This window comes from Chloroflexota bacterium (genome assembly GCA_016219275.1).
Taxonomy (GTDB): Bacteria; Chloroflexota; Anaerolineae; order UBA4142; family UBA4142; genus JACRBM01.
On record JACRBM010000045.1, the window covers coordinates 57,672 to 107,721 of the forward strand.

A 50,050-nucleotide genomic window follows, 5' to 3' on the forward strand; every position below is an offset into this window, starting at 1 on the left:
CTATCGCCGCCGCAAAAAATCGTTCTTTTGCAAACGATCGCGCTCGAAATGCAAAAACAGCGCACGCGCGCCGACACCGGGCAAATCCCTATCCGCCGCGCGCGCGCGGAAGAATTGATTGCAGGGCAACTGCCGGCAATGCTAACCAACTTGCCCAGCGACGCGGTCCAGCGGCGCGGCGCGTGCCAACACAAAGCTACGGCTTGGCTCGAAGGCATCAAAGCCGAAAGCGGTATCTTGCTCGAACTGGGGCTGGACGACGCGGGCGAACCACTCGTTACGTTTTCGCACCTCACGTTTCAGGAATATCTTGCCGCCGTTACGATCAAGGAAGACACGAACCTATATCCGCTCTTGCTCGACAACTTGCTCAATCCGGCGTGGGAAGAAGTGTTGTTGTTGTACGTGGGCATCACACAGCAAGCCACGCCCATTGTGCAGAAACTCATCGCGCACGCCAAAACGCAGACCGAGGCGTGGCTCGTCGCTGGACACTGCCTCATCGAGCGAACCCAGATTGACTTGCCGGTGCGCCAAACAGTGCTAAACAGTTTGTGCGATTTGGCGCGTGCGGGCGAGGAGAGTATGCGCGTCCGCGTTATCGAAATTTTGAAGGATATTGCCTCGCCCGATTCAGCGCCGGTATTTGTCCAAATCGCAGAGCAAGATACCGTTTGGCAAGTCCGATACACTGCCGCGCAGGCGCTCGGCAAAATCGGCGATCCGCGTTTTGACCATCTTGAACCAGAACTGGTTACTGTGCCCGCTGGGGAATTTGTGATGGGAAGCGAGTCTGGTGAAGAAGATGAAAAACCTCAACATCGCGTTGCCCTTCCCGCGTACCGCATCGGCAAATACCCGGTGACGAACGCGGAGTACAAACGGTTTGTGGATGAGACCGGACATGCCGCACCGGCTCGGTGGAATGAGAATACTTACCGAACCGGAGAAGCCAATCATCCGGTAGTGATCATCTCCTGGCAAGATGCTCAAGCGTACTGCCAATGGCTTGGCAAGAAGACGGGCAAGCAGTATCGTTTGCCATCCGAAGCCGAGTGGGAAAAAGCTGCGCGCGGAACGGATGCGCGCGAGTATCCTTGGGGAAACGAATTTAGCAAAGACAAATGCAACACAAGTGAATCCCAGATCGGCATGACAACGCCTGTCGGAATTTACACCGATGGGGCAAGTCCATGCGGTGCGTTCGACATGGCAGGGAATGTATGGGAGTGGTGTAATAGTTTGTATTCTCCCTACCCGTACAAACCTGATGATGGCAGAGAGCAACTAATTTGGAAAGAACCGAAACGTTCAATTATGGTACGCTTGTTGAGAAGGGATGCTGGTTCTGGTAACTACGAACGCCGCGTCCTTCGTGGCGGGTCTTGGGGCATCCATCAAGATGGCGCGCGTTGTGCGTACCGCCCCCACTTCGATCCTCATAGCCGTAGCAGCAGGCTCGGGTTTCGCGTTGCCGAGTCTTTCCCAGGGCTTGGTTCTGCTTCCTGATTTCTGATTTCTGATTTCTGTCCCCTGTTTTTCTTGGGGGGTCTGGGGGGCGGTTTTTGCCCCCCAGCGAAAAATTTTTTGGGGGGTCTCAAAAAACAAGAATCGCCACTCGGAAAGTGACGATTCTTGTGATGGGATGCCCCGGGAGAGACTTGAACTCTCACGCCTTTCGGCACAGCCCCTCAAACTGCCGCGTATGCCAATTCCGCCACCGGGGCATTCACTTGGGCTGCGGCATTATTATAGCGCGATTGCCGCGCGTGTCAAACTCAAGTCTTGTCTTCCACCGACACGACGCCATTTTCGACTTGAGCGCTGAGCAAGAGGCGCAAAATGCCCGCCGCATTGTTCTTGCCGATGCGCCGATGCAATTGCTCCGGCGTCATTGGGTTGTTGCCATTCGCCAACAGCGCGCGAAAGATCCCAGCCGTTAATGGCGTCGCCGGGGTGATGTACGTTGGCAAGCGTCCGCAATGATCGGCGAGAGATTCCCACAGCGCGTCGACGCGCGTCACTTCCGCGGTCTTGGGATGAATGCGATCAATCGTCGGCGTTTCCGCCAAACTGGGATAGCGCGCGCGGCATTCGTCACACAAGAGCGCGTGCATCTCCTCGCGCAAATCGCGTCCGTTCTGCGTGAACCAATCGAGATCAATCCGAAAACGTGTTTTGGTGTCTGGTCTTGCGATAGGTGCCATGGTTAGTTATCAATATCCAGGTTATAGAAATTAATCCAGCAGCTTGTCGGACAACACCTTCGCCAAACGCGGATTCTGTTTGGCAATTTTGGAAAATTGCCCCACGATTTTGCATTCAGTTTTTGATTGGCGAAGGTATTGTGTCGGAGAAACCAGGTTTCTTTGAGAAACCTGGTTTCTGTCGGTCTCTCCGGCAGACTCCTAGCGGCGCGCGTCTTCGCTCAAGACGAAATAGCCGCCGCCCACCGAAGTAATCGCGCGACTTTCGGTGAGCGCGCCGAGGACCGTGCGTGGTCCCGCGCGCCGCACCAGATTCACCGCGCTGTACAACGTCTTGGCGTGAACGCGCCCCGCTCCGCTCAGTTTCGCGAGTTCCGGAAAAATTTCTTCGAGGAGTGCGCCGAGGCGTTGATCGCGCAGCGATTGCGCGACCGCGTCAATGCTGGGTGGATCGTTGACGAGAATGAGCATGTCCTCGTCGTACTTGTGCGCGACCGGACGGCGTTCTTGCGCGAACGTCAATTTCCCATTCAGCCCGCGCGCGACGCGCACCCACAAACTACGCTCGCGTTGCGGTTGATATTCGAGATGCAAGGTCAGCGGGTCGGCGGTGCGCTTGAGCGTCACGTACGCGCCGGGCGCGAGCTTGTGCGCGGCGAACCAATTTGCCATGCCCGCGATGTACTGTCCATCGTTCACCGCGAACGCGATGAGCTTGCCACCCATGATCGAATCTACCAGCGTGATCTTGAGCCGCGGGCGCGTGAAGGCGGGCACGAGCGCGCGCACCGCCGGCGTCATCGGCAATGTGCCGGCGCGGCGATGCGGATACGTGAGGACGAGCGTCACTTCATCGCGTGGGGCGGCGGGGTGGTTTCCATTTCCGTTCGTGTCGGTCTCGTCGTGCAATTCCGCGGCAACCGTTTCCAATTCGTCGGGCAAGGTTAACGCGCGCGCTGGCGCGGCTTGGAGAATCGCCGGACGCTCGCGCGATTCGGGCAATTCCAAACGCGTCAGATACCAACGCGGCTCGTTGCTGGGTCCCACCTCGTCAAAGCGCGTGTCGCTCGCCAGCGCGAGATTGAGCGCGTACACCGACGCGTTCTTTTTCGCGGTCGGCGGCAAATCCATGATCTTGAGCAACTCCGCCGTAGATTGCGCGTCGTTCGCCTGCTCGATCGCGGCTTCCGCCAGATTCAAATGCCCATCGTGAATTTGCGGTAAGAGTCCGCGCAGATACCAACCCTCTTCGATCCGCACGAATTCCTTTTCGCCGCTCAAGCGTTGAATCAAACGTGCGGTCACTGCGTCGCCGTGTTCGATAACGGCTTGCTCCGCGCCGGACAAGGATTCGAGCAAGGGCGCGGGGTCTTGATTCAACGGATGCGTCGCCGGATAGTCGGCGGCAAATTCGCGTACGCCGGCTTCACCATCGAATTGCACGGCAATCACCTTGAAATTGCCATAGCGCGCATTCTCACCCGCGCGCACGTGGACGATTTCACCTTCGCGATCATCGAACACGGAAAAGAGCAGGTGTTGTCCAACTGCATAACTTTGTTTCGGTTGATACAACGGTGCGCCGCGAGCCGCGCTCTCCGCGATGCGACGTTCTTCTTCGCGCACCCGCCACTCGATCAAATGGGTTGCCAATTCGCGGCTTGCCACCGGCGCGCCACGTTCCAAAATGAGCGCATACAAATGTTCCACGTCGGCGCTCGTTGTGCCAATCGTTTGCCAAAAATCCAAACCTGCCATTGCCGTCCTTCAAAAGATGACGTATCGTCGTGAGCACTGTATCAGCGCACCATGACGATACGTCGTGTCATGCCAGAGATGCCGTTCTTGATTCCTCGATTATTATACCGCGCTTTGGTTTTTCTTACAAACTGGGCAAGTGACGACGCGATACGCGTGCTCGTTTGTTGTCACGCGAGTTATCGTGTAAAATGTCGGCGCGAGGTCAACCATGTCATTCTCTCAGACAATTTTGAAATTCATCGCCGCGCGTTTTCACGTTCCCGGCGACGCGCTCGACCGATTTTTTGCGAGCGGACGCATCGGGCGCGGCGCGGAGACGCGGCTGCCCTTCCCCGCCGAGTTGATTCCGATTGGCGCGCGCTTGGTGATGCGCGGCTGGGCGAACAATGAATTTTTTCCGAGCAACCGCGATTGGATCTTGCCGTACTGGGCGGAACGCCAATTCGATCCACGCGATCCTGGGTTCATCCCGCGCGGATTCAACCTGTACACGATCAACTATACGCATCGCGATTGGACGATGATCGGCAACCGGGCGCGCGAGCGCGAAGCGATCGTTGACCCGCGCGGACTCGTGACGCCCTGGCTCGATGGCTGGTCGCTCGATGTGTGGTTGGCTGTAGATGGAAAACTCTATGCGCCCTCACGCTTGCCCGACGATGCCGTCGTCCAATCGCTCCACGAAAATTTACCGATCATCGTCACCATATTTCGCGCCGGCGATTTGCGCGTGCGCCTCGAATCTTTCGCCGTCGAGGAATCCGGCGAATGGATCGTCGAAAACATCACGGTCGAAAACCCTTCACACAACACGCATCACGCATCACTTTACCTCGCGATTCGTCCGTTCAATCCAGAGGGCGTGAGTTTGGTGAGTGAACTGGAGCGGAGGGAGGGAGAAAAGGGAAATGAGGGAAATGGCGCGTTCCTGGTCAACCACGCACTCGGAGTGATTTTGCCTCCACCTGATGCTGTCGCGTGCTCCAACCTGGCAAACGGCGATGTCGCGCTCGCACTGCCGAATTTGAATAACGCGACACAAATTCATTGCGATGCCGGACTTGGCAACGCCATCGCCGCATATCACCTCGAACTGGGCGCGGGCGAAAGCAAGACGCTCACCGCGCAAATGCCGATGACACCCAGCATCCGCGCGGATAATGACGACGACAACGCAATTCGCAATTCACAATTCGCAATTCTAGACCCAGACCAGTCGCGCGCCAACGTCATAGCGACCTGGCGCGAACAACTCAATTACGGCATGCGCGTACGTTTGCCGGACGAGCACCTACAAAACGCGTTCGATGCGAACAAGGCATTTCTCCTTCTCCTGCACGACGGGCAAACGATCACACCCGGACCCTTCACCTATCACCAGTTCTGGATGCGCGATGCGGCGTACTTGTTGAACGCGCTCGACAAACTCGGTTATCACGACCAAGCCGAGCAAGTCATCGAGCGATTTGCGCGCCGTGTGCAAAAGGATGGCTTTTTCAACGCGACCGAAGGCGAGTGGGATTCGAACGGCGCGGCAATTTGGACGATGCTCGAACACGCGCGACTCAGCGGCGATACGGGCTTGTTGTCCGGCAATTATTGGATGATTCTGCGCCTGGCGTCGTGGATCAACTCGAAGCGACAAACGACGAAAGACAAAGAACGCAAGACCGCGCATTATGGATTATTCCCACCGGGACCGAGCGCGGAACATTTAGGACCGAGCGATTTTTTTTACTGGGACAATTTTTGGGGACTTGCCGGTCTGCGCGATGCCGCGCTCATCGCCGAGTGGCTGCAACAAGAGAACGACGCGAAAAAATTACGCGCGAATTTCGATGCGTTCCGCGCCGACCTGGATGCTTCGCTCGCGACGAATGTCGCGCGTCTCGGTCGCGCCGCGATGCCCGCGTCGCCGTACCGCCGGCTCGACGCAGCGATGATCGGCTCGCTCGTCGCGCTCCACCCGCTCCATTTGTTCGCCGCGCACGACCCGCGCATCGTGGACACGCTCACCGCGCTCCATCAAGTTGCGTGGATGGAAGACGCGTATTTCAATCACGTCGGGCATTCTGCGTTCGGCACGTACCTCTCGCTCCACGTCGCGCAATGCTTGCTCCTGCAACGGAATCCGGACGCGTGGAAAACGATCAACTGGGTCTTGCGGCACGCCTCGCCGACGTTCACGTGGGCGGAAGGGATTCACCCGCTCACGCGGCGCGGTGGAATGGGTGACGGGCATCACGGTTGGGCGGTCGCCGATTTTCTGCTCGCCGTTCGCAACGCGTTGCTGTTTGAAGAAGACAAGCATCTCGTCATCACGCCGGCATTGCCGGAGGATTGGACTGCCGAGATGAACGTCATCCAAGTTCGAGACGCACCGACGTACTTTGGCAACGTGAGTTTCACGATCGCGTTTGGCGAACGCACGGCGACGCTCGTCGTCAATGCCGTGTGGCGCGATGCGCCCGAGTACATCGAATGGAATTTGCCGTTTACGCTCCGCGAGGTTGGCGGCGACGAGGATGGCATCGTGATGGACGGCAAGACCGTGCGTCTGCCGCGCGGCGCGCGCCGCGTCGTCGCAATGTGGTGACAACGATTGGATTGAACCAATAAACGAATGACGCGAAAAATAATTTCCCTCAACGATTCCATGTGGCGCGTCGGTTCGGTTGAACAAAAACCGTTCGGCGATGTCAACGACCTTGGCGATGTGAGCGAGTGGTTGCCCGCCCAGGTTCCCGGCGATGTGCGGCTCGATTTGATCCGCGCAGGCAAAATCAGCGATCCGTTCTTTGGCGCGAACAATGAGGACTCGCAGTGGGTTGACGCGCGCGATTGGTGGTATGCAAGAAGTTTAGAGTCCGAGTTAGAGTTGGAAAAGGACGAACGCGCGTTTTTGATTTTCGACGGGATTGATTATCAAAGCGCGGTGTTTTGGCGCGGCGAGCAATTGGGACGTCACGTCGGAATGTTTTCATCGCAAGTGTGTGAAATCCAGTCAGCCAATTCGCGCGCAGTTCGCAATTCGCAACTCGCAATTCGCGTCTGGGGTTCAGATGCGCTTCCCAGGTTGCAAAAAACAATCGCGCAAAAACTCTGGGCGCGCGTGATCGCGCCGCTGTTTCGCCCGCCCGACGTACCGTTTCCCGATCGGTACGCGACGCTGAAATGTCAAATGCAATTCGGCTGGGATTTCGCGCCGCGCTTGCGAACGTGCGGCATCTGGGACGATGCGCGCGTCGTGCTCGTACGCTCGGTGTTCATTCACAACGCGTGGATCAAGCCGAAAGTAAAAAACCAAAAGCAAAAAGTAGCCAGAGTGTCCGTCGTCCTGCATTTGGATTCGGATCGCGAACAGGATGCGCGGATTATTGCGACTGCGCGCGGTAAAAATTTTTCGGGCGATGTGACAACTTGCGAGTTTGACGTGCGCCTCTCACGCGGCGACCAGGTGCGCGAGATCACGTTCGACCTGGAGAACGCGCAACTGTGGCAACCCTGGGATCGCGGCGATCCGAACCTGTACGAAATCGAAATAATCATTACAAAAGAAGAATCACCCCTCCCTCACCCTCCCCTTGCCAAGGGGAGGGAAGGGGTGGGGTTTGATTCCCTTACTTCCTCTTTCGGCATCCGCGATTTTGAACTCACGCGTTCGCCCGGCAGTTCAGAACCCTGGCAATTCGTCGTCAACGGTCAGCGCGAATTTCTGCGCGGCGCGAACTGGGTGCCACTCGACGCGATCCCAGGACGCTTGACGCGCGACGATTACACGGCGCGACTCAAACAAGCGCGCGACGCGAATATCAATTTTCTGCGCGTGTGGGGTGGAGGTTTGCGCGAAAAGCGCGCGTTCTACGATCTGTGCGACGAGATGGGGATTCTCGTCTGGCAGGAATTTCCATTCGCCGGCGCGATTCTCGACCGGTTTCCGCGCGACCGCGCGTTTCTCCAACTCGTGCGCGACGAAGCCAGCGGCATCGTGCGCGTGCTCCGCCATCATCCGTCGCTCGTCGTGTGGTGCGGCGGCAACGAGTTCAACACTCGCGGCAACGCGGCAGTCGTGAAAAAATTGCGCGGCGTCGTCAAGGACAAGGATGGTACGCGTCCATTCAAGCCCGCCTCGCCGTACCGCGACGAATCGCACAACTGGAGCGTGTGGCATCGCGTTGCCAACCTGCGCGATTATCGCCACGACCGCACGCCGTTTCTCAGCGAGTTTGGTTTGCAAGCGATGCCGAACCTTGAATCGCTCCAAAAATTTTTGCCGGAGGGCGCACTGTCCGCGCCGCATCCACTCTGGGAATATCATCGCGGCGATTTGAAAAAACTGGGACGATATGCGGCATCCGTTATTCACCCTCCCCTTGGCAAGGGAAGGGCGGGGGTGGGGTCTACGAATTCTTTGGATGAGTTCGTCGAAGCCACGCAGCACGCGCAGGCATTCGCTTTGCAAATCGCGATCGAGCATATACGCCGGCGCAAACCCCAAACAACCGGCGTCGCGATCTGGCAGTTCAACGATCCGTGGACTGCGATTTCGTGGAGCGTCGTGGATTATTACGGCGCGCCGAAACGCGCGTACTATGAACTACAAAAACTTTATTCACCGGTGCTTGCGTCATTCGATTATCCACTCGTACCGCGCCGCGCGGGCGATGTTGTGCGCGGGGAACTATGGCTCATCAACGATTTGCGCTCGTCGTTTGAAAACGCGCAATTGACCGCGTATCTGAACGACCAAGAGATTTTTTCGCGCCGCGTCAACATCGCGCCGGACTCCGCCGAACGCGTGGACTCGCTCCAAGTAAAACTTGGCGAAGGCGAAAACGTTTTGCGACTCAAGGTGAATTGGGGTCCCCCGACACTTTCCGATCACTCGTACGATTTGAATTTTTGCGACGTGGGTGAGATTGATCCGCTCGGCGCGTTGTTGTTCGCGGTCGGCAAGCGATTGATGAAATGAAATAGATGTATTTCGGAAAAGCCACAGATGAACACAGATGGACACAGAAAAATTATCTGTGCGAATCTGTGTTCATCTGCGGCTCACATCTCTCACTGGACACACGAATCAACCAAATGAAAATCATCTTCAACGCCAATTTCTGGAATCAACCGAATACGGGAAGCGGGCAATATCTGCGCGCGTTGTTCAATGCGTTGCAAGAACTCGACACGTCGAATGAGTACGAGTTAATCGAACCCGCGGCGGTCGGCGGTCAGCCGTCGTTCGCCGAGAATCTCGCCAAAGTCTGGTTCGAGCAAATCGCGTTTCCGCGCGCGTGCCAACGCGAACGCGCCGACCTCGCGCACGTGCCGTACTTTGGCTCGGCGCTTTTTCCCGGCACGCGCACCGTCGTCACGATTCACGATTTGATTCCAATGTTGCTTCCGCTCTATCGCGGTTCGCTCCTCGTGCGCGCGTACACGCAACTCGCCGCGTTGAGTGCGCGTCGCGCGGACGCGATCATCGCGGACTCGACGTGTAGCCAGCGCGACATTGTGCGATTGTTGCGCGTGCCCGAATCGCGCGTGCGCGTCGTCTACCTTGCCGCCGACGCGCGATTTCGACCGGTCGCGGATACGCGCGCGGTCGCAGACAAGTACACCTTGCCCGACCAGTTCGTACTATACCTGGGCGGATTCGATCAACGCAAGAATGTGCGCGTGATCATCGAAGCGTTCGCACAGTTGGACGAATTTTATCGCGCCGGCTGGCGATTGGTGTTGAGCGGCGTGAAACTGGGCGAGGATTCAATGTTCTTTCCGGACCCGCGGCGCATCGCGCGCGAAGCAAATTTGCCGGACGATGCGATTCAATACCTGGGTTGGGTGAACGAAGCGGACAAGCCCGCGCTCTATTCGCGTGCGGGCGCGTTCGTGTTCCCATCGCTGTACGAGGGATTCGGTTTGCCGCCGCTTGAGGCAATGGCGTGCGGAACGCCGGTGCTTGCCTCGAACGCGTCGTCGTTGCCGGAGATCATCGGCGACGCGGGGATTTTGCTCGAGCCGAATGACGCGCGCGCGTGGGCGGATGCGTTGCGCGCAGTGCTCGCAGATGAAACGCGCCGCGCGACGATGCGGGAACGCGGCATCGCACACGCGCGGAAATTTTCCTGGCGACGCGCGGCGGAAGAAACGTTGGCGGTGTATACAACAGTCGTAGGGGCGTTCAATTGAACGCCCCTACCGTTTATTTCCGAATATGTAGTTCAAGCACCTCCGTATCTTTTGCCCCAAACCGGTACTTGTACTCTTCGCTGCCGCGCAGAAAATCGTACCGGCGTCGCTGGGCTTGAATCGCGTCCTGAATCGAACGCGCAAAGAGAACGAACCCTGGACTGAACGCGCCGTACTTGATCGGATCGTAGCCGGAATTGTAGACGAGCACATCGTTATTGTACACGAAACTCATCAACGCCGCCGCGCGTGCGCCTTCGATTTCGAGGAACTGGAGCAACAACCAACCGCGCGCGCGCAATGCTCGCGCGATCTCGACAAAAAATCCTTGCATCCGCGTGTCCATGAACAAATGTTTATCGGGTCGGCTCGTCTTGTGTAACTCGATGAAATCGAGAGTCGGCGCGTCCACCGCATCGTTCGCACCGAGTGCGTACCACTTGGTCGGCGCTTCTTCGATGCGGCGCAGTTTACGGCGCAGTTCGTGCCGATCTTTCTTGGCAAGCGTCGCAAGATATTCGTCCCAGGTCGCCGGCAGTTCGATGATCGGCGCGACATCGTGGCGGCGCGCTTCGACCTCGAGTCCGCGCGTCTGCGCGGCAGCTTGCAACAACGCGCACGTGGGCGACGCCGCCGGCAACGTGCACAGGTGCAACGCGTCCCACGCCGGAAAATCCGCGCGCGCGAGTGTGTCGAGCAAGCCGTTGAACACGCGAGTTTCTCGCCCCCGCGCCGCGATCACGTCGAGATAATCGGACACGTCCACACAACCGACGAGCGACAAATGATTTAGCCCGTCGTCACCTTTTTCGGAAAACAACGGCGCGATGCCGATGAGCGTCCCATCATCTTCGCGCAGCGTGATCACGCGCAATTCGCCCCTGCCGAGATTGCGCCACCACACCGATTGCCACTCGTGCGTCAGAAACACCACATCGCTTGCACTTTGCGCGAGTAACGCGTTCCATTCGGCTTCCATTCGATCAAACACCGACGCGTCGGTAAACCATTCAAGCTTCATTCAAACATCCTCGATGAATTTTCGATTGGCACTGTAACGCAACTGGGTGTGGGTGTCAAGTCGCTTGACGCGAATAACGCGATGTGATATACACATCAAAACTTTGCCGGAGGCGACGATGCGTCTGTTGAAACGAACTTTACAAATCATTGCGCTGGGACTGATCACGGCGATGGTGGTCGGCGGGAGCGTGGGCTACTGGTTCATCACCAAGAGTCATCCTCAAATTGAGGGCACACTTCAAGTCAAGGGAGTGCAAGCCAGGGTCGAAATTGTGCGCGATACGATGGGCATCCCGCATATCTACGCGGCGAATCAGGACGATTTATTTTTCGCGCAAGGGTACGTACAAGCCCAGGATCGGCTCTGGCAGATGGACTATAATCGCCACATCGGGCGCGGCACGCTTTCCGAAATGTTTGGCGCGGCGACGATCAAAGAGGATCGGTTTTTGCGGACGATGGGATTGGCGCGCGCGGCGCGGCTCGACCTCGCCGCGTTGACCGCCGACGAAACGCGCGTGCTCGACGCGTACGCGCGCGGCGTCAACGCGTTCATCGAAACGCATCGCGATAATCTACCAATCGAGTACACCATTCTCGGCATCACGCCCGCGCCCTGGGTTCCGCTCGACACGCTGGTGTGGGCGAAGGTGATGGCGTACAACCTGGGCGGCAACTATGACGCGGAATTATTGCGTCAATCGCTGATCGAAAAATTCGGCGAAGCGAAAGCGCGCGAGTTGATGCTACCCTACCCTGCCGCCGGTCCCTTTATCATTCCGCCCGAAGCGAAGGAATTTACCACGCACAACCGGCAGTTCACAACTGACGGTAGCGAATGGCGAATGGCGAATGGCGAATTCAATTCAATTGGCAACCCCGACTTGAACGCGCTCGCCGATCTGCACGCCACACTCGGTATGCGAGGACCGGAGATCGGTTCGAACGATTGGGTGATTGACGGAACAAAATCAACGACGGGCAAACCGATCCTCGCGAGCGATCAACACCTCGGCATTCAAATGCCATCGGTGTGGTATCAAGTCGGTTTGCATTGCGCGCCGCAAAACGACGCGTGCCCGTACAACGTCGCCGGCGTGACTTTTCCTGGCGTGCCTGGTGTCGTCGTTGGGCACAACGATCGCATCGCCTGGGGTGTAACGAATGTCGGACCGGATGTACAAGATTTGTTCATCGAAGAATTCAATCCGCAGAATCCAAATCAAAGCAAATTCAATGGCAAGTGGGAAGATATTCACATCGCGGAAGAACCGATCAAGGTCAAGAACGTCATCTCCGAAACGCTCAAGGTGCAGGTCACGCGGCACGGTCCGATTATGACGCCGGTGCTCGCGGGTGTGACGAAACCGGTCGCGTTGCAGTGGACGGCGTTGCGCGAACGCAGTCACGTCCTGGGTTCGGTCTTGATGATCAATCGCGCGAAAAACTGGGAGCAATTCCGCGCGGCGTTGAAATTGTGGGACGCGCCGTCGCAGAATTTTGTATACGCGGATGTGGACGGTAACATCGGCTATCAAATGCCGGGGAACGTACCGATCCGCACGAAAGGCACGGGCGCAGTCCCCGTGTCGGGCGCGGGCGAGTACGAATGGACAGGGTATATTCCCTTCGACGAACTGCCGTTCGTGTTCAATCCGCCGACGCACTTTATCGCGACCGCGAACAACGCGGTTGTGCCGCCTTCGTACAAATACTGGATCACCCAGGATTGGTCAGCGCCGTATCGCCAACAACGCATCGTGGATTTACTCAACGCGAAAGACAAACTTTCGGTGAACGATATTGCGGCGATTCAAGCGGACGTGTACTCGATTCCGCTCGCGCAATTGCAAAAGTACGTGAGCGCGCTCAAGCCCGAAGGATTTTTGCAAGAGCGTGCGATGGAGTATGTGAAAAAATGGGATGGGCGGTTGACGACTGACAACATCGGCGGGACCATCGTTGAAGTGACGTACCAACGACTCGCGCGCAATTTGTACGGACCCAAGTTCGGCGACGATCAACTGTTGCGCGCATACCTGGGCACCGGCGATGATTCGCGTCGCGCGACTCTCAGCTTGCTCGACAATCCCAAGAGCGATTGGTGGGGCGCAACTGGGCGCGATGAGCTGGTGAAGAAGAGTTTCGCAGAAGCGGTGGATTACCTGGGGAGTCAGTACGGCGATGCGCCGGTGGAATGGCGCTGGGGTCGCTTGCATACGGCGACGTTCAATCATCCATTGGGTAGCGTGCAACCATTGGATCGCATCTTCAACGCGGGACCGATTGGCGTACCGGGGGGAGTGAACACGGTGTTCGCCACTTCGCTCCGGAGCAACGCGCCGTACGCGTCGCGGAGCATTACATCACAACGTCAAATCATTGACGTGATGAATTTCGACAACTCGGTGCACGTGGACACGACCGGACAATCGGGGCAAGCGTTCCACAAACATTTTAGCGATCAGGTGTTGTTGTGGCGCGATGTTCGATACACCACCTTTGCCTTTACGCGCGCCGCCGTCGAAAAATCGCGCGAGGGCGCTCTGGTGCTGTTGCCCAGTCCAATCGCGCCATAGTCTGCAAACTATCGCACTAACCAAAATACACTTTGCCCAACAACGCGAGGACGAGACAACCAAAGACGATGACGTTCACGAGCACGAGCAGTGAAACGAAAAACCAATCGCGATAACTGAGGTTGAGTGGACCTTGTTCCATTATGCCTCCTGGTCTTGAAAATCTTGCGAAGGTTGACAACCTTCGCAAGGTTAATTGCTCTCAATTCGAACCGTGTAGCGTGACATCACCCGCGACCAAACGCGCCAGCGAGCCATCGGCACAGCGCACGCACAACGCGCCGTCGTCGTCCACGCTTTCCGCGATGCCAGCGATAACCCCCGCTTCGGTTTGCGCGCGAATGGATTGACCCAGGGTCGCGAGTTGCGCCGCCCATTCAGCAGACAAGTTTTCGCCGGCGCAAAGACGCAAGTAATAATTTTCGATTTCGCGCAACAATGCGCGCGCGAGCGGTGCACGCGGCAACGTGCGTCCCAGTTCGTCTGAAATGGTCGTCGCGTTCGGCGGGATGTCTTGAATAGACGCCACGTCGAAATTCACATTGACGCCCAAACCGACAATCACGTGCTCGATCTGCTCGCCGAGCGTTTGCGTTTCCGCGAGAATGCCCGCGCACTTTTTGCCGTTCAGCAACAGATCATTGGGCCACTTGATGCGCGCGTCTAGTCCGGTTTCGACGCGCAGCGCCGCGCACGCGCCAAGTGAGACTGCCATCGTCACACGCGTGATTTGACGCGGCGCAAGCGGCGGACGCAAAACGAGCGACATCAACAGTGACGACCGCGCCGGCGCGTGCCACGCACGTCCCAGTCGCCCACGTCCGGCGATCTGCTCGTCCGCGATCACGACCGTACCTTCCGGTTCACCCGCGTCCGCGAGTTGCCTCGCGATATCGTTCGTCGAGCCGGTGCGCGCGGCGTAGACGACGCGGCGCGCGAGAAGGCGCGTGTTCAACTCGCGCGTGATGACTTGAGCCGAGAGCGGTGCATCATCCGACATGCCCGCATTATAACATCGCTCGCAATGGAATTCAAACAACGGATGTAAGGGCGAAGCATTTGCCACAATTTGATTCTTGGGCATGCTGGTTTCAGTTTGAAAAGCGATCAGCATAAACCGCGGGGCTGTGCAAATGCTTCGCCCCTACAATATCGAAAATCAAAAATGAAAAATTCTTGGACCCAACTCAACTCCGAAATCGTGACCTGCCGTCTGTGCCCCCGCCTCGTCGAGTACCGCGAACGCATCGCGCGTGAGAAACGCCGCGCGTATCGCGCCTGGGACTACTGGGGCAAACCCGTCCCCGGCTTTGGCGATCACCGCGCGCGCGTCGTGTTGATCGGACTCGCGCCAGGCGCGCACGGCTCGAATCGCACCGGACGGATGTTCACCGGCGACGCGTCCGGCGATTTTCTGTACGGCGCGCTGCATCGCGCCGGGTTCGCGAACAAACCGATCGCGCGCGAGGTGCACGATGGGCTGCAACTCGCCGACGCGTTCATTACCGCGATTTGTCGTTGCGCGCCACCAGCGAATAAACCCACTCCGCAAGAGCAAGCAAACTGTTTGCCGTTTCTCGCGCGCGAACTCGAATTACTCACCCGCGCACGCGTCGTCGTCGCGATGGGCAAGATTGGCTGCGACGGTTATTTGCGTTTGTTGCGTTCGCAAGGACACACCCTGCCGCGCGTAAAATTCGCGCACGGCGCGACGTATACGCTCGGCGATGGATTACCCACGCTCATCTGCGCGTACCATCCCAGCAAACAGAACACGCAAACCGGGCGACTCAACGCCGCGATGATGGACGACGTGTTTCGGCGGGTGCGCCGCGTGCTACGCCACATGCAGAAATAAGAATCCAGGTTTCCTCACTTTGGAAAAACCTGGGTTATTGACGAATTTGAGAAATCTGATATAGTGCTGGCACTGGCAATGCTCCAATGGAGGATCCCATGCACAAGTGCTTGTGCTTGCTCGTGTTTGGATTGCTCGCGCTCGTTGCCTGCACGACCGAGACGAATGTTCACTCGTCTCAGGTATCCCCTCCAACATCTGCAATCGCGTTTGTGTTGCCGCCCACTCCAACAAAGACTTTGGCGAAACAAGCATTGCCGGGCTTGACGATCTCTGCCAAACCGCTTCGCCTGTCTCCACGCGCGACACCAACAGTGTCTAGATTTGGACCAATCAGTACACCAACCGCTACGGAACGACCGATCACGACCATTCCTCCAGCAGCAGTCCCTGTGATTTTTTCCACGCCGGTTCCAACGACTCCGGCACCCATCAACACCACAGCCGCACCTGCATCGGCGACGCCGGTTCCAGCGACTTGGACGCCGACCAAGACTGCAACCGCGTCTCCATCGGCGACACGGGTTCTTTATGTGGAAGCGCAGACAAAGGGAATCACGAATGTTCAATCCGAGCCAACAACGCACGCAGCGACGGTATTTGAGTTAAAGCCACATGCGCGTATCTGGTTAGTCGCGCGTTTACAAGATTCGAGTTGGTTCCTTATTCAAATGTCATTCAGCCCGCGCGTGCTGGGTTGGGTCTCTGCTCACGATGTTCTTCCCACGGGACCGGTTGACACGTTGAAAATTTATTACTCAGGAACGATGACGCCGGTCGTTCCGCCTATCACCATCCCGACGAAACCCATAACGGGAACATCCGTGGTGAAGACTCCGCCCGCGTTTTCTCCAACGCCCAAGCCAACCCTACTTCCACTTGGAACACCGCCACTGCCGCCGACCATTCCATCTCCGCGCGCGACGCCAACTCCGCCACCCGTTATTTCGCGCGTAATCACCATTGTTGTTCCATCGCCACCTACTAGCGCGAGCACGCCAGCCATACCGACGCCTCCACCAACTGCGGCTTCACCGACGATGACCCGAACGCGGACTCCGATTCCGCCGTATCCTCCGCCTTATCCATAAACCATACCGCCGCCAAATATCGTTTGAGCCGAGAAAAAAATCCAGGTTTCTTGAAGAAACCTGGATTTTGGCGAAGGGGCAATTTGGAGAATTGCTCTACAATTTCACTGTGACGACTCGCTCATCGCGCACCGTTACCATCCCAGGTTTGCCGCCGCGCACGCGGCGCACGTCCTTGCGCGGCGTGACGATCACCTCGACACGCGAATCGTCGCGCGCCTGCGAGTACCGCGCCGCAAGTTGCGCGGCGTACTCAATCATCTCTTCCGGAATCTCGCGCCCGCCGCGCACGATCACCACGTGCGCGCCTGCGACGTTGCGCGCGTGCAACCACATATCCTCCGCGCGCGCGCGGCGAAACGTGATCTCTTCGTTTTGCCGCGCGTTCTTGCCGACCAGAATCGTAAATCCTTCGCGCGATTGAAACGCGCGCGGTTCGCTGGAAACCAGTTTACTCTTGACGCGAACCTGAGCCAGCAAGCCCGCCGCACGCGCGGCGACAATCGCCGCGTCCAACTCGGCGCGATTCTCCGCGAGGTCGAGATCGTTTAGCATCTGCTCCGCGTACTCGACCTCGGCATTTGCCGCATCGAGCAACGGCGGCACGCGCGCCGCCGCGTCGCGCAAGCGATGATATTCCTTGAAACATTTTTGCGCGTTCTCGACCGCCGTCAAAGTTGCATCGAGCGAAATCTCGACGATGCCGTTTTCTGTTTCGGCGCGGAGTACCGATTGGCGCGGCTTGATCTGCGACGCGTACGCTAGAATCCATTCACCGTTCGTCTTGAACCGCTCGACCTGCGCCGCGTCGGGAAGCGATTGCGCGAGCGCATCGCGTTTGCGCGCGAGTTTGTCGCGCGCCTCGGCGATTTGTGCGCGCAACGGTTCCTTCGCGGCGGAGTACGCTTCAGGCGCGCCGAAGAACAATTCGATTGCCGCGCCGATCGAATCGCACATGCGCACATCGGCAAACTGGGTCAGCGGGTACGGCGCGAACGCCGTCGGCTCGCCCGCGTCGAACGCAACGCACGGCGACCATGGTGCGCGCGTGAGCGCGCCGAGCGTATCCACAATTTTTTGCGCGTCACGCGACGTTCCAACGCGATGCGCGATTTCGCGCGCGAGGAGCGGGCTGATTCCCGCAATCGTCTTGACGAGCGTTTGCGAAAGTGGCGCATCCGCGTTCGCCGCGAGGAGACGCGCAACATCGTCCGCGGCGAGCGTCGCCGGATCGCGTTTGGCTTGCGGCGGCGGTGGACTGTACGCGCGTTGCGGCAGAATCGCGCGCACGCGACTCATCGCGGGCGTCACGCGCTTGACCGCGTCGAGAATATCGCCGGTCGCGTCGAGCAAAATGAGGTTCGAGTACTTGCCCATCGTTTCGACGACGAGCGTGGACACGCCTTCAACCGAATGATCGAACTGAATTTTGAGAACGCGCTCGTGCGGCAATTGCGTGATCGCATCCACGAACGCGCCTTCAGTATGTTTGCGGAGCAAGAGAAGCAGCGGCGACGGTGCGAGACCACTGCCGCGCAATTTTTGCGCGACGAGGTGAACACGCGCGTCATCGGGGTGCGCGCTGACGTAAAGATAACGGCGCGCGTGTTGCGCGTAAATCTCGAAACCGAACGCGAACGCATCCAACTGCACGATCTCTTGCACGCGTCCGCGCAAGATCGTCGCGTTCAGTTCGTCAGTGATCGCATGGAGAGCCGTTGCGTCAAACATCGCGGCGATTGTACGGCAGAACCAATTTTTCGGCAAACGCGCAAATTGAACAGGACAATTCAGGACGCGGATGCTTCGCGCGCGGATGAACGCGGATAAGAAAAAATATCCGCGCGCGAAGCGATCCGCGTCCCAAAATTCTTTATTTTCTGAGCAAACAGTTCGGTGGAAAGCCCCTACGGGTTCGCGATAATTTCGTACACGACTTGCGGGTTCGCAAAGAACCGAACGCTACCATTGGCGTTCGCGATTGGCTTGACCTGGGTTTGGCGATTGCCCTGTTCGTCCAACTGGAACACATTCACATTACCGGCGACAAGACCCTCAAGCGAAATCACCGTGACCGCGTTACTGCTACTCTGCGCCGTGATACGTTGCGCCGATGCGCACTCGATGTACACGCCCAACTGATTCGCGTTTTCGCCGGTCGCAAGATTTTCGAGACGGATCGCCCAGTTGTCGCTCGCGAGCCGCGTGCCCGCGCCAAGATAGATCGCTTGAATCGAATCATCCACACGACTGACCCACGCGACATTGCCATCGAGCGTGTACTCGCCAAAACGTTTTTCACCGCGCGCGCCGGATACCATCAACACATCCGTCGTCTTGCCGCGCGAAATGCGAATGCCGGTCGCGTCGTCCGCGTTCACGATGGAAGTGAGATTGGTGATTGCCGGCGCGTTCGCGTACGGTTCGACGATCGAAACAAAGCGCGCGGTCTTGGCTTGGCGACGCGCGATCACGAGCGGCACACGTTCCGGCGCGGTCTCGTCACCGACCGGCGCGGCGACCATTCCATCGGCGGCGATGATTTGTGTGCCGGGCGCGCCCAACATCTGCAAACGCACTTTTTGATCGGACGCCATCGTCCAATCCGCACGCCAGGTATGGTCGGTTTTTATTGTGCGCACATTCGACAAGTACTCGTACCCGTTCGCTTTGCCGACTACGCCGGTCGTAGATTGCAAATTCAAATCGCTCGCGAATTTGCCATAGTTGTGGTACACCCAATCGTACTTGTTTTCGACCGCGCTCTCGGCTTGCGTCAGATCAACCCAGTAATCGCTCGCCAACAAAATCGTCCGCGCATAATACACCCCGCCGTACGATTTTGTCGTGGACGCGCGCGCGACCTGGAGCTGCACGCCGCTCGCAAACGCGTCAAGCGCGGCGAGGGGCGCACGCGCTTGCGATTTTTCGTTGACGATCAAAACGTTGTGCGCGAGCGATTGTTTGTACCAACCGACGTGCGCGGGGTCTTCGTACTTGATTGAACCCGCATCCGGCGCAAGCGTGCGACCCAGCCCGGCGAAGACGATGCCCAACTGATCGGGATGACTGTGCCCGCCCTCGTACCCCATCGCGTTGAGTACGACGTGTTTCGCGTTCACGCCGGCACCGGCGCGCAACACAGCCAGTCCCGATTTCGCAAACAGTTCGCTCTGCCATGACACCGGCGACGCGGCGGGCAAATCGGCGACGCCGTACATCAACGCCTCGAACGATTCGCGCTCGGTCGCGCGCAGAACATTCACATAGCGCGGCTCGCGCAAACGGCGATACGCGGACTCGTAATAGCGCGCGCGATCCGACGCGCCCAGGTACACCTGGCGCCCATCGTTGATGACCGGCAAACACAGAGTCGTATCCGCGTAGCGCAACGGAAAATCGAGCAACGCCTTGTAACCCGGTTCCTGATACAAATCAATCCCCGCGTGATACGCCGCTTCAAACAACGGCATCCACGCTTGCATCACGTAAAACTGATAGTGCATCGAACCTTCGTACCACGCGCCATCCACGCTGATACTGTTCTTCAACTGATAGTACACACCGCTCCCTTTTTTGTTGAGCGCGTGTTCGACGTACTCTTTGTCGGCGAGCGCGAAACCGATCACGCCGATGCCGGCGTTGTACCAGGCTTGATGATTGTGGCGACCTTCGTTGTTCTCCATCAACAATTCGGCGGCGGGGCGCAACACCTTTTTTTCGATTTGCTCGCGCGCGGCGGACGTGAGGTCATCGTACATCAAATCGTACGCCCACGCGAGCGGAATGACCCACGCGGCTTCGTTGATGCCCTGCGCGGTCGCGCGTCCGCCCGCGCTCGCTTTGTTATCTTCGCGTCCTTCCTTGTCGTGGATTTTGTACGAGAGGTACTTGTCGGCATAACCCAGCAAAATTTCTTTTGCCTTGTCGCCGTACTTGGTCTCGCCGGTCAACTGCGCCATCAGTGCGAGATCGCGCGCGGCGTTTGCCAAATCATAATGCGCTTGCGTGATATCGTAATCTTCGCCGCCCGCGTGATAATAGCCGCCGCCGGTCGCGGGCAACTTGATCGTCCGCGTGGACCACATGAACGCGTTCGTCTTGATCGTTTGAAAACCGGATTTTGCCCAGTCGTACGTTTCGCTCTTCTTTTTGATTTCGGCAAGCTCCGTCGCGTTCACAAACAAATTCGGATGTTGCTTGGGCAAGGTCACGCTCAACGCGGATTCCGTTTTCGCATTCGACAGTTTCATCGCGTCAAAGTACAGGAGCGTGCTCGGGTTGGGATTGTGGCTCCAACCGGTAGACGCGATCTTGAAATAGTCAATCTTGTTCCAGCCAATCGGATTGCGCGTTGCCGCGAATTCCTTGAGCGGAATTTCGAACAAGCGCCAGCCCGTCCAATCAATCACAATTTCAAGTTTGTAGTAATCGTCATCGGAGGTTTTGTCGTCCTCGGAGTACGCGACGATTTCAATCGCGGACTTGTTCGCGATGGCAGAGTGCGCCCAGAACGTCAGGTACTTGTACGCGCTCCAATCGTGCGGAATGTCCACCGCGACGAGACGATTGTTCTCGACGACATTCTCCCACTTGCCGGATGTTTTGCCTTGCTTGACCTGATCCGTGCTCGCGACCAACCCAGCCGTTGGCTTGACCCATTGATCGGTGTACTTGGTGTGGAATTTCGAAACGGGAAGGAATCCCTCCGGCGGCTTTGCGCCAACGGCGATCTGAACCTGGGTATCTTGATTGTAACCGAGCCATTGTGTGTTCACGTTTTCGAAATCGGCAATGACGAGACCGTCTTGCTCCGCCGGTTTTTCCGGCGCAATCGTCGGCGACGCGCACGCGGTCAACGCGATCAATGCCATCAACACGAACAGTCCGAGTCTGATCATGGGTGAACTCCAAACAAACTTGGGGGCGACGCATGCGTCGCCCCATCCACTGACATTACTTGGCTTTTTGCAGAATCTCTTTGATCTTGGGACTCATCCGCGCGAGCGCGTCTTTCGCGGTGGCGTTGCCGTTCCACAGTTCGCCCAACTCGGCGCTTTGCGCGGTCGCGATTTCATCATAGATCGGATGAATCGGGTCGTACATCGTGAACAAGTTTTCCTTGCCGGCGAGGAATGCTTTTTTGTTGATCGTCAGACTCGCCGGTTTGAGAAACCGATCCGAATTTTGAAAGTCCACGAGCGACGGCGTCATTTGTTGCAAATCCAACAGCAAGCCCACACCCATCGAATCGGGACCGGCGAGGAATTTGATAAACTCCCACGCGGCTTCGGGATTCTTGGATTGCGCGCTGATGCCAAAGCAACTGCCGTCGCTGCGATTGGCTTGCACTTTGCCTTTCGGAAGCGGCGCGAGATCCCATTTGAAATCTTTGATCGTTTGGTACTGCGGCACGCGCCAGTGACCGATGATGTTCATCCCGGCTTTGCCGGCGAGGAACATGTCCGTGATGTTGGCGCGTTCTGCGGTGCTCGGCATTACCTTGTGCTTGTTCGTGAGATCGCCGAGGAATTGCAACGCGTCAATGGATTCTTGATCCTCGATCAACATCTTGGTCGGCTTGCGAATGTCGTCAAAGATGCCGTGCCCGGTCTTGCTCCACACGATGACGGGCCAGTACGAGGTCCACACGTCCACGCCAAATTGATCTACCTTGCCGTCGCTGTTCGTATCCTTGGTCAGCTTTTGCGCGGTCGCGAGAAATTCGTCCCAGCTCCAACCTTCTTTCGGGTACGCAATGCCGGCTTTGTCGAACATGTCCTTGTTGTAAAACACGCCAACGGCGGCAGTGTCAATCGGCAAGCAGTACACTTTGCCGTTGTACTTGTAGAGATTCAGGATGGACTGGTCGTACTTTTTGAGATCAATCTTGTCGCGCGCCGCCAAATCGTCGAGCGTCATCAGCGCGCCCTTGGACGCGAGCGCGTACGCGTTGTGCGTCGCGGGATAGATCACGTCTGGCGCGGTCGCGCCCGCGATCATCGTTTGCAGTTTGATCCAGTACTCGGTGCCGCTGCTGATGTTTTCGATTTCCACTTTGATGTTGGGATTTTGTTTTTGGAATGCTTCGATCACCGGCGCGGCAACGCCGTCCAAGCGCACCTTGTCCCAGCGCATAAACCATCGGAGCGTTACGTTGCCTTTTGGCGCGGCGGGTTTCGTCGGTTCGGTTTTCGAACTGGCGGCGGGTGCGCTCGTCGGCGCGGTCGGCGCGCTCGTCGGCGTCGCGCACGCGGCGAGCGCGAGTAACGCGACCGTCAGCGCCAGGATTACCATGAGCGTCTTGGTCCAATGCGAGTGTTTCATCTTCGAATCCTCCTCAAAAATAAATGGGCATGTGCCAATGGATGAATGTGCACGCAAGAATTTTTCCGTGCCTCCTTTCCGAAATGGGTTGTTATCCTTTCACACCACCAGAGCCAGTCAACGCGACGCCTTGAATAAAGTACTTTTGCGCGATGAAAAAGATGATCAGCGGCAACGCCATCGCGACCGCGGTCGCCGCCATGAACAAATTCCATTCCATGAAATAATCGTTGCGAAACGCGGCGAGACCCAGCGCGACGGTATAATTCTTGGTCGAGCTGATGTAAATGAGCGGACCCAGGAAATCGTCCCAGGATTCGAGAAATTCGAACACCATCACCGCGCCAAGCGCCGGTTTGGCGAGCGGCAAAATGATGCGCCAATAAATTCCCAAGTGCCCACAGCCGTCCATCTTCGCGGCGTCGTCCAGTTCGAGCGGAATGGTCATAAAGTATTGGCGCAGGAGAAAGATGTTGAACGCGCCGCCGAAAAAGTTCGGCACGATCAAGGGCAGCAGCGAATCGAGCCAACCGAGTTCCTTGAACAGGATGAAACGCGGGATGATAAGAATCTGGAACGGAATCATCAGCGTGCTCAAGACGACGAGAAAGAGGGCGTCGCGCCCCGGAAAACGCAAGCGCGCGAAACCGTAGGCGACGAGCGAGCAACTCAGCACCTGCCCAACGATGTTCAATCCTGCGATCAACAAACTGTTGCGATAAAATGTGGCGAATGGCATCGCGTTCCACGCGTCCACAAAATTCTTCCACACGACCGGCTCGGGGATCCACACCGGCGGATACATCAACGCTTGTTGGGGCGTTTTGAGCGCGGTGCTCAACGTCCACGCGAAGGGAATCAGAATCACGAACGCGCCGAGCGCGAGCAGCGCGTAAATGACGCCGCGTCCCAGCCCGCGCATGAGTTTGGATGGATTAGCCATCATCGGTTACTTGCCCTTTCCCAACGTGCTCTCGTAATAAACCCACAACTTGGACGAGCGAAAGACGAGCACGGTGAACAGCATCAAGATGAGAAAAAAGACCCACGCCATCGCGGAGGCATAGCCCATGTGGAAGCGTTGGAACGCGTGCTGATAGAGATAGTAGACGTAGAAGAGCGACGCGTAACGCGGTCCGCCGCCGGTCATCACGTATGCTTGCGTGAACAGTTTGAACGAATCCATCAGCCCCATGATCAAATTGAAAAAGATGATCGGCGTCATCATCGGCAGAGTGATGTTAAAGAATTTGCGCCACACATTCGCGCCGTCAATGTCCGCGGCTTCGTACATTTCCGGCGCGATGCTCTGCAAGCCGGACAAGTAGACGATCATATTTTTTCCCAACATGCCCCACACTGCCATCATCATCAACGAGGGCAAGACCCAGAACTCGTTCTGCAACCACGCCGGTCCCCGAATGCCAAACACGGTCCACAACATGCCGTTGAGAATTCCGTAATCCGGATTGTAGACCCACATCCACAACAACGACACGGCGACCGGCGGCAGAACGACCGGCATGTAATAAATCACGCGCCACAAACCGACGAACCGAACTTTTTGATTCAACAACAACGCCGCCGCGAGTCCGACGGCAATGCCCAGGGGCACGCGCCCCAGCGCGTACACCGTCGTCACTTTGAGCGATTGCCAAAAGAGTGGGTCGTTTACAAGTTTCACATAATTGTCCGCGCCGATAAACTCCGGCGCTTTGACAAAATCCCATTCGGTGAAACTGATATACAGCGACGCGATAAAGGGTCCGAGCGTAAAGACCAAAAAACCGACGATCCACGGTGAGATGAATAAATAGCCCGAAAGCCATTCCGGTGTTTTGAAGCGTTCTCGAAATGGTACGCGCACTACCGTTGCGTGCGTCGTCACCGATTGTGTCATATTCGTTCTCCTTCTGCGCCGTTGATGTCTACGGAATGCTCCGGCGAGCGTTCGCTACAGTGAATTTTCACATCGCCGCGTGGCACGAACACGCGCACGAGAGAAAGCATCGCGTCGAAATTCGCGTTCGCCGATGCGCCATTGACGACGACCGACTCGCGCGGCGATGCTGACCAGAAACTCATCCATTCAGGCGCACGCGCGTTCACGCGCCACGTTGCCCCGTCCGCCTCGCACGACACCGGCTCGGCGGATGCGAAACGCAATTGCTTGCCGATCCACACACGCGTTGCATCACCCGCCGCGAAATAATCGAGCGTCTCGCCGCGAAAACCGGCGACGATCCAACGCGCATCCGTCTCGATTTCACCCGCGATCTTGATGCCGCGCGCACCACGCGCGAACGCAACAATCACGCGCGCAACCGATTCGTTTAGCGACAAGGCACTGCCCACTTCACACGCGATTGCCTCAACCTGGGTCGGCGTTGCGATGGTAAGCGCGACGAAAAACCGTGTGGCGGTCGTGCGTTCCGGCGTCAGCATCAACGTGTGTTGCGGATGACGCAGCACCCATTCCGGCGTAGACGACGACGGATACGCGACGATTTCTTGCTCAATGTTCTTCACCGCGAATTGTGCCGGTTCGACAACTGAAACGGTGAAACGAGTGTCACCAAGAACTGCGCCGAAATTATGAATTGCGAATTGCGAAATGCCATCCGCCATCGGCGCATCCGTTTGCAACTGCCACGTAAACTCGCGCGGCTCACGCGACGCGAGGTCATCGCAAATCACTATGTACTTGCCATCAACGAACAGCATCTGCCGCGTGAATCGGTCGAGTGTGAGCGCGGGATCGTACGCGTGTGCGGCGTCGCCGCGCGCGTACACCACGCGTCGCCCGGCAAAATCATTCTCGAACGTGCCGCCCCACTCGACGCCGAGTCCGTCCGCAACGTTGTAAACACCTTCGTGATACTGTCCCTTGCCATCCACCAAAATTGTGTTGTGCTGACACGATTGTTTTTTCTGACTGTACCCTTCGTCCACCGCGAGGTAATCATCGCCACGCACGAGGATGAACGAATTTTCGTCGGGATGCGCGTGGCCGGTTTTGACGACCTTCCAGTCGTTTTGCTTTTCGAGCGCGTGACCGAGCGTCCACGCTTTTTCGCCGTTCGGCTTGCCGCACTTGAACACGAGGAACGTCGCGTCCGGCGACCAATCGGTGCGCGCGCTGACGAGACCCAGGTCGGGGAATGCGCGCGTGGTGGGCAAATCGGCAATCGGCGTTGGCGCAACCGTTGGGTCGTACCATAAGAATTCCAGGAACGCGTGCGACGCGGAACTGGGTTTGAGCAGACCTTGTTTGCGTTCGCGTTCCCATTCGCCGATACGTTCGAAATGATCCGCGAGCCATTGCGCGTGTCCGTTGCGATACACGCTCGCCAGGCGATAGTAAATTGCGAGCGCGTGCGCGGAACGCCGGTCGTGGCAATCGCCAAAATTCGCCGTGTCAATCAAATTCGGCGCGGACGCGTAGAGGCGATAGTAGAATGTGTTGCGGAGAAATTCGGATTGGTGTAAATCAATCCCAGTTTGTTGCTGAATCAGATCGGCGGGAATCAACAACCACGGAAATCCGTAACACCAGTAAACAACGCCTTCGTAATCCGAGCCATCCTCCGGCATCAACGCGAGCACCGTTTTGAAATTCTCAACCGCGCGTTGCGACCACGCACGCGTTTCGGGATGTTCGCGTTCGAGCGCGTACGCGACCGTCGCGAGTCCCGCGTAGCAAATCCAATTGTGATTTTGCCAGAACGCGACGCTCCACCAATTGCCTTCACCGCCGACCGCGAAATCGTACAACCGCGTGCCTTGCAAACGTAATTTCGCGCACAGTGCGTCGCGTTCCTTTGTTGGCAGAAACTCGTACAACCAATCGTAACTCAAGCCCAGTCCGAACGAGAGCCAGCCCGCGTCGAGATCATGGTCTGGCAGATTCGCTTTACCCCAGTGCGGATAACTGATCGCGATCTTGATCCACTCGCGCGCGCGGTCGAGATAGCGCGTGTCGTCGGTCAAGCGAAATGCGAACGCGAGGTTCGCTGCTGCCATGCCGATATACGTGATCGTTTCGCGCGGATGTTCGACGGGTGGCACGTACGCGAGGTACGTCTCAGCTTGCTCGATCACGCGCGCGAACCGCGCGCGATGCGTGGTCTGCGCGACGGCGCGCCATTCGTCAAAATTTTTCGAGCCAAGAAAAAGATGCTTCATCGAATCAACTCGCTCGTGGCGACAAAATTGATGCGCCGCGTGTAAGCGCGCATCATAATCGTTTGACGCGGCTGGGTCGGCGTGGCGACGTGCGCCGGACTGCGCGCGATAATGATGTCGAACGGGATTTCGCAAGACAGCGTCACGCGAAAATTTTGGTCGTTGTGTCGCACCGTGAATTGGAAACGCGTCGCCGCATCGCGATGCGCGGTGCGCGTTAGAAATTGATACGTGCCCTCGCCCACTTTTGCTTCGGCGTCGCTCGTCACGCCGTTGAAATTGCAATCGCCATCCACATGCAAGAGCCAGTCAAACGTGTGCTCGCTATCGGCTTCGAGCAGAAACGAATCTTTGAACACGCCATCGGCAAGCATCAGCAAACGCGACGCGCGCACACCCGGATACAACGAATCGGAATCAAGCCACAGCATCGTCGAGTCGGGTGTGGTAATCCAATTTAGCAATTTGCTGCCGCACTGCGCTTGCGATTTACCATCCATGATGACGACGTTGTGCGCGGCGGTCTGCTGATACCAGGTCGCGCGTGCGGCGACGCCGTACAACGGCGTGCCAGGATCGGTACTCCACGGAAAAATTTGCGCGGCGAGCCGGTCGAGGTGGCTGTGCGAGCCGGCATACGCGCCGAATGGTACACACACTTCTTGCGCGTTCGCATCGTCCCGCAACACCGCGATGCCAACCGGTTGCAGGCACACCGAAGTGCGGCGCGGCATCGGCGCGTTCGCAATGTCACGTTCTCCAAAGATGAGCGCGCTCCACGCGTCGCGTGCTGCACGTGTCATTGCGAACGTTTTTTGCGAAGCAATCTCCAACCCTACCCCCGCCCTCCCCTTGTCGAGGGGAGGGTAAGGGAGGGGTGATTGCTTCGTCGCGAACCGCTCTGCGGCTCCTCGCAATGGCAGAGTACGATCGAGTAACCACGCGAACACCGGTTCGTGCGTGCGCGCGAGCGCGATTTCATACGTCTCGGAAATCTCCGCCGTGAACGCGCCGCCGAGTTGATACGCGCCGTCGTTGATCGCCGGCATCGTCCCGTCCGCGTACGCGAGCGACGCGAGCGCGCGCCACATCAATTCGATGGATTGTCCCTGCGCTCCACGCACCGCGTACAGATCGCGACCATTCGCGCGCGCGGCTTCGGCGAGAATCGTGTACGCGAGCGCGACAAAATTGTGATAGTACGGCGTGCCCTCGTACTCGAAACCATCCGGCAGAATCGCCACACCGAGATGCGCGCAGAACCCGGCGTCGCTGTCCAGCGCACGCGCCACGAGCGTCTTGTCATCGAGCGCATAACCGAGCAGACCCAGGACGGCGATGAGCCATGCGTTATAGTTGCTTTTGAGATTCTTCTCTTGGCAAACCAACTGATCTTGCGCGGTCGTCATCGTTTCGGCAAGCGGACGCAACAAGCCGTCCGCGATACGCGCGTCTTGTTCGCGCGTCAGCGCCGCGCGCACCAAATCGTACGTGTGCAGAATCGGTATCGCCCACAATGCCTCGGTCAATGCCTGATTGAACACGCGCCCTTTGAGCATCCAGTCACGCGCCTCGCCCGCGCCGGCGTATTCGCGATACGCGTCGGCGTACTGCGCGAGAATCGCGAGTGCCGCATCGGCATAACGCGCGTCGCCCGACATTGCGTACACCAGACCCAGGTCACGCGCGGTGTTCGCGATGCGGCGATGTTCGGCAACGCGCCACGCGGCATCGAGTTTTTCGCCAGTGTGCATTTCGCCAAAGAGGCAGCGATGCGTGTGCGGCGAACCTGGGTCGAATGTGAGGGCATTCCAATGTTCGGGGCAAACGTAATCGTGGATCCAACCGCCGGCGAGCGCAGGGACGCGCGCGGGATTCGCCAACCACGCATCCGCGCGCGCAGACACGGCGGCAAAAATTTCCGCCGCCCACGCGTGACGTTCAATGCGCTGTCGCGCTGAAATCAGATCAGAAGAAGAAAAGAGAGGCATGACTGACTGCTCTGTCAGAAAAACTGGTTTCCTGTGGTGCGGGTAGCTTGCTCGCACCACAGGATGCTTTTACGCAAACCACACACCGCCGTTGATTTCGATCACCTCGCCGGTGACGAACGACGCGAGATCGGACGCGAGATAGAGAACAGTGTTCGCCACATCGTCCGGCGTGCCGGCGCGTCCGACCGGAATTTTCGAAATGATCGTTTGTTGCACTTCGGGTTTGGTGAACGTGTTGTGGAACGGGGTGCCCTGGATGAAACCTGGGGCGAGCGCGTTGACCGTCACGCCCTTTGCCGCCATTTCTTTCGCGAGACCGCGCGTGAACCCGGCGACGCCGGCTTTCGCCGCCGCGTACGCGACCGCGCCCGCGCCGCCGCCGTCGTGTCCGGCAAGCGACGACATGTTAATGACGCGTCCCCAGCCCGTGTTCATCAACGGAATCACCGCGCGCGAACAAAAGAACGCGGTCGTCATATTTACTTCGATCACCTTGCGCCAAAACTCGTCGGTCATCTCCGCGACCGGCACACGACCGACCAAGTGTCCGGCGTTGTTCACGAGAATGTCAATGTGTCCGCCAAGTCGGTTGGCGATTTCCGCAAAGACCTGGTTGACCTCGGCGCTGTTCGTCGCGTCGAGATGCAAGTACGGACACTCACAACCCATCGCGCGAATCGTTTTCGCCGCTTCTTCGTCGTCGTCAAAGTACGTGATCGCGACATCTGCGCCGGCGCACGCGAGCGCGCGCGAAATCGCGCGACCGATGCCAATGTTGCCGCCGGTGACAACTGCTTTTTTTCCCTTGAGATTGATTTCCATTTTGATTCCTTTTTGCTCAGCCACAGAATTACACGGAAGCACGCGGAAAAAATTGAGCGCTTCCGTGTGACGCGGAATGTGTGGCAAGAATTACATGCTGGGTTTTGTGGTGGATTTGCGGACGATGAGTTCGGGTGCGAGCGTGACGTGTTGCGGCGCGTCGCTCGATTTGTTCTCGATACGCTGGATGATCGTCTCGACCGCGGTCGCCGCCATTTCGTTCAACGGTTGACGCACCGTAGTCAGCGGAGGATCAACCACTTGCGCGAGCACGATGTCGTCAATCCCAACAATCGAAAGATCATCTGGAATGCGCCGACCCAGGTCGCGCGCGCCGGCATACGCGCCGAGCGCGTACATATCGTTGATCGCAACTAAGGCGGTCGGACGATTTGCGCGACCCAGTAATTCCGTCACCCCCTGCCGACCTAGTTCGATGCCTTCGGTATCGCCAAAACCGCTCGCGAGCGATTTCTCCCAAATCAAATCCGGGTCGTGCGCGATGCCCGCGTCCGTCAACGCGCGGCGATAGCCGCCGAGACGTTGCAAGCGATTGATCGTACGCACGGGACCGGTCAAGAAGCCGATGCGGCGATGACCGAGCGAAATCAAATGCTGGGTCGCGATCTGCGCGGCGCGCACATTGTCCACGCTGATGCTGTCAATCGTCAACGCGTCGGACGATTGTTCTGAACGGTCGAACGCGACGATGCACAGTCCGCGCTCGACCAAACTCGCGAGGTGTGTCAGCGCGAGCGGCGACGAGCCGGTGATCAGTCCGCGAATGCCGTGGCTCCACATCTCTTCCGCGTAACGTCGTTCGCGTTCGGGGTCGCGCTCGCTGTTGCCGAGGAGAATTTGATAACCGTGTTTGAGCGCGGCTTGTTCGATGCAACGCGCGAACGCGCCGTAAAAGGGATTGGCAACCGAGGGCACGATGACGCCGATCATTTCGATGTGCCCGGTTTTCAAATAGCGCGCGGTGCGATTGGGAGAGTAGCCCAGTTGTTCGATCGCGTGCTGAACGCGGTCGAGCGTTTCGGGGCGCATGCGTTCGGTGCGACCGTTGAGGAGGTTGGACACCGTGCTCGCAGAAACATTCGCGAGCCGGGCGACATCTTCGATAGTGACTTCAGACGCCATTGTGGGACCTCACCGCAGATGCTTGTGTATCGTTAAACAAAATTAGTGTATCGTTTTAGTGCAACGTTATACTATTACTTTGTTCCATTCTTGTCAAGTTTTTCGCAAATACGGTGTGATGGAACAAATAGAACGCGGATTCACACGGATGGTTTTTCACATCCGCGAAAATCCGGGTGAATCCGCGTCCAAAACAAATTCGTAATTTAGATTGCTACAGCGAAATGTCCCAATCAATGTGTGAGGGTCACACGATCGGGACTCGATGAGGATACGTGAGAGGCACGAATGAAGAACCGAACGAACACGTGGTTGAACGCGGGCGCAGCATTGCTCGTGTTGTTCACGGCGATGTTCGATCCGCGCGTGTCCGCTGGTATGGCGTTCGTCGTCTTGATCGGGCTGACGATGTACTACTGGACCCGACGCGCGTGATTTATTCGACCTGGATGCGTGTCGCTTTCGGCGCGGCTTTGTCCTGCTCGATTTTTTCGAGTTTCTCGATGCGCGCGTCAATCAATGACCGCCACGCGAGCAACACTTCGCGGTACGCCGCGCGACGGTGCGTGTGAAATTCGTCCGGAAACATGTCGCCGTGCCGCCCCTGCATCTCTTTGCGAAACGCCTTGATCGTCTCGGCGAGATGATCTTCCCAGGACAACTCTTTGGTTTCTTTTGCTTCAGACATTTTCGTCACTCCTTTTTCGCGATCACCATCAACGACGTGCCCATCGGCAAATTGAATCGCGCGATCAGCGCGGCTTCGATGCGACCGACGCCACGCAGAATCGTGTTGAGCCACGGTGCGACCGGTTCCATCTCGACTTGGTACGCGTCCGCGTCAAAGTGATGCGATTCGAGTTGTTGCTTCTGCCCCATCGCGTTTCGCAACAGAATCAGCGGCGCGGACATCGGGAACACGAGCAAGAAACCGAAGGTCAAGCGTTTGACGCGCAAGCCCGCGCGCTCGACGAGTGCGCGCAATTCGTTCGGTGTGTAACGATGCTTGTGTCCGTTCAGCACATCGTTGTAACTCCACAGCCATTGAAACGCCGGCGTCGAGATCGCGAGCACACCACCCGGTCGCAAAACGCGCGACGCCTCGCGAATGATCGCCGCGTCTTCGTTCACATGTTCGATCACATCGAGCGCGGTGACAAGATCGAAAGACGCGTCAGGAAATGGAATACCGCGCGTCGCATCGCCCTGACGAACATCATAGCCGCGCTGTTGCGCCATCGCGACCGGGCGCGCGTCCACTTCGACGCCTTTGACGCGTCCGTAGCGCGCCAAGTGATGAATCATATTTCCTGCGCCGCAACCGATGTCGAGCACATCGCCATCGCGACGTGATACGTTCGCATCGAGCAAATTCAGTAAAGACCATGTGCGCGTGGCAAACCACCAATGTTGATCTTCGGGCAATTCGGTGATCGGCGTCGCGTTCGATTGAGCCAGCGAATTGATAGGTCAACTCCTTCGATAAATTCACCGGTATTTTACACCACTTGTCCCGCTCACGCAATCGTGCCCGCTGGATTGACACGCATTTCACGTGAACCCAAAAACGGAATTCGCACGTAGTACAAGTATCGTCAATCCCGCTCCGCATAAAAGGATATTTGTGAAATCGAATAGAGCATTGATCCTCGCGCTCCTCGCATTGACACTCGTCAGCGCGTGTGGGAGCGCACCGCCGGCGTCGAGCACGCCCACCATCGCGCTATCGCCCTCGCCCTCGCCAACATTCGAACCGACTACCACACCAACGTCAACGCCAACACCAACACCACATCCGCTTACCGTCACACTCATGCGCGCGCGCGAGTATCCGGGAAGCGATATCGTCATCGAGGAAACGTTAGCGTCGGGCACAAACTATAAACGGTACCTCGTGTCGTACCAATCCGATGGCTTGAAGATTTTCGCATTGATGACGATCCCGGACGGAACGAAACCGAAAACGGGATTTCCGGCAATTGTGTTCAACCACGGTTACATTCCACCGTCGCAGTACAAAACGACCGAGCGTTACGTCGCGTACGTGGATGGATTCGCGCGCAATGGCTACATCGTGTTTCGTCCCGATTATCGCGGGCACGGCGAATCGGATGGCATCGCGAGCGGCGGGTACGGTTCGCCTGACTACACGATTGACGTGCTCAATGCGTTAGCATCCGTCAAGAAATACAAGGACGCGGATCCGAATCGCATCGGCATGTGGGGACACTCGATGGGCGGGAGCATCACACTGCGCGCGATGGTTACGAGCAAAGAGATCAAAGCCGGCGTGATTTGGGCGGGCGTCGTCGCGTCGTACCCCGATTTGCTGAACAATTGGAATCGCGGGGGGACTCCCGCGCCGACGCCGGCATTTCCAACCTTTGCGCGACGTTGGCGACAAGACCTGGTATATCAGTACGGAAGCCCGGACCAAAATCCGCAATTCTGGGATTCGATCTCGCCGAATGCGTTCCTCGGCGATTTGTCGGGACCGCTTCAATTGCACCACGGCACCGCCGACACGAGTGTGCCGTTTGCATTTTCCGAAAAATTATTTAGCCAGGTCAAAGCGGCGGGCAAGCCGGTCGAGTTCTATAGTTACAAGGGCGACAACCACAACATCTCGGTGAATTTTTCGCAAGCGATCCAGCGTTCGATTGCCTTTTTCAACAAGTACGTCAAGGGATGAAAGACGCCTCATCCCGCCAGAGAGCGATTCCGGCTTTTACCGGAATCGCTCTTTTTTTGCGACAGCTCAACCTTGCGAAGGAGAAGTGATTGGCAATCTTCGCAAGGATGAGCTGAGTAGACACTTTTTTGCGAACGCGGGCAAGTGCGTTATAATTGTCCGCAAACGAAGGAGGAACGTATGCCGTTCTATACTGTGAACCTCGACTCGATTCTTGAAGAACTCGATATTCCGACGATCAAATCCGCGCGCATCGAAGTGGACCGCTACGTTCAAGAAATTCTCGGCACGATTGACGCGGACAGCGAAACGGTTTGGCCCCTGCTCCACGAAAAAATGCGCGACCCCGCGTGGACGGCTGAATTCAAAAAACAGTTGAAAGCGAAATGGGACGCGCGCGATTGGCGCAAGGGATTGCTGAGTTGATGGGACGAACATCAGAGCCAGGGAGCAGAGGAGCAGCGGAGCGAGGGAAAAACAGCGCCCCCCCGCTCCCCCGCTCCCTTGCTCCTCTACATTCAAGTTCGATTTTATCAAGAGACGGTCTCGCGCTCATCCTCTTTACCGCGCTGACATGCGTGATGACGAATCCGCTCGTCCTGCACATCGCGAACGCGGTCGAGGACAAGCAAGACGCGTTGCTCAACACGTGGATTGTCGCGTGGGTGGGGCACGCGCTTATCACCGATCCGCTCAACCTGTTCAACGCGAATATCTTTTACCCGTACCCCAACACACTCGCCTACTCCGAAACGATGTTGCCGCAAGGACTGTTCGCGCTTCCCTTCAACCTCGCGTTCGACAACACCGTCCTGGGTTACAACCTGGCTTTGCTCGCGTCGTTCTTCCTCGCCGCGTACGCGATGTACCTATTCGTGTTCGATCTCACGCGCTCGCGCGGCGCAGGTATTGTCGCCGGTACAATTTTCGCGTTCAATCCGTACAATCTCGGCAATCTCGCGCAGGTGCAGTTGCTGTCGTTTGGCTGGCTGCCGTTGGCGATGCTGTGGCTGCGAAGAATTCTAAATTCTGAATTCAAAATTCAAAATTCAAAATTCAAATTACGAATTACGAATTACGAACTACGAATTTGTTTTCTCTTCGCGCTTTTCTTTTCTCTGCAAGCCCTCTCGTCTTTTTATTACGCGTTCCTCGCCGGATTCGCAGTCGCGCTGTATTTCATCTGGTTGTTTATCACACTATACGCAATTCGCAATTCGGTTCAAATCCAACTATTCACTGTTTACCGTTTACTTTTCACTCGTTTACTTGTTTCAGCCATCCTCATCGCCATCCTCATCGTCCCATTCTTCATCCCGTACTTGCAGGTTCAACGCGAGATGGGATTCGAGCGCAAGGTAACTGAGAGCGAGCCGTTCAGCGCGAGTTTGAAACTGTACACCGAAGTGTCGCCGCAAAATTTTCTGTACGGCAACTTGCTCGCGCCGCGCCCGCCGATTATGAACGGCGGCTATCCACTCGACAATCTCTTTCCCGGCATCCTCGCGGTTGTCCTCGCAATTATTGGCATCGCTGCGACAAAGAATCGTGAACGTTGGTTTTACTTTATACTATTAATTTTTGGCATTTTATTTTCGCTCGGTCCGCGTCTTTTCCTCGCACCGAACAACGCGACTGACCTCACGCTTCCGTACCGCTGGCTCTACGACGCGTTTCCCCTAATGCGTGCGCTGCGTGGGCCGGTGCGGTTTGACGTGCTCGTCATGTTCGCGCTCGCCATCCTGACCGGATTTGGCTTTTCACGCATCACGCCTCACACACGCTTAGCGCGTTTCATCAATTACCAATTACCAATAACGCTTTTCTTGATCGCCCTCGAATACCTCGCGCTCCCCGCCGCGCAAATCACGCCCGTGCCGGTGTGGAATGAGATACCCGAGTACGTGCGTTGGCTACGCCAGCAACCACCAGGTGTGATTCTCGAATTGCCGATGATTGCAAGCGATCCAACCAAGCCGCTCGATCTGACGACGCAATATCTTTCGACGTACCACTGGCAGAATACGCCCGATGGTTACAGCGGATTCAATCCCGGCAAACGCGGCGAGATTGCATACGAGATGCAAGCGTTTCCGAATGAACGCTCGCTTGCTCTGCTACATGTCTTGGGCACGCAATTTGTCGTCGTCCACACTAAGCAAATGCCCGACTGGAACACGCGACTCGAAGCGATTAATCGCTCGATTGGCGTTCAACTGGAAAAACAACTGGGCGACGATTTGATTTACCGCGGCGTGAGTTTACCGCAAGTCAAATCCTTGTCGCCACAATTGTATTTGCCCCATCCCGCCGCGCCGAATCAATCGTATTTGGTTTATCTCATCGTGCGAAATCGGGGCAATCAAATTTTTGCGGTCAAGCCCACCGCGCAACTGCGGATGTTTGCGAATTGGAGCAACGGCACACGCGAGCAAGTGAACGCCACGATACCCGTGGTCACTTCAAGCGTGTCCGTCATTCCGATTCGCGTGAATGCGCCCGCGCAACCGGGCAATTATCAACTGCGCTTGCAGGTATTTGGCGATGGATTTGGACCCTGGGATTTATCGGGGAACGTCTCGGTGGAAAGTGGCGAGCCAGCACATCAAGTCATTATCCCGGCGCGTGTGGCGTTGACCTCGGCACTGAAATCGCAGTACGCACCGGGCGATTCACTCGCGCTCAAGCTGACCTGGTTGCCGCTCAACAAAATTGACGCGTACTATAGCGCGTCGGTGCGCGTCGTGGATGCGCACGGTAATAAAATCGCGCAACAAGACCGCGAACCGGCGGGGAGGACTTTTTTGTGGAGACCGAATGTCGCCGTGTCCGATGCGTACACGTTCACATTACCAAGCGACATCTCGCCGGGTGAGTACTCGATTCAGGTTTTGATGTACCAAGCCGAACAAGGCATTGACGCATTGTTGCTCGACGAAAATTACATCCCGCGCGAAACTATCGAACCAGGCAAATTCACCGTGAAATGAAAAACCGTCCAGGTTTTCAAAAACTTGGACGGTCCCGGTGTTTACACCTCGCACTGACATCCACACTCGAACTGAATCTTTATCGGCGATGTGAAATTTTTCCTTCCATCGCGCCGTGCATGGAGCACGAACAGCGTAAACGGGTCAAATATGACCACATCTTTCACCCCTTGCGCGAGATACAAGTACGGCGCGAGTTCCATATCCTTCGCCTCGTACCCTTTGCTAATGACTTCGATCACGGCTTCGGGAATAAGCGTGACAGCATGTTCTGTTTCATCAGGGCGACGAAAAAAAATTGAAATGTCTGGACGCTTTAGTGAACCATCAGGAAACTGAATGTAAATATCCGCGTAATGAAAACAACCACACCCAGAACCTGCAAGCGGACTAGACTGGATTGTACTGCGAATACGATCAACCGCTTCCTGATGCTTTATCGCTGGAAACGCTTCCCACACCGGCATGCCGCCAACAATTTCTAACCGCACACCGGCTTGGTCAGCTCGTTCAATCATCGCTTCCAATTCCTTTGGCGTCATTTTGACCTCCTGTTCACTGTTCACACTGCCTACTGTCCCACTTGGCTTTTCAAGTACGCTTCGATGAACGCGTCGAGATCGCCGTCGAGAACCAGGTCGGTGCGCGAGGTCTCGTACTCGGTGCGATGATCCTTGACCATTTGGTACGGATGCAACACGTACGAACGAATCTGATTGCCCCAACCCGCCTCGACGTGTTGTCCTTTGAGTCGCGCTTTTTCCTGTTCGCGCTTTTCGATTTCGAGTTCGACCAAGCGCGAACGCAGAACCTTGAACGCATTCTCCTTGTTCTGCAACTGCGAGCGTTCGTTCTGACACGTCACGATGATGCCGGTCGGAATGTGCGTGAGCCGCACCGCCGTCGAAACTTTTTGCACATTCTGTCCGCCGTGTCCCGACGCGTGATAAATATCAATCTTGACCTCCTCCGGCTTGACCTCGATTTCCGTCGCATCCTCGATCTCCGGCGTCACTTCGACGAGCGCGAACGACGTGTGCCGCCGATGATTCGCGTCGAACGGCGACAGCCGCACGAGGCGATGCACGCCGCGCTCGGCTTTCAATCGTCCGTACGCGTACTGCCCCTCGATGTGAATGTCTACCGATTTGATGCCCGCTTCTTCGCCATCGGTCTCTTCGTAAATATCCGTTTTGTAATTGCGCGTCTCCGCATAGCGCAGGTACATCCGCATCAACATCGAAGCCCAATCCTGGGATTCGGTGCCGCCCGCACCGGCGTGAATCGAAAGGATCGCGCCGTTGCGATCATAGTCGCCGGAAAAGAGCATCTCAAATTCGAGCGCGGCAAGTTTGCTTTCGATCTCCGGCACTTCGCGCGCAACTTCGTCACCCATTTCCGGCTGATCCTCTTCGATGGCAAGTTCGATCAAGCCGAGCGCGTCGCGCGTTTTCGCTTCGAGTTCGCGCCACGTCGTCGTCTCTGCTTTCAGCGCGGTGAGATCGCGCATCTGCGTTTGCGCGGCGACGTTATCGTTCCAAAAATCCGGCTGCGCGGCTTTCTCTTCCAACTCGGCAGCGCGTTTTTCTTTTCCTGCAATGTCAAAGACGCTCCAAGAGTGTGCTGATGCGCGTGTTCAGTTCGGTGAGTTTAGCTTTCAAATCTTCCAACGTAACGCTCCCTTCAAAAACTCCACCCTAACTTGGAGAGAATTCCCCCTCCCCTTGACAAGGGGAGGGTCGGGGTGGGGTTGTCTTCTGCATGATTATCTGCGTGATATATTCCATCACATCGTCAATGCTATGATAAATCTGATTGTTCGTGACCCTGACAAAACAAATCCCAAATGATTCAATGAAAGATAGACGAACTCGATCGTTCTCCATTGCATTCGGATTGAAATGGCTATCGCCATCTACTTCGATTGCCAACTTGAGTTCGGGGCAATAGAAATCAATCGCGTAAGCGCCAACACTAAACTGACGTCGGAATTTATAACCAAGAACCTGGCGATTACGCAAGCGCGACCACAAAACAATTTCTGCTTTGGGCATATTGCGGCGCAATTGTTGTCGTAATTCTTTTTCGGTCGCGCGGTTGTAAACCTTGGTCATTCAGCATCCACAAACCCCACCCTACCCTCCCCTTGTTAAGGGGAGGGAATGTGGCGATGCCCTTTCCCTCCCTCTTGCAGGGGGAGGCACATAGGGCTACTTTCTCCCTCCCCTTGATAAGGGGAGGGAATGTGGCAATACCCGTTCCTTCCTCTTGCCAAGGGAGGAAGTGTAGCAGAGCTGACTCCCTCCCCTTGATAAGGGGAGGGCTGGGGAGGGGTCACTCAAACAATCCATCTACAAAATCTTGCGCGTCGAACTCGGCGAAATCGTCAATCGCTTCACCAGTGCCGATAAACTTGATCGGCACTTGCAATTCCTTGACAATCGCAAACACGATGCCGCCCTTGGCGGTGCCATCAAGTTTCGTCAGAATCAAGCCCGTGAGCGGCGTCGCTTTTTTGAATTCGCGCGCTTGCTGCAAACCATTCTGCCCGGTCACTGCATCGAGCACGAGCAAGGTTTCGTGCGGCGCGGTCGGATCGTTCTTTTGCAGAACGCGCGCGATTTTTTCGAGTTCCTTCATCAAGTTGAACTTGGTCTGCAAACGTCCCGCCGTGTCTACGACGAGATAGTCCGCGTGCCGTGCGTTCGCGGCTTGCCATGCATCGTACGCGACGGCGCCTGGGTCGGAATCCGGTTGATGCGCGACGACATCCACGCCATTCCGCTCGCCCCAGATTTTTAGTTGGTCAATCGCCGCGGCACGAAACGTATCCGCCGCCGCGAGAATCACTTTTTTATTTTGCGCTTTGAGATAGTTCGTCAGTTTACCGATGCTCGTCGTCTTACCCGAACCATTGACCCCGACCACAAGCACAACCTGCGGAATCGAATTTTGAATTTTGAATTCCGAATTTTGGATTTTGAGAATCGCGATCAGTTCTTCCTTAAGCATCGCTTGAACGCGATCCGTTGTGCGCGCACCTTCTTTCTCTGCGCGCACGCGCAACTTGTCCACGAGCGCGACGGTCGTGTCCACGCCCACATCTGCGCCGATGAGTATTTCTTCGAGCGCGGTCCAGTATTCCTCGGTCACTTCGTTCTTGACGACGAGCGAGGTCAGTTTCGAAAAGAACGATTGCCGCGTTTTGGTAAGACTCTCTTTGACTTGTTCTTTGCGTTTCAGAAAATTAAACATGCCACTTCCCGTTGGTGAATTTGCGCCTTGCATTATACACAATGCGCCCCGAAAAACAAAAGGTCGCTTTTCTCACGCGACCTTCTGAATTCTGAATTCCGACTCCTGGCTTCAGTCTACTGCACATCCAACGATCCCCACTCGCCGACCATTTCGTTCAGCATGTCTTGCACCAAGCCATAGTGCGTCGTGAAGTTGGGAAAGTCCAACTGCACAGTACCGTGTTGATGCGCGACAAAAAACGTAAAGCGATCGCGCCCGGTCGCACTCGTCAACACGCGAAACACTTCGCGCATGCGGCGCATGTCCTCGTCGTAATCGTTCGTGCGGTCGAGCGTGATTCGCACGTGGCGCGGCGAGCCATATGACGACCCAGGTTCTCTCACCGCGCGCGTGGTCACGTGACCATTGATGGCGTTGCCGTTTCCGCCATTACTTCTCGCGCGCGGTTCGGGCGGCGTGTCCGGTATGATCGGCACATCCGGCATTGGCGGCGGCGCAGACGGTTTCGCCGGCGGCGCGGGCAACGCGTCGAATTCGAATGGCGGTTCTTCCGGCATCGGCGGCGCAGCGTCTGACGAAACCGTCGCGACACTGTCCTCGACTATCACCGCCACGTCTGCGATGGCGGCTTCGTGGCTGTCAGGCATTGCGAATTGGATCGTCGGCGCTGGAGTGTTATTCGATGTCGTCGCTTCGGCGGTCGGCGGTCGGTCGTCCGTCGTCGGAATTTCATACTCGCGCGCCGAGTCCACGAGCAGTTGCACCTTGCCCTCGCGAAACTCGACTTTGCCGGAGACAAGCAGAATCATTTCAACGCGCCACAACTCGCGCGTTTTCGCGTACGTTTTCGGAAACACGGTCAACTCGATGTCGCCCGTCGGGTCTTCCATGCTGACGAACACCATCGTGTCGCCTTTTTTCGTTTGAATGACGCGCGTGTTCGTGACCATCCCCGCAAACGCAACCGTCTTACCCTGAGACGATTCGTCCAACTGAGTGACGAAATGCGTAATGTCTTTCGTCGCGAGTTTGGACAGACGCATCAACGGATTGTCGGAAAAGTACGCGCCGGTCAATTCTTTTTCGGTCGCGAGTTTATCGCGATTCGGAATTTCCGGTTCGTCCGGCAACGTGCCAAATGTGTCAGCCGTCGCGCCCCAACCCAACGTGTTGCTCGTTGGACTCGCCGCGCCGAACAAGGACAATTGTCCGCGATCACTCGCGCTATGTGCACTCTGGCTCGCCGCCATCATGCGATCCAACACCTTGAGCAACTGCGAACGACGACCGAACCGATCCAGCGCGCCGGCTTTGATAAGCGACTCGAGCACGCGGCGATTGACCAGACGCAAATCTACGCGGCGACAAAAATCGTCGAGCGATTTGAACGGACCAGTTTTTTTGCGCGCGTCGACAATGACTTGTACCGCGCCCACACCGACATTCTTGATCGCGCTCAACGCAAAATGAATGCCCTTGTTATTCGCGGCAATCGTGAATTGCACGTCGCTCGTGTTCACATCGGGCGGATGAATTTCGTAACCCATACGCCGCGATTCACTCACGAGTTGCGCGATGTCATCCATGTTGCCGGTCTTGGTGATGAACAACGCGGTCATGTATTCGATGGGATAGTGCGCTTTGAGGTACGCGGTCTGGCACGTCATCACCGCATAATCAGCCGCGTGCGATTTGTTAAATCCATAACGCGCAAAAAATTCAACGTCGTCGAAAATCTGCCCGGCGATTTCTTTGGTGATGACGCCGTGCTCTTCCGCGTGCGCGACAAATTTATCGCGCTCTTTCAATAATTTCTCTTTGTCTTTTTTGCCGACCGCTTTACGCAGGACATCCCCTTCGGACGCGGAGTAGCCGGCGAGTTTCACCGCGATTTCGATGATCTGCTCTTGGTAGATCATGATGCCAAAGGTGTCGGCGAGGATCGGTTCGAGCATGGGATGGCGATACTCGATCTTTTCCGTGCCGTGCAAGCGCGCGATGTAATTTGGAATGTATTCGAGTGGACCGGGGCGATAGAGGGAAATTGCCGCGACGATGTGATCGAACTTGGTCGGCTTCATCTGCTGAAGCACCTTGCGCAACCCCGCGCCTTCCACCTGAAACACGCCGGTCACATCGCCGCGCGCGAGCAGGTCGAACGCCTTCAGGTCTTCGACCGGGATGTTGCCCAGATCGAGCGCGATGCCGTGGCGCGCTTGGATGAGATCGCACGCGCGGCGCATAATCGTCAGCGTCGCGAGACCCAGGTAATCCATCTTGAGCAAGCCGACGCGTTCGAGCCAGTTCATCTCGAATTCGACGACTGGAAAACCGCCGGTGTTCTCGCCCTTGGTCGGACGATGCAGCGGCGCGTACTCGACAATCGGTTTGTCCGCGACGACGACGCCTGCCGCGTGCGTACCCGCGTTGCGCGCTACGCCTTCGAGTAGACGCGCGTTATCAATCAACTTGCGAATGTAATCGGACGATTCGTACGCGTCGCGAAAGTCCGGCACCTTTTCGAGCGTGTCGCCGATCTTGATGTTCGGTCCGGTCGGAATCAGTTTCGCCACGCGGTCCACTTCGGCGAGCGGATAGTCGAGCGCGCGACCAACATCGCGGATCGCGGCTTTAGCGCCGAGTGTGCCGAACGTGATGATCTGCGCGACATTGTCCTTGCCGTACTTTTGAATCGTGTACTCGATCAACTCCGCGCGGCGATCATCTTGAAAATCCAAGTCAATGTCCGGCATCGAGATCCGACCTGGGTTGAGGAATCGTTCAAAAATAAGGCGATGTTGAATCGGGTCGAGGTTTGTAATGCCCGCGCAGTACGCCGCCATCGAACCGGCGGCGGACCCGCGCACGTTGAACCAAATGTTGCGCTCGCGCGCCGCGCGAATCAAATCCCACACGATCAAAAAGTACGTGTCGAACCCCATCCTGTGAATGACGCCCAGTTCGTAATCGAGTCGTTCGCGTGCGGCGGCATTTCCATGTGGATAATATTTTTTGAAACCCTGCTCGCAGATATGGCGCAAATACGTTTCCGCGTTATAGCCATCGGGTACCTGCACAATCGGCAAGTGGAACTCTGTGAAATCGAGATTGACATTGCAACGCTCCGCGATGAGAAGCGTGTTCGCAATCGCTTCGGGAATTTCGCTCCACACCGCGCGCATTTCGTCGGACGATTTCAAGTAATAGTCGGTGCCATCCATCCGCATGCGCTTGGGATCGGTGATGACCGTGCCGGTTTGAATGCAGAGCAACACATCTTGCGCGTTCGCATCTTCGGGGCGGAGATAGTGCGCGTCGTTCGTCGCGACGAGCGGCAAGTTGAATTCGCGCGCGAGTTCGACGAGTTGCTTGTTCAGTCCGACAAATTCCGCGATGCCGTGCTCTTGCAACTCGACGTAGAGCCGGTCTTGAAACACCTCGTTGAGCCAGCCGAGCATTTTGCGCGCATCATCGCGTTTGCCATCGTGCAACAGGCGCGGCACCGGCGCGGAGGGGCAACCGGTCGTGCAAATGATTCCCGCGCTGTGCTTTGCCAACAAATCGCGATCCATCCGTGGATAATAATAAAATCCTTCGAGTTCGGATGCCGACACGAGTTTGAGCAGATTTTGATAACCCGTATTGTTCTCGGCGAGAAGAAGCAAGTGGTATGAACTGCGGTCCTCTTTCGGATCGCGATCTTTCAGCGAACGTTTGGCGAGGTACGCTTCGACGCCGATGATCGGCTTGATGCCCTTGGCTTTGCACGCGTCGTAGAATTCAATCGCGGCGAACATGGTGCCGTGATCGGTCAGCGCGAGCGCGGTCTGTTTTAGTTCGGCGGCGCGCGCGGCGATGTCCTTGGGATGCGCGAGTCCGTCAAGCAGACTGTACTCGCTGTGAACGTGAAGATGAACGAAATCACTCATAGTGGTTCAATCGAGGAGATAAAACGCGCCAATGATCCAACCTGCCAACCCTGGCACTTGCCGATGGCATGTCTTTGATTCGATGCTTTGCATCGAGTTATTGACATGCCCTCGCCGCCAGGGTAAGCGTGAGCCAAACGATTTTCAGCCATTGGTAATTTGGATGATTGGCGGCTTGGCTCATTACGTTTGGTATTATAGCACAGATTTTCTTGGACGGCGCATAGAGTTGGACGACTTGAACAAATTTTAAGGCACGCCTAATGTACCGCAATTGATCGCTCCAACAATCTGGGAACGGAACGCGGTCGGTTCCCTTCACCGTGAAAAAATTTTGGCGCAGCGATTGACATTTGGGTACTCCTGTGCTAAGATGATGCTGACAACAACCAAATCATTTTCCCAGCCACCTAACTGCATAAATCGCTTGTGCTCGGAGACACGCCAGTCGGTTCGTTATTAATGCTCTGCAATTGTAATTTTTCTTTTTCTTGGTCGGTGGAGTGTGCCTCGAAGCGCACTCTTTTTTTGCGGCGCGGCGCTGGGAGGAGGTCACGATGGGCATCGAACTACTCCTCCGCATTGTGGGGATGATTGTTTTTGCAATCATTGGCTGGCGCATCGGCGATTCGCTTGGCGCCGGTCCTGACACGATCCGTTACGTCATTATCCTCGTCCTGGCTGGCGCGGCGCTGGGCTTGCTTATCACGCCGTGGGTCACGATTCGCCCTTACACATGGGTGCGTCGGACCATTCGGCAAATTCCCGCGCAACAACTGCTCGCCGCGACGATCGGTTTGCTGATCGGTTTGATCATCGCCGCACTCACCGCCTTTCCGCTCTCCTTCCTACCCAATCCACTTGGCTCGATTTTGCCGTTCGTCTCGCTCATCATTTTCGGTTATCTCGGCGCGTGGGTGATGATTACGCGCGAGCGCGATTTCTACGCGATTCTCGGCGGACGGTTTGGCAAAGAAGGCGCGACCAAAGCAGCGCCCACCGACCGCCAAGTCCTGCTCGACACGAGCGTGATTATTGACGGACGCATCGCGGACATTTCGCACACCGGCTTTATTGACGGCACGATGATGATTCCGCGATTCGTGCTCGCCGAGTTGCAACACATCGCCGATTCCGCCGATCCGCTGCGCCGCAATCGCGGGCGACGCGGACTGGATATGCTCAACAAATTGCAAAAAGAGTCCATCGTCCCGATTCGCATCACCGACCTGGATGTCGAAGAGGTGCACGAAGTAGACGACAAACTCGTGCGGCTCGGCAAGAATTTGCGCTGCCCGATTGTCACGAACGACTATAACCTGAACCGCGTCGCCGAATTGCAAGGTGTGCGCGTGTTGAACATCAACGAGTTGGCGAACGCGATTCGCGCGGTCGTCCTGCCCGGTGAAACGATGCGCGTGCGCGTGGTGCAAGAAGGCAAAGAGTTGGGGCAAGGCGTCGCGTATCTCGACGACGGCACGATGGTCGTCGTAGACAACGGACGGCGCTCGATTGGTAACACGATTGACGTCGTCGTGACGCGAATGTTGCAGACGAATCAGGGGCGCATGATTTTCGCCGCGCCGGCGGATGAGAAAAAATAAGATGCGCGAGAAAAAAGGCAAGATCGAAATCGCTCCACTCGAACAACTGATTCCGATTTTTGCCGCGGATGCGGGCATTGTGCTCGCGTATCTGTTCGGCTCGTATGCGCGCGGCGACGCCCACGCGTTGAGCGATGTGGACATCGCCCTCTTGCTTTCGCCTACCGTGTCCCGCGACGCGTACTTGAATTATCGCGTCGAATACATTTCTCAAATCAGTCGCCTGCTCCACGATGACCGAGTGGATGTAGTGATTCTCAACACCGCGCCGCCACTCCTCGCGCACGAAGCGATCAAAGGGCGTTTGTTGTTCGAGCGGTCGCCGGAAGCGCGCGTGAAATTTGTCGTGGACGCCCAGCGCCAATACCTCGATGTGAAGCATCTTTACGCAATTGATAACGCGTACATGAGCCAACGCTTGAAGGAAGGCACGTTTGGTCAGCCCTGAAGTTGTCCGCAAACGTCTTCGTTTACTCGAGGGCTACCTCAGGAAATTGCAGCGCATCCGCACGAACACCTCGCCGGAAGATTTTCTTTCGGACACTGATAAACAGGACATCGCGGAACGCAATCTGCATTTAGCCATCGAATCGCTCTTTGATATCGGACAACACATCATCGCAAGTTCGGGCTGGGAACCGGCGGAGGAGTACGCGAGTATTTTTGCGACGTTGCGCCAACACGGCGTCATTGCCGATGCGCTATTTGCGCGCACGAGCGGTATGGCTGGCTTTCGCAACCTGCTCGTTCACGAGTACGCCGGGATTGATCATTCTCAGGTCTATGCAATTCTTCAAGATCACATGGGCGATTTGCAAGAACTCGCCCACGCGTTTCAAGACTATGTTGGCGAACCATAACCAGTTCTACCGATTCGCCTGCGTCTGTACGACGGGGACATTGTTTCGCAATGTCCCCTTTCTCGCGTTGACCTTTATCATCGGAGAAGAATCGTGAAAATTTATAATACGCTCACGCGTCAAAAAGAAGAATTCAAACCGCTTGTTCAGGACCGCGTGGCGATGTACGTCTGCGGTCCTAATCTTTATGATCCCTGCCACGTTGGACACGCGTTCTCGTACATCGTGTTCGATACGCTGAAACGTTACTTGCGTTATCGCGGCTACCAAGTGCGCCACGTCCAGAATTTCACCGACATCGAAGACCGCATCATCGCCAAAGCACAAAACCAACAGACGACGATTCAGGCGCTCGCCGAGACGTACATTGCGCGCTTTTATCGCGAGATGGACGCGCTCAACATCGAGCGCGCCGACGCGTATCCGCGCGCGACCGGCGTCATCGGCACGATCATCCAAATCACGCAAGGGCTGATCGAAAAAGGGTACGCATATCAAGTCGAAGGCGATGTCTATTTTCGTGTCCGCAAAGACGACGACTACGGCAAGCTCTCGCACCGCCGGCTCGACGAGATGGAAGCTGGCGCGCGCATCGCGGTGGACGAGCGCAAAGACGACCCGCTCGATTTCGCGTTGTGGAAAGCATCGAAACCGGGCGAACCCAGCTGGGACAGTCCCTGGGGCAAGGGTCGTCCGGGCTGGCACATCGAATGCTCCGCGATGAATCTCGAAACGCACGGCGAGCAGATTGACATTCACGGCGGCGGACACGACGTCATCTTTCCACATCACGAAAACGAAATCGCGCAGAGCGAATCGTACACCGGCAAAACGTTCGCGCGTTACTGGATGCACAACGCGCTCTTGCGTTTGAGCGGCGACACATCGGCTGAGGATAAAATGTCGCGCCATGTTGGCAACACACTGTGGGTCAAGGATGCGCTCGAACGGCACGAACCGGACGCGATGCGGCTTTACTTGCTTTCGACGCACTATCGCACGCCGCTCGCGTGGCGCGATGATGACGTGGACGCGACCGCGCGCGGACTCGACCGTTGGCGCGCCGCGCTCAAAGATTCTACCCCCACCCCCACCCCCACCCCCAACCCCTCCCCCGCTAGCAGGGGAGGCGAAGACGCGTTGACCCAGTTCGCGCAACAGACGCGCGAAAAATTCATCGCCGCGATGGACGACGACCTGGGTTCGCCGCAAGCGATTGCCGCGCTGCACGAACTCGTGCGCGAGATCAATCGCGCGCGCGCCGAAAACGCGATACCCGACGCGCTCGCGCCCGCGCAAGCGACTCTGCGCGAACTCGCGGGTATCCTGGGATTGACGCTGACGATGCGCGAATCGTCCACGCTTGCCGCCGCGCCCTTCATCGAATTGCTCATCGCCGTCCGCAAGGACTTGCGCGCTGCCAAACAGTATGCGCTCTCCGACAAGGTGCGCGACGAACTTGCAAAACTCGGCATCGCGCTCGAAGATGGTCCGCAAGGTACGACGTGGAAATCGGGCGCGTAGCGAATAGCCATCTGTCACCTGTTTGTTCCGGAGAGATAAAGAAATGCCCGCGACAAAAGTATTATCAGTCGAACAACTAGCCAAAGCCCTAGCACGGCTTTCGCCGTCGGAGTACGAATCGCTCATCCAAATCTTGGACAAGGAGAACCTCAAAAAACGCCGCACAGTCGTCCATCGCCAAGTCGCCAAAGGTCAAGTCGTGACTGAGCGCACCTTGTTCAAGAGTCTCGGTTAATGTACAACCTCATCATTCCTGACGCTGTTGCCAAAGACGTCAAGCGTCTCGACCGACCGGTTCAACGCAAGCTACGTGATGTCCATTCCCCATGCCTCAAAGAGAATCCACATACTGGGGAACAACTTCGTGGTGCGTTGAATGGTATTTGGAGCTATCACTTCAAATTTCGCACGACCCAGTATCGGATCGCTAACGAGATTCTCGATCAAGAGCAAGAGGTATTGCTCGTAATGATCGGTAAACGCGGTGATTTCTACGAAGCATTGTTGCGCCGCGTGGGACTGTGGTAGATGACAGAGTACATTTACGGGCGTCACGCGATTCTTGAAGCACTGCGCGCCGAACGCCGCGTTGAAGAAATTCTCGTTGCGCGCGGCACGCACGCGCAAGGCGCACTCAATGAACTGCTCACGCTCGCGAAGAATGCGCGGATTCCCGTGCGCGAAATGCCGCGCGCCGAGCTGGACAAACTCGCACATAATCACCAAGGGGTGCTCGCGCGGCTGGGCGAATTCGTGTACGCCGAGATCGAAGATTTGCTCGCCGTCGCGCGTGAACGCGGCGAGCCGGCATTGCTGTTGATGCTCGATTCGGTGCAAGACCCGCAGAATTTTGGCGCGTTGTTAAGAACCGCGGAAGCCATCGGCGTTCACGGCGTCATCATTGCGGAGCGCCGTTCGGTCGGCGTGACGCCGGCAGTCGTCAAGGCATCCGCCGGCGCGGTGAATCATCTCCGCATCGCGCGCGTGACGAATCTCGCGCGCACCATCGAAGAACTCAAACGCGCGAATGTCTGGGTTGTCGGCGTGGAGAACGATCCGCGCGCGCAAGAGTTTGATCGCGTAGATTACAACATGGATACCGCATTCGTCCTGGGAAGCGAAGGGGCGGGGCTGGGTCGGCTGGTCAGTGAAAAGTGCGATCTGCTCGTGCGCCTGCCGATGTGGGGTAAGATCGGCTCGCTCAATGTCGCGGTTGCCGGTTCGATCATCCTTTACACTGCGAAACGGGGACAGAAACCAAGACCCGAAGGGTTTTAGAAACCCTTCGGGTCTTTACTTTTTAGAACGTTGTCTCCGCGTGAATGAACGCGGTCTCTCCTTGCACGTTCACCTCGATCACACGTCCGCCAATCGTCACGAGATACAAACCGTCCTCCGTCGCAGGGTATTCGAATCCGCCGTCGCCGTACTGCGGCGCGGTCCCGCTGACCAACTTAGTTTGATTACCTTGTGGGTCTTGAATCACTAGCGTGATTCCACGACGCGGAAGCGCGCCGGCAATCATGCGCTCGCCCGGCAAACTATCCACGTGAACGCGTTTGGCAATCACCGATGACGTTTCTTGTGATAGTGGCGCTGTCGGTTTTGGTTGTGGTGGAGGTGTTGCCTCCTTGATCTCGCGCGGCACTGGCATAATCACCGGCATATCGAGTGGAACGCGCGGCGCGAGTGGTTCGGCTGAACTAAGTGTCGTCGGCAAAATCAACGGCACGCGTGGTTCCTGGGTCGGCTCGATAGGCGCGACCGGTTCGCTCGCGATGGGCGCGACCGGCGGCGTCGGCAAAATCAACGGCACGCGTGGTTCCTGGGTCGGCTCGATAGGCGCGACCGGTTCGCTCGCGATGGGCGCGACCGGCGGCGTCGGCAAATTCAACGGCACGCGCAGTTCCTGGGTCGGCTCGATAGGCGCGACCGGTTCGCTCGCGATGGGCGCGACCGGCGGCGTCGGCAAATTCAACGGCACGCGCAGTTCCTGGGTCGGCTCGACGGGCGC

Annotated in this window: 40 protein-coding genes and 1 tRNA gene (1 of these 41 running past the window's edge); 17 read left to right on the forward strand and 24 right to left on the reverse strand. The window is 56.9% G+C overall.

Annotated features, from left to right (window positions below):
• Positions 1 to 1,509: the 3' portion of an SUMF1/EgtB/PvdO family nonheme iron enzyme gene (locus tag HY868_11940; GenBank protein ID MBI5302839.1), read on the forward strand. Its footprint begins 1,323 nt before the window's first position; 1,509 of the gene's 2,832 nt are visible here — the last part of the coding sequence; its start codon lies beyond the left edge, outside the window; the stop codon is at positions 1,507 to 1,509.
• Between the two features lie 137 nt (positions 1,510 to 1,646).
• On the opposite strand, the gene HY868_11945 is transcribed toward HY868_11940, so the two are convergent.
• The 3 genes from HY868_11945 to HY868_11955 all read right to left on the reverse strand — a co-directional run bounded on the left by HY868_11945 (position 1,647) and on the right by HY868_11955 (position 3,965).
• A tRNA-Leu gene (locus tag HY868_11945) sits at positions 1,647 to 1,727 on the reverse strand.
• A 51-nt stretch (positions 1,728 to 1,778) separates the two neighbouring features.
• A complete protein-coding gene (locus tag HY868_11950; protein MBI5302840.1) occupies positions 1,779 to 2,207 on the reverse strand; it encodes a hypothetical protein in 429 nt (142 codons plus the stop codon).
• Between the two features lie 201 nt (positions 2,208 to 2,408).
• Positions 2,409 to 3,965, reverse strand: coding sequence for a hypothetical protein (locus HY868_11955; GenBank protein MBI5302841.1), 1,557 nt, complete (start codon positions 3,963 to 3,965; stop codon positions 2,409 to 2,411).
• Between the two features lie 211 nt (positions 3,966 to 4,176).
• Here HY868_11955 and HY868_11960 point away from each other — a divergent pair, with 211 nt between their 5' ends.
• The 3 genes from HY868_11960 (at position 4,177) to HY868_11970 (ending at position 10,157) form a co-directional block, all read left to right on the forward strand.
• Positions 4,177 to 6,564 carry a hypothetical protein gene (locus HY868_11960; GenBank protein ID MBI5302842.1) on the forward strand — a complete coding sequence of 796 codons (2,388 nt, stop codon included), beginning with the start codon at positions 4,177 to 4,179 and terminating at the stop codon, positions 6,562 to 6,564.
• Between the two features lie 27 nt (positions 6,565 to 6,591).
• Positions 6,592 to 8,940: a hypothetical protein gene (locus HY868_11965; protein MBI5302843.1), complete on the forward strand. Its 2,349-nt coding sequence runs from the start codon at positions 6,592 to 6,594 to the stop codon at positions 8,938 to 8,940.
• A 116-nt stretch (positions 8,941 to 9,056) separates the two neighbouring features.
• Complete coding sequence (locus HY868_11970) at positions 9,057 to 10,157, forward strand: glycosyltransferase family 4 protein (protein ID MBI5302844.1); 1,101 nt, start codon at positions 9,057 to 9,059, stop codon at positions 10,155 to 10,157.
• A gap of 13 nt (positions 10,158 to 10,170) precedes the next feature.
• Here HY868_11970 and HY868_11975 read toward each other — a convergent pair whose 3' ends face one another.
• Positions 10,171 to 11,178, reverse strand: a complete 1,008-nt coding sequence (locus HY868_11975) for a GNAT family N-acetyltransferase (protein MBI5302845.1) — start codon at positions 11,176 to 11,178, stop codon at positions 10,171 to 10,173.
• A gap of 118 nt (positions 11,179 to 11,296) precedes the next feature.
• Between HY868_11975 and HY868_11980 the strand changes: the two genes are divergently transcribed.
• A complete protein-coding gene (locus HY868_11980) occupies positions 11,297 to 13,759 on the forward strand; it encodes a penicillin acylase family protein (protein ID MBI5302846.1) in 2,463 nt (820 codons plus the stop codon).
• A gap of 202 nt (positions 13,760 to 13,961) precedes the next feature.
• Here the strand turns inward: HY868_11980 and HY868_11985 are convergent, their stop codons facing one another.
• Positions 13,962 to 14,843 (reverse strand): biotin--[acetyl-CoA-carboxylase] ligase, encoded by an 882-nt coding sequence (locus HY868_11985; GenBank protein MBI5302847.1) that lies wholly within the window; start codon positions 14,841 to 14,843, stop codon positions 13,962 to 13,964.
• Between the two features lie 81 nt (positions 14,844 to 14,924).
• Between HY868_11985 and HY868_11990 the strand changes: the two genes are divergently transcribed.
• Positions 14,925 to 15,617, forward strand: a complete 693-nt coding sequence (locus tag HY868_11990) for a uracil-DNA glycosylase (GenBank protein MBI5302848.1) — start codon at positions 14,925 to 14,927, stop codon at positions 15,615 to 15,617.
• Positions 15,618 to 15,795: 178 nt separating this feature from the next.
• On the opposite strand, the gene HY868_11995 is transcribed toward HY868_11990, so the two are convergent.
• From HY868_11995 to HY868_12045, 11 genes are all read right to left on the reverse strand, one after another.
• Positions 15,796 to 16,110: a hypothetical protein gene (locus HY868_11995; protein ID MBI5302849.1), complete on the reverse strand. Its 315-nt coding sequence runs from the start codon at positions 16,108 to 16,110 to the stop codon at positions 15,796 to 15,798.
• 261 nt (positions 16,111 to 16,371) lie between these two features.
• Positions 16,372 to 16,623 carry a hypothetical protein gene (locus HY868_12000; GenBank protein ID MBI5302850.1) on the reverse strand — a complete coding sequence of 84 codons (252 nt, stop codon included), beginning with the start codon at positions 16,621 to 16,623 and terminating at the stop codon, positions 16,372 to 16,374.
• Positions 16,624 to 16,804: 181 nt separating this feature from the next.
• Positions 16,805 to 18,439, reverse strand: coding sequence for an NFACT family protein (locus HY868_12005; protein MBI5302851.1), 1,635 nt, complete (start codon positions 18,437 to 18,439; stop codon positions 16,805 to 16,807).
• A 176-nt stretch (positions 18,440 to 18,615) separates the two neighbouring features.
• Positions 18,616 to 21,609, reverse strand: a complete 2,994-nt coding sequence (locus tag HY868_12010; GenBank protein MBI5302852.1) for an alginate lyase family protein — start codon at positions 21,607 to 21,609, stop codon at positions 18,616 to 18,618.
• A 55-nt stretch (positions 21,610 to 21,664) separates the two neighbouring features.
• Positions 21,665 to 23,035 (reverse strand): sugar ABC transporter substrate-binding protein, encoded by a 1,371-nt coding sequence (locus HY868_12015; protein ID MBI5302853.1) that lies wholly within the window; start codon positions 23,033 to 23,035, stop codon positions 21,665 to 21,667.
• Positions 23,036 to 23,126: 91 nt separating this feature from the next.
• On the reverse strand, positions 23,127 to 23,981 hold the full coding sequence (locus HY868_12020; protein ID MBI5302854.1) for a carbohydrate ABC transporter permease: 855 nt from the start codon (positions 23,979 to 23,981) through the stop codon (positions 23,127 to 23,129).
• Positions 23,982 to 23,984: 3 nt separating this feature from the next.
• Positions 23,985 to 24,935, reverse strand: coding sequence for a sugar ABC transporter permease (locus HY868_12025; GenBank protein ID MBI5302855.1), 951 nt, complete (start codon positions 24,933 to 24,935; stop codon positions 23,985 to 23,987).
• Positions 24,932 to 27,220 (reverse strand): DUF4962 domain-containing protein, encoded by a 2,289-nt coding sequence (locus HY868_12030; protein ID MBI5302856.1) that lies wholly within the window; start codon positions 27,218 to 27,220, stop codon positions 24,932 to 24,934. Before HY868_12030 ends, HY868_12025 begins: the two co-directional genes overlap by 4 nt.
• Complete coding sequence (locus tag HY868_12035) at positions 27,217 to 29,211, reverse strand: alginate lyase family protein (protein MBI5302857.1); 1,995 nt, start codon at positions 29,209 to 29,211, stop codon at positions 27,217 to 27,219. Before HY868_12035 ends, HY868_12030 begins: the two co-directional genes overlap by 4 nt.
• A gap of 69 nt (positions 29,212 to 29,280) precedes the next feature.
• Positions 29,281 to 30,036, reverse strand: a complete 756-nt coding sequence (locus tag HY868_12040; GenBank protein ID MBI5302858.1) for an SDR family oxidoreductase — start codon at positions 30,034 to 30,036, stop codon at positions 29,281 to 29,283.
• Between the two features lie 90 nt (positions 30,037 to 30,126).
• On the reverse strand, positions 30,127 to 31,179 hold the full coding sequence (locus HY868_12045) for a LacI family DNA-binding transcriptional regulator (GenBank protein ID MBI5302859.1): 1,053 nt from the start codon (positions 31,177 to 31,179) through the stop codon (positions 30,127 to 30,129).
• Between the two features lie 288 nt (positions 31,180 to 31,467).
• Here HY868_12045 and HY868_12050 point away from each other — a divergent pair, with 288 nt between their 5' ends.
• Positions 31,468 to 31,614 carry a hypothetical protein gene (locus tag HY868_12050; GenBank protein ID MBI5302860.1) on the forward strand — a complete coding sequence of 49 codons (147 nt, stop codon included), beginning with the start codon at positions 31,468 to 31,470 and terminating at the stop codon, positions 31,612 to 31,614.
• A gap of 1 nt (position 31,615) precedes the next feature.
• Here the strand turns inward: HY868_12050 and HY868_12055 are convergent, their stop codons facing one another.
• Together HY868_12055 and HY868_12060 are read right to left on the reverse strand one after the other, a co-directional pair.
• Entirely contained in the window at positions 31,616 to 31,867 is a 252-nt protein-coding gene (locus HY868_12055) for a hypothetical protein (GenBank protein MBI5302861.1), read from the reverse strand.
• Positions 31,868 to 31,872: 5 nt separating this feature from the next.
• The gene (locus tag HY868_12060; GenBank protein MBI5302862.1) at positions 31,873 to 32,604 is read right to left on the reverse strand and encodes a class I SAM-dependent methyltransferase; all 732 of its coding nucleotides are present in this window, start codon (positions 32,602 to 32,604) and stop codon (positions 31,873 to 31,875) included.
• A gap of 388 nt (positions 32,605 to 32,992) precedes the next feature.
• Here HY868_12060 and HY868_12065 point away from each other — a divergent pair, with 388 nt between their 5' ends.
• The 3 genes from HY868_12065 (at position 32,993) to HY868_12075 (ending at position 36,861) form a co-directional block, all read left to right on the forward strand.
• Positions 32,993 to 33,871, forward strand: coding sequence for an alpha/beta fold hydrolase (locus HY868_12065; GenBank protein ID MBI5302863.1), 879 nt, complete (start codon positions 32,993 to 32,995; stop codon positions 33,869 to 33,871).
• A 180-nt stretch (positions 33,872 to 34,051) separates the two neighbouring features.
• On the forward strand, positions 34,052 to 34,297 hold the full coding sequence (locus tag HY868_12070) for a hypothetical protein (GenBank protein ID MBI5302864.1): 246 nt from the start codon (positions 34,052 to 34,054) through the stop codon (positions 34,295 to 34,297).
• A gap of 155 nt (positions 34,298 to 34,452) precedes the next feature.
• Positions 34,453 to 36,861: a hypothetical protein gene (locus HY868_12075; GenBank protein ID MBI5302865.1), complete on the forward strand. Its 2,409-nt coding sequence runs from the start codon at positions 34,453 to 34,455 to the stop codon at positions 36,859 to 36,861.
• A gap of 41 nt (positions 36,862 to 36,902) precedes the next feature.
• Here the strand turns inward: HY868_12075 and HY868_12080 are convergent, their stop codons facing one another.
• The 5 genes from HY868_12080 to HY868_12100 form a co-directional block, all read right to left on the reverse strand.
• A complete protein-coding gene (locus HY868_12080) occupies positions 36,903 to 37,403 on the reverse strand; it encodes a Uma2 family endonuclease (GenBank protein MBI5302866.1) in 501 nt (166 codons plus the stop codon).
• Positions 37,404 to 37,432: 29 nt separating this feature from the next.
• A protein-coding gene (gene prfB / locus HY868_12085; GenBank protein ID MBI5302867.1) for a peptide chain release factor 2 occupies positions 37,433 to 38,531 on the reverse strand; the annotation gives its coding sequence in 2 pieces (ribosomal slippage) (positions 37,433 to 38,464 and positions 38,466 to 38,531; 1,098 coding nt in all).
• A gap of 27 nt (positions 38,532 to 38,558) precedes the next feature.
• Entirely contained in the window at positions 38,559 to 38,975 is a 417-nt protein-coding gene (locus tag HY868_12090) for an endonuclease domain-containing protein (protein ID MBI5302868.1), read from the reverse strand.
• Positions 38,976 to 39,195: 220 nt separating this feature from the next.
• The gene (gene ftsY / locus HY868_12095; protein MBI5302869.1) at positions 39,196 to 40,116 is read right to left on the reverse strand and encodes a signal recognition particle-docking protein FtsY; all 921 of its coding nucleotides are present in this window, start codon (positions 40,114 to 40,116) and stop codon (positions 39,196 to 39,198) included.
• Between the two features lie 116 nt (positions 40,117 to 40,232).
• Entirely contained in the window at positions 40,233 to 44,048 is a 3,816-nt protein-coding gene (locus HY868_12100; GenBank protein MBI5302870.1) for a DNA polymerase III subunit alpha, read from the reverse strand.
• 557 nt (positions 44,049 to 44,605) lie between these two features.
• On the opposite strand from HY868_12100, the gene HY868_12105 reads away from it, so the two are divergent.
• The 7 genes from HY868_12105 to rlmB all read left to right on the forward strand — a co-directional run bounded on the left by HY868_12105 (position 44,606) and on the right by rlmB (position 49,314).
• Complete coding sequence (locus HY868_12105; GenBank protein MBI5302871.1) at positions 44,606 to 45,652, forward strand: TRAM domain-containing protein; 1,047 nt, start codon at positions 44,606 to 44,608, stop codon at positions 45,650 to 45,652.
• Between the two features lies 1 nt (position 45,653).
• A complete protein-coding gene (locus HY868_12110; GenBank protein MBI5302872.1) occupies positions 45,654 to 46,100 on the forward strand; it encodes a nucleotidyltransferase domain-containing protein in 447 nt (148 codons plus the stop codon).
• A complete protein-coding gene (locus HY868_12115) occupies positions 46,087 to 46,512 on the forward strand; it encodes a DUF86 domain-containing protein (protein ID MBI5302873.1) in 426 nt (141 codons plus the stop codon). The genes HY868_12110 and HY868_12115 overlap by 14 nt, the downstream gene beginning before the upstream one ends.
• A gap of 90 nt (positions 46,513 to 46,602) precedes the next feature.
• Positions 46,603 to 48,036: a cysteine--tRNA ligase gene (locus HY868_12120; protein MBI5302874.1), complete on the forward strand. Its 1,434-nt coding sequence runs from the start codon at positions 46,603 to 46,605 to the stop codon at positions 48,034 to 48,036.
• 43 nt (positions 48,037 to 48,079) lie between these two features.
• Positions 48,080 to 48,271, forward strand: coding sequence for a hypothetical protein (locus HY868_12125; GenBank protein MBI5302875.1), 192 nt, complete (start codon positions 48,080 to 48,082; stop codon positions 48,269 to 48,271).
• Complete coding sequence (locus tag HY868_12130) at positions 48,271 to 48,564, forward strand: type II toxin-antitoxin system RelE/ParE family toxin (protein MBI5302876.1); 294 nt, start codon at positions 48,271 to 48,273, stop codon at positions 48,562 to 48,564. Before HY868_12125 ends, HY868_12130 begins: the two co-directional genes overlap by 1 nt.
• Positions 48,565 to 49,314, forward strand: a complete 750-nt coding sequence (gene rlmB, locus HY868_12135) for a 23S rRNA (guanosine(2251)-2'-O)-methyltransferase RlmB (GenBank protein MBI5302877.1) — start codon at positions 48,565 to 48,567, stop codon at positions 49,312 to 49,314.
• A gap of 22 nt (positions 49,315 to 49,336) precedes the next feature.
• On the opposite strand, the gene HY868_12140 is transcribed toward rlmB, so the two are convergent.
• Positions 49,337 to 50,050: hypothetical protein (locus tag HY868_12140; protein MBI5302878.1), on the reverse strand; the 714-nt coding region annotated here is incomplete at its 5' end.

Excerpts from the sequence above, each read along its gene's own strand:
- HY868_12000 (MBI5302850.1), bottom strand. The coding sequence starts at position 16,623 with ATGGCTGGCGTGCTCGCGCTAGTAGGTGGCGATGGAACAACAATGGTG.
- HY868_12045 (MBI5302859.1), bottom strand. The coding sequence starts at position 31,179 with ATGGCGTCTGAAGTCACTATCGAAGATGTCGCCCGGCTCGCGAATGTT.
- HY868_12020 (MBI5302854.1), bottom strand. The coding sequence starts at position 23,981 with ATGATGGCTAATCCATCCAAACTCATGCGCGGGCTGGGACGCGGCGTC.
- HY868_12065 (MBI5302863.1), top strand. The coding sequence starts at position 32,993 with ATGCGCGCGCGCGAGTATCCGGGAAGCGATATCGTCATCGAGGAAACG.
- HY868_12050 (MBI5302860.1), top strand. The coding sequence starts at position 31,468 with ATGAAGAACCGAACGAACACGTGGTTGAACGCGGGCGCAGCATTGCTC.
- HY868_12070 (MBI5302864.1), top strand. The coding sequence starts at position 34,052 with ATGCCGTTCTATACTGTGAACCTCGACTCGATTCTTGAAGAACTCGAT.
- HY868_12035 (MBI5302857.1), bottom strand. The coding sequence starts at position 29,211 with ATGCCTCTCTTTTCTTCTTCTGATCTGATTTCAGCGCGACAGCGCATT.
- HY868_11985 (MBI5302847.1), bottom strand. The coding sequence starts at position 14,843 with ATGCCCAAGAATCAAATTGTGGCAAATGCTTCGCCCTTACATCCGTTG.
- rlmB (MBI5302877.1), top strand. The coding sequence starts at position 48,565 with ATGACAGAGTACATTTACGGGCGTCACGCGATTCTTGAAGCACTGCGC.
- HY868_11980 (MBI5302846.1), top strand. The coding sequence starts at position 11,297 with ATGCGTCTGTTGAAACGAACTTTACAAATCATTGCGCTGGGACTGATC.
- HY868_12125 (MBI5302875.1), top strand. The coding sequence starts at position 48,080 with ATGCCCGCGACAAAAGTATTATCAGTCGAACAACTAGCCAAAGCCCTA.
- HY868_12015 (MBI5302853.1), bottom strand. The coding sequence starts at position 23,035 with ATGAAACACTCGCATTGGACCAAGACGCTCATGGTAATCCTGGCGCTG.
- HY868_12010 (MBI5302852.1), bottom strand. The coding sequence starts at position 21,609 with ATGATCAGACTCGGACTGTTCGTGTTGATGGCATTGATCGCGTTGACC.
- HY868_12075 (MBI5302865.1), top strand. The coding sequence starts at position 34,453 with ATGACGAATCCGCTCGTCCTGCACATCGCGAACGCGGTCGAGGACAAG.
- HY868_12040 (MBI5302858.1), bottom strand. The coding sequence starts at position 30,036 with ATGGAAATCAATCTCAAGGGAAAAAAAGCAGTTGTCACCGGCGGCAAC.
- HY868_12030 (MBI5302856.1), bottom strand. The coding sequence starts at position 27,220 with ATGAAGCATCTTTTTCTTGGCTCGAAAAATTTTGACGAATGGCGCGCC.
- HY868_12080 (MBI5302866.1), bottom strand. The coding sequence starts at position 37,403 with ATGACGCCAAAGGAATTGGAAGCGATGATTGAACGAGCTGACCAAGCC.
- HY868_11975 (MBI5302845.1), bottom strand. The coding sequence starts at position 11,178 with ATGAAGCTTGAATGGTTTACCGACGCGTCGGTGTTTGATCGAATGGAA.
- HY868_12130 (MBI5302876.1), top strand. The coding sequence starts at position 48,271 with ATGTACAACCTCATCATTCCTGACGCTGTTGCCAAAGACGTCAAGCGT.
- HY868_12110 (MBI5302872.1), top strand. The coding sequence starts at position 45,654 with ATGCGCGAGAAAAAAGGCAAGATCGAAATCGCTCCACTCGAACAACTG.
- HY868_11970 (MBI5302844.1), top strand. The coding sequence starts at position 9,057 with ATGAAAATCATCTTCAACGCCAATTTCTGGAATCAACCGAATACGGGA.
- HY868_12090 (MBI5302868.1), bottom strand. The coding sequence starts at position 38,975 with ATGACCAAGGTTTACAACCGCGCGACCGAAAAAGAATTACGACAACAA.
- HY868_12100 (MBI5302870.1), bottom strand. The coding sequence starts at position 44,048 with ATGAGTGATTTCGTTCATCTTCACGTTCACAGCGAGTACAGTCTGCTT.
- HY868_11965 (MBI5302843.1), top strand. The coding sequence starts at position 6,592 with ATGACGCGAAAAATAATTTCCCTCAACGATTCCATGTGGCGCGTCGGT.
- ftsY (MBI5302869.1), bottom strand. The coding sequence starts at position 40,116 with ATGTTTAATTTTCTGAAACGCAAAGAACAAGTCAAAGAGAGTCTTACC.
- HY868_11955 (MBI5302841.1), bottom strand. The coding sequence starts at position 3,965 with ATGGCAGGTTTGGATTTTTGGCAAACGATTGGCACAACGAGCGCCGAC.
- HY868_12025 (MBI5302855.1), bottom strand. The coding sequence starts at position 24,935 with ATGACACAATCGGTGACGACGCACGCAACGGTAGTGCGCGTACCATTT.
- HY868_11990 (MBI5302848.1), top strand. The coding sequence starts at position 14,925 with ATGAAAAATTCTTGGACCCAACTCAACTCCGAAATCGTGACCTGCCGT.
- HY868_11960 (MBI5302842.1), top strand. The coding sequence starts at position 4,177 with ATGTCATTCTCTCAGACAATTTTGAAATTCATCGCCGCGCGTTTTCAC.
- HY868_11950 (MBI5302840.1), bottom strand. The coding sequence starts at position 2,207 with ATGGCACCTATCGCAAGACCAGACACCAAAACACGTTTTCGGATTGAT.
- HY868_12055 (MBI5302861.1), bottom strand. The coding sequence starts at position 31,867 with ATGTCTGAAGCAAAAGAAACCAAAGAGTTGTCCTGGGAAGATCATCTC.
- HY868_12005 (MBI5302851.1), bottom strand. The coding sequence starts at position 18,439 with ATGTTTGACGCAACGGCTCTCCATGCGATCACTGACGAACTGAACGCG.
- HY868_12105 (MBI5302871.1), top strand. The coding sequence starts at position 44,606 with ATGGGCATCGAACTACTCCTCCGCATTGTGGGGATGATTGTTTTTGCA.